Below are 56,404 nucleotides of genomic sequence, written 5' to 3'. Positions count from 1 at the left end.
CGACAGGAGTTTTTGCTGCAGGGTTTCAGCCACCGGCAGGAAGTCGTAGCGATCGGCACCCAGGCCATGCAACCAGATTACGCAGGCGTCTGCGGGCTTGGCGGGCTGAAGAATCAAGGGTTCGGTCATGTCTGCTCCATATATGTGCGTGCGCTCCGATTGAGTGCATCGGAACGGTGCGCGACGGGTTGATCTGTTAAGAGAATGTCGCAAGGTTGAATCTTTTGCTCTTGACCATGGGCTGAAACGACTCAGCCGCCAGTCTGGTACGGGGCTTGCTATGTGAAACTCGATGTCAAGGCTCACCCCAGGCGGTAACACTATCAGTGACTGACGCCCGGGGGATAGCAACTGGACTTAAAGCAAAAACCTCATGCTGTTTGACCCCAAAAAAAGCCAACACGGGTCGATGTCGCCTCATAAGGGTGCGGTGGGGTTCGAGCGCAGGCACAACAAGAGCAAAACTGGAGGTTTGAATGAAGGTATTGAAATCCACCCTGGCTATCGTGACCGCGGCTGCCGTATTGGGTGTCAGTGGTTTCGCCCAGGCTGGCGCCACGCTGGATGCCGTGCAGAAGAAAGGCTTTGTGCAGTGTGGCGTGAGCGACGGTCTGCCAGGCTTCTCGGTGCCGGACGCGAGTGGCAAGATCCTCGGGATCGACGCTGACGTATGCCGTGCCGTTGCCGCTGCCGTATTCGGCGACGCAACCAAGGTCAAATTCAGCCAGTTGAATGCCAAGGAGCGTTTCACCGCGCTTCAGTCTGGCGAAGTCGACATCCTGTCGCGTAACACCACCATGACCAGCTCCCGCGATGCCGGCATGGGCCTGAAATTCCCGGGCTTCATCACCTACTACGACGGTGTTGGCTTCCTGGTGAACAACAAGCTGGGCGTTAAAAGTGCCAAGGAACTGGACGGTGCAACCATCTGCATCCAGGCCGGTACCACCACTGAGCTGAACGTTTCCGACTACTTCCGCGCCAACAACCTGAAGTACACCCCGATCACGTTCGACACCTCCGATGAAAGCGCCAAGTCGCTGGAATCCGGTCGTTGCGACGTACTGACCTCCGACAAGTCCCAGCTCTACGCACAGCGCAGCAAGCTGGCTTCGCCGAAGGACTACGTGGTACTGCCGGAAACCATTTCCAAAGAACCACTGGGCCCTGTCGTGCGTAACGGTGACGACGAGTGGCTGGCCATCGTGCGCTGGGTTGGCTACGCCATGCTCAACGCTGAAGAAGCCGGTATCACCTCCAAAAACGTCGAAGCTGAAGCCAAGTCCACCAAGAACCCGGACGTTGCCCGTCTGCTGGGTGCCGACGGCGAATACGGCAAAGACCTGAAAGTGAAGAAAGACTGGGTCGTACAGATCGTCAAGCAGGTTGGTAACTACGGCGAAGTGTTCGAGAAAAACCTCGGCAAGAGCACTCCCCTGGAAATCGATCGTGGCCTGAACGCGCTGTGGACCAACGGTGGCATTCAATACGCACCACCTGTGCGCTGATCGCTGATGGTCCTATCACCCGGTGGGCCAACCGCCGGGTGATGTTCTGTTCCATTATTCCTGGGGCACTTAATGCAAAATCAAATCGGCGCACCAAAACAGAAGCTCAGCTTCAGTGATCCAAAAGTGCGTGCGTGGCTATTCCAGATCATCACGATTGTGGCGGTGGTCTCGTTGGGCTGGTACCTGTTCAACAACACGCAAACCAACCTTCAGCACCGGGGCATTACCTCGGGGTTCGACTTTCTTGAGCGCAGTGCCGGCTTCGGCATCGCTCAGCACCTGATCGACTACACCGAATCGGACAGCTATGCCCGGGTCTTTGTGATCGGTTTGCTCAACACCTTGCTGGTGACCGTGATCGGCGTGGTCCTGGCGACCATCCTCGGGTTCATCATCGGTGTGGCGCGCTTGTCGCCCAACTGGATGATCAACAAGCTGGCGACCGTGTATGTGGAAGTGTTCCGCAACATTCCGCCGCTGCTGCAAATCCTGTTCTGGTATTTCGCGGTATTCCTGACGATGCCGGGGCCGCGTAACAGCCACAACTTCGGCGACACCTTCTTCGTCAGCAGCCGTGGCCTGAACATGCCCGCCGCCTTGATGGCGGACGGTTTCTGGGCGTTTGTGATCAGCGTCGTGGTAGCAATCATCGCCGTTGTGTTGATGGCCCGTTGGGCGAACAAACGCTTTGAAGCCACCGGGGTTCCGTTCCACAAGTTCTGGGCCGGCCTGGCCCTGTTGGTGGTGATCCCTACGCTGTGCGCACTGGTTTTCGGCGCGCCGCTGCACTGGGAAATGCCCAAGCTGCAAGGCTTCAACTTCGTCGGTGGCTGGGTGTTGATTCCCGAGTTGCTGGCGTTGACCCTTGCCTTGACCGTCTACACCGCGGCGTTTATCGCCGAGATCGTGCGTTCAGGCATCAAGTCCGTCAGCCACGGCCAGACTGAAGCGGCGCGTTCCCTCGGGCTGCGCAACGGTCCGACCCTGCGCAAGGTGATCATCCCGCAAGCCCTGCGCGTGATCATCCCGCCGCTGACCAGCCAATACCTGAACCTGGCGAAAAACTCGTCACTGGCCGCCGGTATCGGTTACCCGGAAATGGTTTCGCTGTTTGCCGGCACGGTGCTCAACCAGACCGGCCAGGCCATCGAGGTCATTGCCATCACCATGAGCGTGTACCTGGCGATCAGCATCAGCATTTCCCTGCTGATGAACTGGTACAACAAGCGCATTGCGCTGATCGAGCGGTGAGGAAACCAGCATGACTTCTCATACTTTCAAACCGGACATGCCACCCCCCAACAAGGTCTTCGGGCCGATGGCGTGGATGCGTGCCAACCTGTTTTCCAGCTGGCTCAACACCCTGCTGACGTTGCTGGCGTTCTACCTGATCTACCTGGTCGTGCCGCCGATCCTGCACTGGGCGATCCTGGATGCAAACTGGGTGGGCACCACCCGCGCCGACTGCACCAAGGAAGGCGCCTGCTGGGTGTTTATCCAACAGCGCTTCGGGCAGTTCATGTACGGCTATTACCCCGGCGACCTGCGCTGGCGCGTGGACCTGACCGTGTGGCTGGCCATTGTCGGCGTGGCGCCGTTGTTCATCTCGCGCTTTAAGCGCAAGGCGGTCTATGGCCTGAGCTTCCTGGTGGTGTACCCGATCGTTGCCTACTTCCTGCTCCACGGCGGGATCTTCGGCATGACCAACGTGGCCACCAGCCAATGGGGCGGCTTGATGCTGACCCTGGTGATCGCCACCGTCGGCATTGCCGGGGCCTTGCCTTTGGGCATCGTGCTGGCGCTGGGGCGGCGGTCGAACATGCCGGCGATTCGTGTGGTCTGCGTGACCTTCATCGAGTTCTGGCGCGGCGTGCCGTTGATCACGGTGTTGTTCATGTCGTCGGTGATGTTGCCGCTGTTCCTGCCGGAAGGCATGGGCATCGACAAACTGCTGCGGGCGTTGATCGGCGTGATCCTGTTCCAGTCGGCCTACGTGGCCGAAGTGGTGCGCGGTGGCTTGCAGGCGATTCCCAAGGGCCAATACGAGGCTGCGGCCGCGATGGGCCTGGGTTACTGGCGCAGCATGGGCCTGGTGATTTTGCCCCAGGCGCTGAAGATGGTGATTCCGGGCATCGTCAACACGTTTATCGCGTTGTTCAAGGACACCAGCCTTGTGATCATCATCGGCCTGTTCGACCTGCTCAACAGCGTCAAGCAAGCCGCCGCCGACCCGAAATGGCTGGGCATGGCCACTGAAGGCTACGTGTTCGCCGCCCTGGTGTTCTGGATTTTCTGTTTTGGTATGTCCCGCTATTCCATTCATTTGGAACACAAGCTGGACACAGGCCACAAGCGTTAGGAGTGTTGTGATGAGTGAAGCGATCAAACAGCCTGTGAGCCCTGAAGGCATTATTCAGATGCAGGGCGTCAACAAATGGTACGGCCAGTTCCATGTGTTGAAAGACATCAACCTGAACGTCAAGCAGGGCGAGCGTATCGTGCTGTGCGGCCCGTCGGGTTCCGGCAAGTCCACCACCATCCGCTGCCTCAACCGTCTGGAAGAGCACCAGCAGGGCCGCATCGTGGTCGATGGCGTGGAACTGACCAACGACCTCAAGCAGATCGAAGCGATCCGCCGTGAAGTCGGCATGGTGTTCCAGCACTTCAACCTGTTCCCGCACCTGACCATCCTGCAGAACTGCACGCTGGCACCGATGTGGGTGCGCAAGATGCCCAAGCGCAAGGCCGAAGAAATTGCCATGCACTACCTTGAGCGCGTGCGTATTCCGGAGCAGGCCCACAAGTTTCCGGGGCAGCTGTCCGGCGGCCAGCAACAGCGCGTGGCGATTGCCCGTGCGCTGTGCATGAAGCCAAAAATCATGCTGTTCGATGAGCCGACGTCGGCACTCGATCCGGAGATGGTGAAAGAGGTGCTGGACACCATGATCGGTCTGGCGGAAGACGGCATGACCATGCTCTGCGTCACCCACGAAATGGGCTTTGCGCGCACCGTGGCCAACCGCGTGATCTTCATGGACAAGGGCGAGATTGTTGAACAGGCGGCGCCGAATGACTTCTTCGACAACCCGCAGAATGATCGGACCAAGTTGTTCCTGAGCCAGATTCTGCATTGATCCATGGGTAATGCTTGAAACAGTAAACCCGGCCTGGTGCCGGGTTTATTTTTGCCATCAATCAAGTTGTGGTCAGTGTCTCGTGCTCTTTATGTACCGTATGCACGGAATTACGAAGATCTGCGCCTTCACTCAGGATTTTTGCTTCGACCAGCAAGTGCGGGTGACGCTCAAGCAAACGCATCAGGACTACCAGGGATTTGGGGGGCAATACCTCACCGCGCTCGTAACGAGATAAGGCGTTGTGGCCGCCACCCGATAGCAGTTGTACCGTTTCTTTTTGTGAAAGGTGCAGTTTGCGGCGTATGCGCCTCATCTCGGTGCCGACCATCTGCCTGAAACTGTGAACGATTTCATCGCAGTGGTCTGAATAGCGTTCCGCGTCTTCGGGGTCCAGGATCACCTCTCCACATGCCTGGCACTCCCATCCAGACAGATCGTCTATGCGGCGATGCAAACCTTTGACTTCCGAGGTTTCGCTACGTCCTGAGAAGTGATGCATTCCGTCATGCCTGCCGCAGCTGAAGCATTGCTCTGTTTTCATCGGTTTTTCTCCTTGAAGGAGATCACCGGAGGTTTACCGTCCGTGCGGTAGGTCACCTTGATGTAGATCTCCAGATCATGTGAGTGAAGGTGATACACATCTTGCCAAACGCGATGGTCGTCATGAGTGGTCATCGACTTGTACAACATCGTGTTTTTCAACTCGAAAATTCTGCTCCTTTGCCTGCTCAAGAACCCTAGTGCGTTGCCTTTGTAGGCAACTCCGAATAGGCTGTGGGAAAATTCATCCTATGATTGGATGAAAGGACGAAACCCATGACAGATATCGCCCCTCTGATAAAACGCTCCCTTGTCGACCAGGCCCTGGACCAGTTGCGCCAGCGCATTACCCAAGGCGTATGGGCCATCGGCGAGCGTCTGCCCACCGAGCCCGAGTTGTCTGCCGAGCTGGGGATCAGCCGCAACACCGTGCGCGAAGCCATGCGCGTATTGGCGTTCTCCGGATTGATCGAGATCCGCCAGGGTGACGGCAGCTACCTGCGCTCCATGACCGACCCTCTGGGCGCCATGAAAGCCTTGTCCCACTGCACCCTGGCCCAGGCCCAGGAGACGCGGCAGATTCTCGAAGTCGAGGCAGTCGGCTTGGCCGCGTTGCGCCGTACCGATGAAGACCTGGTCGCTTTGCGCGCGGCGCTGAAAGCCAGCGGCGACCATTACCACGGTGATCTTGAGCACTACATCAGCTGCGACCTGGTGTTCCACAAACGCCTGGTGGACGCCGCCCACAACCCGGCCTTGAGCGAGCTGTACCACTACTTCTCCAGCATCGTCGGCGCGCAACTGCGCCAGACCCTGAACATCCAGCCGCGCCGGCAAGCGGTGTTCGACCTGCACGGCGCCTTGCTCGATGCCGTGGAACAACAGGACCCGGAACGCGCCAAGGCCCTGTCCCGGCAGTTGATCAATGAACCTTGAACCCGAGACCACCATGCCCCGTTCAGACCATGCCCTTGAAGAACTGCTGATCGACGCCGAAGCCGATGACGATAAGGTCCAGCACAGCCCGCCGCTGGTGAGTCGCCCGTGGCTGTTGCTGTTGGGCCTGATCCTGGTGGCGCTGAACCTGCGCCCGGCGTTGTCGAGCATGGCGCCGCTGCTGGCTGAGGTCTCGCACAGCCTGGGGCTCTCTGCCGCAAAAGCCGGGTTGCTGACGACATTGCCGGTGTTGTGCCTGGGCCTGTTTGCGCCACTGGCACCGATCCTGGCCCGACGTTTTGGCGCAGAGCGGGTGGTGCTGGGCATTCTGCTGACCCTGGCCGGCGGCATCATCCTGCGCAGCTCATTGGGTGAGGCCGGGCTGTTCGCCGGCAGCCTGCTGGCGGGCGCGAGCATCGGCATTATCGGGGTGTTGCTGCCCGGTATCGTCAAGCGCGATTTTGCCAAACAGGCCGGCACCATGACCGGCGTGTACACCATGGCGCTGTGCCTGGGCGCGGCGTTGGCGGCGGGTTCTACCGTGCCGTTGAGTCATTACTTCGGCGACAGCTGGAACATCGGCCTGGGCTTCTGGATTCTCCCGGCGTTGGTCGCGGCGTTGTTCTGGTTGCCACAAGTTGGCCAGAAACACGGTGCGCACCAGGTGGCCTATCGCGTGAAGGGCTTGTTGCGTGACCCGCTGGCCTGGCAGGTGACCCTGTACATGGGCCTGCAATCGTCCCTGGCCTACATTGTGTTTGGCTGGTTGCCGTCGATCCTGATCGGCCGTGGCCTGACCGCCACCCAGGCGGGCCTGGTGCTTTCCGGTTCGGTGATTGTGCAGTTGGCCAGTTCCCTGGCCGCGCCCTGGTTGGCCACCCGCGGCAAGGACCAGCGCCTGGCCATCGTGGTGGTGATGGTGCTGACCCTGGGCGGTCTGTTCGGTTGCCTGTATGCACCGTTGGACGGCTTGTGGGGCTGGGCGATTCTGCTGGGCCTGGGCCAGGGCGGCACCTTCAGCCTGGCGCTGACCTTGATCGTGCTGCGTTCACGGGACGCCCATGTAGCCGCCAACCTGTCGAGCATGGCCCAGGGGATCGGCTACACCCTGGCGTCCATGGGGCCGTTCGCGGTCGGGCTGGTGCATGACTGGACCGGTGGCTGGAACGCCACCGGCTGGATTTTCGCGGTGATCGGCCTGGGCGCGATCATCGCGGGGTTGGGCGCCGGGCGTGCGCGGTATGTCGCCGTGACCAGCGAGAAGGTCTAGAGGTAGAGCACCTCCAGGGTGCTGGAACCGTCGATATGCACGTCGCTGCTGAGGTCGAGATTGTTCTTGGCAGCGATCACCGTATCGACCCTGACCAGGCTGCTCAGCGTCTGGAAGGCGGTCGGTCCGCTGGTGCTGCCGACGGTGTCGGTGAAGCCGAGAAAGCTGCGCGAACCGATGTCGATCGGGTTGCTGTTGGCGGTGCGCCAGGCGATGCCACCGCTGGTGGACTCGGTGCCGTAAACCTCCGGCAGGCTGTCGATCACCGTCTGCCTGGGGTCGAAGGTCAGAGAGTACAGCCCTATCTTGTTGCCACTCGGGTCCAGCCCCAGCCCGTAATAGATTTCGCTGTTGACGTTGGCGGTGCCGTCGCGGTTGTCGCTCATGCGCAGGGCATAACGGGTCGCGGCCTCGCAGTTGATGGTCACGCTCAGGTAGCGCACCGGCAGGCGTTTGCCGCGATCGATGTTCAGGTCCTGCTGGGAAATCTTGCCGTAGTCGATCAGCCCGTTGCTCGACAGTGCCGGTGTGCAGGCGCTGGGGGTGAGCAGGCCGGTGATGCCGAGTTCGACACTGGAGGCCGCGTTGGCGCCGGCGCTGAGGGTCAGCAGGGCAAGTGTTGCGAGAGAAAGCGGGCGTAGGTGCATGACCATACTCCTTGATCAGAGGTAGATGATTTCAATCGTGCCCGAACCGTCGAGCAGTACTTCCGTACGCAGGTCCAGGCTGTTCATGGGCGACAGAACGGCGCGCACGCTGACCTGCCCGCTCAGGTTCTGGATCGCCGAGGGGCCGGCATTGCTGCCGGGTGTCGCGGTAAAACCAAGCAAACTGCTGCTGCCGATGGGAATGGGGTAGGCGTTGGAGCTGCTCCAGGCCACGCCACCTGTGGTGGAGTCGGTGCGGTACACCTGGGGCAGGGCATCGGCGCGCAGGTCGAAGGGGTCGAAGTAGAGAAAGTAGCGGCCGATTTTATTGCGGCTGTCGTCCACCCCCAGGCCGTAGGCGGTTTCATCCGTTCCGCCGGTGGCCGAGCCGTTGCGGTTGTCATGCATGCGCAAGGCAAAGTGGGTCGGGCCGTCGCAGCCGATGCTCAGCAGCAGGCTGCGGGAGGCCAGGCCGGTTTCCTTGTCGGCGTACAGGCTCTTGGCCCACATACGGCCGAAATCGATGATGCCGCCGTTGGACAGCGTGGCTTCACAGGCAGCAGGGGCGAAGCCGGCTTGCACCGACAGCTCCCGGGCGCGGCCGGTGGCGACGGCGTCGATCAACCCGGTGGCTTCCCAGGTCACCGCGTCACGCACTTGCGTGGCGTCGGCCTGTGCCCAGGCATCGACCTGCAACTGCGCCGAGAAGCTGCTGCCGGTGGTCGGCACGCCGTCGCGCAACGGCACGATGGCCTGGTCGGGCCGCCAGTCGAGCGACCTGCCCCTGGCGCTGGGCGCCTGGCCTTGCCCGCCGGTCAACCCCAGTTCAACAGCCTGGCCGTCGAGTACCGCATCGCTGACGTGCACGCGGTAGCTGCCACGCTCGGTAAAGCGGTAACGCTCGGCGGTCGCGGCCAGGGCCCGGTAGAACACGTGCATATCGGTGGGCGTCGGGCAGTTCAGGTTGAGGCTCAGGCGGCGTTCCCCCAGCAGGATTTCTGCGCCGGGGTTGCGCTGCACGGCGCGGTTCATCACGCCGAAATCCAGGCGTGACTGGCTCAGGGTCAGTTGGCATTCGTCGGCGTGCGCCCGGGCCTGGACGATGGCACCCAGGGCCACTCCCAGCAGTAACAATCGCTTCATCACAGTCTTCCTCATGGCGTCACACAGCGCGCCGGGGCGGTTTCGAAATACACCTGCGGGTCGGCTTTTTCCGCGAGTTCAACCTGCAGTTCACAGCGGCTCATGCCGGGTGCCTTGACCCACAGGCGACGTGGGTCCAGCACGTTCGGCAGGAACACCTGGCTGCCTTCCTGCACCAGGGTCACGAACTCGCCATCGGCGGTACTGACCGTGGCGCCACGGGGCAGTGGCGTGCCCTGGTCGGTGGTCACCGTGAGCAAGGCACGGCGGGTCAGGGCCACGCCGAATTCCACACGGTCTACTGCGCCGCGCCCGGCGCTGATGACGGCCAGGCCGTTGCTGATATCGGCATTGCGCGGCAGCGACTGGGTTTGCACTTCCACGGGGCTGCGCCCATAGGCGGACACTTGCGGCACCACGGCCTGGCCCTGGAAGTCGGTCCACACCGGACCGCTGGGCGTGGTGAGCTTGACCCCGGCCATATCGCCGACAGACACCAGGGCAAAGGTGTCGCGCACCGGGTAAGGCGAGAAGGTCACGCCACCGCTGTGGGCCACCACCGCACCGCGTGCGCCGCCCTGGTAGCTGGAGCGTTCGGCGTCCGAGCGGCTGTAGTTCAGGTCCAGTTGTGCATAGCGCGGCAGATAGGACACGCCGAGGGTGGATTCCACTTGTTGGTCGCGGCTGTCGTGCTCGGCGCTGACCCGATAACTGAGTTGATCGTTGACCTGCTCGTTCACCCCCAGGCCGATGCGGTGCTCGCCACCGGAGTTGCGCACCCAGGAACGCCCGCGGCGGTTCTCGCCCAGGGGCACGCTCAGGTTCAGGTACACCGCGTTCTCGTTATTCTGCCGGCCGCTGACCTGCCATTCGGCACTGGCCGACAGCGACACGCCGCGCACGCTGGTGCCCCACGAGGCCAGGGCGCGGCTGCTGTTTTCGCCGTTGAACGTGGTGGTGCGCGACAGGCCGGCATTGAAGGCGCCCAGCCATGGATGGGCCCAGCCCAGGGCCAGGCTCTGCTGGTCGCGATAGCGGGTGAGGCGACCGTCGTCGTCCCGTGAATCGTAGTAGGCGGCGTCTTCCAGCTCCCGATAGCCCATGGTGCGGTGGGAGGCGCCGGCGGTGATCGACCATTGCCGGCCCAGGCGCTGGGACAGGCTCAGGTCGGTCTGTACGCCGCGTTCACCCAGGCGTTGGGCATCGGCTATCTGGGTCGACAGTTGTAGCTGGCCGTCTGTCCACGGCAACAGGCCAAGGCTGGCACCCGTGGCGCGGTAGTCCTCGGCGGCAAGCGCGCCGGCCCCCAGGCTCAGGCGCGGGTTCAAGGCGCCGCTCCAGCCGCCGCTGATCACCCATGGATCGTCGCCCCGTGTATCGCCGATATTGCGCACCCGGCCTGCTCCCAACGAGTAACCCGGCGCTGGCAGGCCGATGCCGAGCATCGCCGCCGGCACGGTGAAGCGCCGTTCTTCGCCGGTGCTTTCCTTGACCGTCACTTCAACGTCGGAGCGTGTGTTCAGGCGCCGAACATCGGTCAGCGAGAACGGCCCGGCCGGCACCACGGTGGAGTGAATCAGCGCGCCGTTCTGGCGCACTTCCACCTGGGCCGGGCTGTTGGCGATGCCGCTGATGGTCGAGCCCTGTTCCTGGTCCTGCAGGGCTTGTTCGGTAAACAGCTGCATGCCGGTGATCTGTGCGGATGACAGCACCGGGTTGTAGAGGTTGATCTGCCCGGCCTGCAGCACCGTCTGCTGCTCGGCGAAGGTGCGCTGGGCATAGGCCTCCAGGTGGGTACTGCGGGACCGGGCGTCTTGCCAGGTCTGTACCTGGCGGCTGCGCACGATCCAGTCGCCCGCGTTGAACCCCACTTCGGTATTGGCCGAGCCAAAGCGGCTGGCGTCGTCGCCATAGCGGTTGTACAAACCGGTGAGGTCGTAGTTGAGCAAGCCGGCGAACCCTCCGGTTTCATAACCGGACAACTCACGCTGGCGCGGGCGCAGGGCATCGGTGGGCACCATCAGGCTCACGCTCAGGCTGGCGGGATCTTGCTCCACCACGGTTTGCGGGTATTCGCCGAGGAAGTCATGGCAGGTGCTGTCGCCCAGCGGCGCCGGTATCACCAGGTCGGCGGCGTCCAGCAGCGGGCGGTCAAAGCACAGCGCGCCCTGGCTGTCGAACTGCACATCAAGGCGTCCACGGCGCTGGCCGTTCACCGTCAGGCTCACAGCGTGGCGGCCGCTGGTGTAGCGCGGTGCGTCCAGCAACAGGTAGGCCAGTTCCGGGTCGATACCGCGCTGGTGCAGGGTTTGCGCATCGAAGGCGTCGGCCCAGGCATCGGCCGACAGCAACGCCATGGTCAGTGGCAGCGCGGCCCGCATCCGGGCGGGGCGTAAAGGACCGTCGGGCACGGCTTCGCCAGCCGGGTCAGTGGTTACTGTGTTCACGTAAAGGCACTCAGGTTATGGAAACCGGCAACGGTTGGCGGGCTTCCCGGTGACAGTCACAGGGCTGTCACTTCGTTATTCAGCGTTTGCGGCGGTTATCGGTGCTTCATAGGCGGCGACGGCAAAGCCGTAGACGGTGGCCGGTTGCAGACGCACCGCCGTGGCGGTGTGGGGGGTACTGAGCCGCAGGGTTTCGCCGGGCAACACATACGTGCGCGGCAGCACCAGGCTTTGCTTGCCCGGCAGCAATTGCAGCTCCTGGGCCAGGCGCACCACGTAAGGCGTGGGGTTGGCGACCTGCAGGTGACCGGCGTTCAACGACCAGGTCAGCCCGGTCCAGGGGGTGCGGTTTGGCGCCAGGCCCTTGGGGTGAATGATCACCGGCAGGTTCTGGCGCACGGTCACGCCCACCCGAGCGTGACCTGCCTGGGCGGCATCACGGTCCTTGGGCATACCCTCGAAGATCACCCGTTTCAGGCGTTGGGTTGTCAGGGGCTTGGGGTTTTGCAGGATAAAGCGCACCAGTTGGCTTTTGTCGGCCTCGACCCGGGACAGGGGCGGGGTGACGAACAGCAACGATTCGGTGTCTTCCGGAATGTCTTCGAGGGTGACGTGCAGCAGGGCCAGTTTGCCGTCGGTGTTGGTCACCGACACCGAGGCTTCGCCGTCGGCCTCGTTGACGATCACCACCGAGGTGTCGGGCACCATGCCGTCGGCAAACGCCTGGGTGCTCAGCAGCCAGCCCAGGGCCAGCAAGGTTGGATAGGTCTTCATGACGCAGTTCCTAAAATGATCACAGGGCTTAGAGGTAGCGCAGGTCCAGGACCAGTGAGCCATCGAGGGGAACGTCCTGCCTGAGGGTCAGACGGTTCGCCGGGTGGATGGTGGTCTGTGCGCGGATCCGGGTGGTCAGGGTGACGATGGGTTCCGGAAACGGTCGGCCGGGACGGGCAAAACCCATCAGGGTCTTGGGGTGGATGGCCGGTTGGGGAGCCCAGAGGCCGCCCTCGGGGTTTGACACAAGTGACTGCATGACCTGGCCGTCCCCCAGCGCGGCTTCGAACGCCAGGCCGACGGTGCCCAAGTGTTCCGTGGGCGCGTTGGGGTTTTTTCCCAGGCCGTAGAAAGTGTTCGGTGCGGCAGACGAATCCTCGCGGCTGTCCATGCCGATCAGGGCAAACAACAAGGGGCCGCTGCAGTGGATCTCCACGTCCAGCCATTGGCTGGGCAATGGGGTGGGCGCCTCCTGGTTGAGGGTATGGGCAGGGATGGTGCCATGGTCGATAACCCCGCTGCCGGAGAGCGCGATCGTGCAGGAACTGGGGGTTACGAGGCCCGAAAGGGTCATCTCGGTGGCGGTGCTGGCAAACACGCTAGAGCCGGTGTTGAGCAATAACAGCGCCGCGTACAGACGTAGGGTTCTGTTCATCATTCGGTCTTCAATGTGTTCGGTGCGCTAAGGCGCCTCGCCGCGAGCGGCGAGGCCGCGGGTTTACAGGTACTTCACTTCGAACGTGGCGGAGCCGTCGATGGGGTGTTCATCGCTCAGGTCCAGGCTGTCGGCCCGGGCGATATGGCCGTAGACGGTCAAGTCGCTGGTCACTTGCTCGATCGCAACGGGTAGCCAGATGCCGCTTGATCGGTCACCGAAGGCGGCCAGTGAGGAGGGCACTAGCGCGGTGTCGTCCAGGTCACTCCAGGTGGTGCCGTCATCCGATGAGAACAGGACTTTGGTGTTAACGCTGTCGGCCACCGCGTTTTGCAGGGTCAGGTCATAACCGCCCAGTTTTTGCGTGCCGTTGATCAGGCCCAGGCCATACCCGTTGAGCGTGCTGCCGGAGCCTGCGCGGTTGTCAGTGCCCTTGATCGCAAACAGGGTGCTGCCCTCGCAGGTGATGGTCAGTTGCAGTGTGGTTCTTGGCAGTGGCGTCTGGGTCGTCAGGTTCAGGTCCTTGGCGGAAATCTTGCCGTAGTCGATCACGCCGGCACCGGACAGGCCGGGGGTGCAGGCACTGGGGGTAATCACCCCTTTGACAGTCAGGTCGACGGTTGACGCCGCCAGGGCCGAGGCGCTGGTGCTGACCAGCAGTGCGGTGGCCAGGGCATTGAGCGTAAGTTTCATGGGGCACACGTTTCCTTTCGAGTGGGGCCGCTTGAATAAAGGGTTACAGGTACTTCAGTTGTACGGTGGCATGGCCGTCCAGTGGCACTTCGTCGAGCACGGTCAGGCGGTCGGTGCCGTCGACCATGGTGTACACGCGCAGGTTGGCGTTGAAGCGCGTCACGGCGATCGGCGTCGCGTTGGTGGCAGCCGAGATGGACGTAATCACGTTATGGCCGAGGACCACTGACGGGCTCCAGGTGGCCCCGCCATCGTCGGAGGTAATGGTTCTAACCACGAGGCCGTCGGCCGTCGTGTTGTAGAGGCCGAAGGCGGCGCTGCCGAGTTTTTCGTCGTTGGCCGTCGTGCCCAGGCCATGCCAGTTCGGGTTGATCGCCGCAGTACCCGCACGGTTATCGATGGTGCTCAGCGCGATGAACGTTGGCGCGTCACACAGGATTTCCATCTGCATGGTTTGCGAAGGCAGTGAAGTGGGGCGATCCGCATTGAGCTCCTTGGCCGGCATCTTTCCGTAATCCACTACACCTCCGCTGGAGAGCATGGGTGCACAGGCATTGGGCGTGATGGTGCCCGTGACGGCGAAGTCGGTGCTGCTGGCGGCCAGCACGGTGGGGGCCAGCAGCAACGTGGCGAGAAAGACAGCGGGTGAGGAATTCATAGGCGAGCGGCACCTTTGGTTGCAGAGTCGATGGTGTAAGGGATTAGAGGTACATCACTTCGATGGTGGCCGAGCCGTCGATATTGACTTCGTTGCTCAGGTCCAGGCCGTCGGTGCGGTTGATGTAGCCGCTGTAGGCCACGGGCGTGACCAGTAGCTGGGTGGCGCGCGGGGTGCTGGCGTCTGCCAGGGTGGCGACCGAGAGATAGACGCCGGTTTCGAAGCTGTTCCAACGCTCCCACGTGACGCCATTGTCGAAGGACCCGATGGCTTGCACGGTTTCGCCGTCGGCCTGGGGCGGGTTAGTGCTGGTGCCCAGGTTCAAGGTATAGGAGCCCAGCTTTTGCGTGCCGTTGATAAAGCCCAGCCCGAAGCCGCTGCTGGTGCCAGAGCCATCGCGGTTATCGGTCGCCTTGAGGGCGAAGATGACCGGCGCATCGCAGGTCACGGTCATTTGCAACTCGACTTTTGGCAGCATCGTGATCTGGGTGGCATTCAAGTCCTTGGCCGACATTTTGCCGTGGTCGATAACTCCGCCGCTGGACAGGCTTGGGGTGCAGGCGTTGGGGGTGATGATGCCCTTGACGGTCAGGTCCACGGTGCTGGCGGCGAAGGCAGGGGCGGTGCCGGTGATCAGCAGGGTGCTGGCAAGGGCGATCAGGTGCTTGTTCATGGTCTGTTGTCTCGGTCTTGGGTCGACTGACGGGTGCACGTCACCGCAGCGCAGAAGGAGGCGCGGTTGGGCGTCGGGTCAGTTCGGATGGTTGGCCGCCAGGTGAATTGGCGGGTTGCCCTCTTGGGCTGGGGCGCAATTTAGCGCCGGGGGGGAGGAGGGGAAATACAAGAATTACGACAATCCGCTATCGCTCAAGCTCGCCTGCGTCAAGTCGGAATAGGTGGGCTGTACTGTAGGAAAAACTGTCTTTTCGTAGTTCTTGTATCGCAAGAGTGGTGTTCATGTGGATAGCTTGATTCGGTAATGGGTGCCAGAGGGATGGGTTAAGGATCACCGTCGAGCGCACCCTCACCTGACGATAGGCCAGGGCCGCCCGACGGCCCTGGCAGGTCGGCACCGATATCGAGGTGGCCATGACGCCAAGCGTGTTTGCTGACGACGCCCCCAAGCAGCAAACGGTGCCATGGCGCAGTCCTCCTGCTCACTGGAAGCACCTGAGCGTGCTGATCGTCGAGGACCATCAGGCCTATCGCGCCTTGATGGGCTGGTTCCTGCAAAAATTCGAAATCGATCACGAGTTGGTGCGTAACGGGCAGGCTGCGTTGACGGCCCTCGCCCTCCGGCATTTCGACCTGGTGATCAGCGATTGCCGCATGCCGGTGCTGGATGGCTACAGCATGGCCCGTGAGATCAGGCGGCGGGAGGCCGTACATAGCCGCCCGCGTGTGCCGATCATTGCCTTGACCGCCAAACTCTCACCGGATGATGCCCGCCGCTGCCTTGAGGCCGGCATGGACGCCTGGCTGCTCAAGCCGCTGACTCTGGAACAATTGCGTTCGGTGCTTGAGCAGTGGTTGCCACAGCCACCGGGCGCGAGTGCGCACCCACCGTCCACACCAGTGGCCAGGGCGAACTGGCCAAGCCGCGCCGAACTGATCAAGACCTTTGGTGATGAACAGGTGGTGAACCAGATGTTGCGCACCCTGGTGCTGGAGGCCGAGGCTGATTACGCAGACCTGGTAAAGGCTTGCCGCATCGTCGACCCGCATGCATTGGTCGACTGCTTGCATCGCCTGGCGGGAAGCCTGGCATTTTTTGGCGAGACTGAACTGGATCGCTGTGCGGGTGAGTTGATCGAGCAGGTGCGCAAGCACGGGATCCGGTGCAACAGGCGGGCGTTGCAGCAGTTCGACCAGGACCTGCTGGTGTATCTGCGCTATTTGACAGATTTATGACATTTTCAGTGATTCTTGTAGGGGGTATTACCTTTGTGTGTAGGGTTGGTTTGTAGGCGATTTCCTTTTTTGCTGTAGGTAAAAAATCACCCACTTAAGAACACGGGACGCCATTGAAAAACGCTCCTGAGTGGGCGGTTGTTGCTCGGGTCGGACAGGGTTATTTTGCGCAAATCAATTTGCCATTACTCATGGATTTCTATGCTTCGCGTAATTATTGCTGATGATCATCCCATTGTTCGGATCGGGCAGAAGGTGGTGATCGAGGCCAACGGCAAGTGCAAGGTAGTCGGTGAGGCCAATGGCCCGGATGAGCTGCTGCGGGTACTGGGCACCACCCCTTGCGACGTGCTGGTGACGGACTTCGCCATGCCGGGCGGGCAGCAGGCTGACGGCTATGTGTTGTTGGGCTTGTTGCAACGGCAATACCCCGGGGTGCCGGTGATCCTGGTGACGATGTTCGCCAATATCGCCACCTTGCGTGCCTCGTTCGCCGAGGGCGCCCGAGGTATTGTCGCCAAGAGTGCATCGGCCAAGGAGTTGCCCACGGCGATCAAGGAGGTCTGCGAGGGCAAGACCTTCGTCAGCGAGTCCCTGCGGACCCAGTTGGTGCAGGCGGGCACGGGCGATCAATCACAACCCCCGCAACTGTCCGGCAAGGAGCGCGAAGTGGTGCGCATGCTGGCCAGCGGGATGACCGTCAGCCAGATTGCCGCGCGGGTCAATCGCAGCATCTCCACCATCAGCAAACAGAAAAGCACCGCCATGAACCGGCTGTGTATCTCCACCGATGTGGATTTGTTCGCCTATGCTCGCAGCAGCGGAATGGTGCCCTGAAGGGCTGGGATGAGGTATTCCTGGCGTTGATGCCAGTAGTGTTCCCGGGCCCTGGGGATTATCGTACCGACCCTCCAAACCCCTTTTGCGGAAACTGCCCATGAGCGACGCCCATAACGCCCTGATCACCGAGTTCTACAGCGCCTTCCAGCGCCTGGATGCCGAGGCCATGAGCGCCTGCTACACCGACGACGTGGTGTTCAGCGACCCGGCGTTCGGTGAACTGCGTGGCCGTGATGCTGGCGACATGTGGCGCATGCTGACCACCCGGGCCAAGGATTTTTCCCTGACCTTCGACAGTGTGCGCAGCGATGAAATCACCGGCAGCGCCCATTGGGTGGCGACCTACCTGTTCAGCGCAACGGGCAACACCGTGGTCAACGATATCCGGGCGCGTTTTGTGTTTCGTGACGGCAAGATCTGTGAGCACCACGACCACTTTGACCTGTGGCGCTGGTCGCGCCAGGCGTTGGGCACCAAGGGCCTGTTGCTGGGCTGGACACCGCTGGTGAAAAACGCCGTGCGGGCCCAGGCGCTGAAAGGGTTGAAGGCGTTCCAGGCCAGTCGTTGATAAGATTGGCGTTCCTTTGGTTTGCCGAATTGATCCGTGACGACTCCTTCTGAAGCCAAACCGTGGTTTGTCTACCTGGTGCGCGCCGCCAATGGCTCGCTCTACTGCGGCATCAGCAATGACCCGGTGCGCCGTTTTGCCATGCACCAGAGCGGCAAAGGCGCGCGGTTTTTTCTCTCAAGCCCCGCCGTGGCGCTGGTGTACACCGAAGAGTGCACCAGCAAGGCCGAGGCGCTGCGCCAGGAACGGCTGATCAAGAAACTCAAGAAAAGCGCCAAGGAATGCCTGGCGGCCACGGGCCCATCACTCTGACTGATGGGTTCCCATCACGCCAATCAGCGGTTGGGCGCGCTAAGCTGAACATCCACTTGTTTTTAGCGGAGTCCAGCATGTCCGAGTTGATTCTTCACCATTACCCGACATCCCCGTTCGCGGAAAAAGCGCGCCTGCTGCTGGGCTTCAAAGGCTTGTCCTGGCGCTCGGTGCACATCTCGCCGGTGATGCCCAAGCCTGACCTGACCGCGCTCACCGGCGGCTATCGCAAGACACCCGTGCTGCAGGTCGGCGCTGACGTCTATTGCGACACCGCGTTGATTGCCCGGCGCCTTGAGCAGGAGAAATCAACGCCGGCACTGTTCCCACTGGGCCAGGAAGCGATCACCCGCACCTTCGCCGCCTGGGCCGATTCTGTAGTGTTTGCCCATGCCGTCAGCCTGGTGTTCCAGCCGGAGTCGGTGGCGGTGCGTTTTGCCAAGCTGCCGCCGGAAGCGATCAAGGCGTTTATCGCCGACCGTACCGCACTGTTCAGTGGTGGTTCGGCGACCCGTATCCCGGCGGAACTCGCACGCCACCAATGGCCGGCGATCATGGCGCGGCTGGAGCAACAGTTGCAGCACGAATCGGGAGATTTCCTGTTTGGCGAGCCGTCGATTGCCGACTTCTCCCTGGCCCATCCGCTCTGGTTCCTCAAGGCCACGCCGGTGACGGCGCCGTTGGTAGATGTTTATCCCGCCGTTTCGGCCTGGCTGGGCCGGGTGTTTGGTTTTGGTCATGGCACCTTCAGCGAAATGAGTTCGGAACAGGCGCTGGAGGTGGCCCGCAACGCTGCACCGGCTGCCTTGCCTGAAGAATTGTTCGTCGACCCGAACGGCTTCAAGGCTGGCCAGCAGGTGACCATCTCTGCGACCGATTACGGTGTTGATCCGGTGGAGGGGGAACTGCTGTTCACCGGGAGTGAAGAGCTGATTCTGCGGCGCACCGATGAACGCGGCGGCACCGTACACGTGCACTTTCCACGCTTCGGATTTCGGATCCAACCGGCGTGACTGAAATTATTTTCAAATCAGTGTGAGGTAAACCTGTCGGCGATCCGTGTAGTGCTTGAAACTGCGATTAATTCGCATTAACAGCGTTTTTACACACGGGTTCTCAAGCATGAAGTCCAGGGCAACGTCGGCGGGTTCGGTTAAACATTGGCTGGGAGCCTCGGTATTGGCAGTGTCGGGGCTGGCGCTGCTGCCCCTGGGCGTGGCGCAGGCGGCAGAGGCGCAGCAACAGAGCGCAGTGTTCAGCTTTGCCCTGGCTGCCAAGCCGCTGCCCCAGGCGTTGAGCGACTTCACCCGGGTGACCGGCATCAGCGTGGTCTACACCGACGAAGCGCCTTACGCCATCAAGGCCCCGGCCATCACCGGGCAGATGAGCGCGTCCCAGGCCATGCAACGCCTGCTGGGCAACTCCGGCTTCACTTTCCGCCAGATCGACGCCCGCACCCTGGCCCTGGAACCGCTGCCCACCGACGGCGCGCTGAACCTCGGCGCCACGACCATCAGCGGTGCCGCCCTGGCCTCGGATACCACCAGCTATCAACCGCCGCCTACCAGTTCGGTGATGCGTTCCCACGGCCTGCTGCTGGAAACCCCACAAACCGTCAACGTCGTGCCGGCTCAGGTGATTCGCGATCAACAGCCGCGCAACCTCGACGATGCCCTGGCTAACGTCAGCGGCATTACCCAGGCCAACACCTTGGGCAGCACCCAGGACGCGGTGATGCTGCGTGGTTTTGGTGACAACCGAAACGGTTCGATCATGCAGGACGGCATGCCGCTGGTGCAGGGCCGCGCGATGAACTCCACCGCCGAGCGCGTCGAAGTGCTCAAGGGCCCGTCGTCGTTGCTGTATGGCATCCAGGATCCGGGTGGCGTGGTCAACATCGTCAGCAAGAAACCCGAGCTGACTCAATCCACGTCGCTGACGGTGCGTGGCTCGACGTTTGGCGACGGCAAGAACGGCAGCGGCGGCAACCTCGATACCACGGGGCCGATCGGTGACAGCGGGTTGGCGTATCGCTTGATCGTCGATCATGAAGACGAGGATTACTGGCGCAACTACGGCACTCACCGCGAGAGCCTGATCGCACCGTCGCTGGCCTGGTACGGCGACAACACCAAGCTGTTGTTTGCCTATGAGCACCGGGAGTTTCTCTCGCCGTTTGACCGGGGCACCGCCATCGACCCCAAGACCAACCACCCGCTCAACATCCCGTCGACTCGCCGCCTGGACGAGCCTTTCAACAACATGGAAGGCCGCTCCGACCTGTACCGCTTCGAAGCCGACCACGATTTGAATGACGACTGGAAAGCCCACTTCGGCTACAGCTGGAACCGCGAGACCTACGACGCCAGCCAGGTGCGTGTGGTCAAGGTCAACACCAACGGCACCCTGACCCGCAGCATGGACGGCACCCAGGGCGCACTGACCACGGACCGCTTCGCCACCGCCAGCCTTGAAGGCAAGGTCAACGTCGCGGGCATGCAGCACGACCTGACCTTCGGCCTGGATGACGAGTACCGCAAGATCTACCGGGCCGACCTGATCCGCCAGGCGTCCCGTGGCACGTTCAACTACAACGACCCGGTCTATGGCAATGAAGTGGCGGGCACCACCGTCAGCGCGCCGGACAGCAACCAGATGGACCTGCTGCGCAGCGACTCGCTGTTCCTGCAGGATGCGATCCACCTCACCGACCAGTGGATTCTGGTGGGCGGCGCGCGTTATCAGATGTATGACCAATACGCCGGCAAGGGTGTCCCGTTCACCGCCAACACCGACGGCAATGGCCAGAAGTGGGTGCCACGCGCGGGCCTGGTGTACCGCTACACCGATGAGCTGTCGTTCTATGGCAGCTACACCGAGTCGTTCAAGCCCAACTCCACCATCGCGCCGCTGGCGAACAAAAGTGTGCTGGATGGCAGCCTTGAACCGGAGCAGTCGAAGTCCTGGGAGTTGGGGACCAAACTCGACATTCCGGGTCGCATCACTGCCAGCGCCGCCCTGTTCAACATCGAAAAACGCAACGTGCTGGTGCAGGTCGGCGATGGCCTGACCTCGGTCTACAGCGTCGCCGGCAAAGTGCGCTCCCGTGGTTTGGAACTGGATGCCAGCGGCCAACTGACGGACAAGTGGAGCGTGATCGGCAGCTATGCCTACACCGATGCAGAGGTTACCGAAGACCCGGAGTACAAAGGTAATCGCCTGCAAAACGTGGCGAAGAACACCGGCTCGCTGTCGGCGGTGTATGACTTCGGCAGCATTCTCGGTGGCGACCAGCTGCGGGTCGGTGCCGGGGCACGTTATGTCGGCGAGCGCGCAGGGGACGCGGCCAACAGCTTCGAACTGCCGGGCTACACCGTGGCCGATGCGTTCGCCACCTATGACACTAAAATCGAGGGGCAGAAGGTCAAGTTCCAGCTCAACGTGAAGAACCTGTTTGACCGCACCTATTACACCTCCGCCGTGAACACCCAGTTCGTGTCCATCGGCGATGCGCGGCAGGTGTCGGTGTCCAGCACCCTGACGTTCTAAATTCGGCTGCACCGTTTGGCGCGGTAGCCGGCTGCCTCGCCATACGGTTGTCGAGCTGCTAGCGTGGCCGCCATTAATGACTTTGCGGGAACACGATACCGATGCAGTTGGGACGATGGACACACACCGGCGGGCTGCTGCTGGGCTTGAGCTTGTTGCTGGGCGGTTGCGCCACGGCGCCGAAAACTTCCACCAGCGCCACCCTCGACCAGTTGCTGGCCGACCCGGCGTTGCACGGTGCCAGCGTGTCGCTGATGGTGCGCGACGCCCGCAGCGGCAACACCCTCTACCAACACAACCCACGCACACGGCTGACGCCGGCTTCCAGCCTCAAGTTGCTGACCACCACGGCGGCGATGGATGTGCTGGGGCCGCAATACCGTTTTTCCACCCAACTGTTGAGCGACGGCACCCGCCAGGGCGCGGTGCTTAACGGCAATCTCTACTTGCGCGGCCTGGGCGACCCGACGATCCAGTGGGCGGATTACCAGGCGTTGGCGGCCAGCCTGGCGCAGCAGGGTATCCAGCAAGTGCAGGGCGACCTGGTGTTCGACGACACGTTCTTCGACGCCGAGCGCCTGGGCACCGATTGGTCCCAGGACGATGAAAGCACCTACTACGGCGCGCAGATTTCGGCGCTGACGGTCTCGCCCAATGACGACTTCGATGCAGGTTCCCTGCTGGTCACGGCCAAGGCGCCGGTTACGGCAGGGCGCCCGGTAACGGTGGATATCAGCCCGGCGACCGACTACGTGCAGATCGGCAACCGCGCCGTCAGCGGCCCGGGCAACAGCTATGGGATCAATCGCCAGCACGGCACCAACCTGTTGCGCCTCAGTGGCGCGTTGGCCCCGGGCAAGCAGAGTCGGCAATTGGTCAGTGTCTGGGAGCCGACGCAACTGGTGGCCAATCTGTTTGGGCAGGCGTTGGCGCAGCAGGGGATTGTCGTGCAGGGGCGTCGGATGATCGGGGGTGTGACGCCGACCACGGCGACAGTGCTCGCGATGCATGAGTCGGCGCCGCTGCAGGACTTGATCACGCCGTTGCTCAAGCTTTCCAACAACAACATGTCCGAGGCATTGCTCAAGAGCATGGGGCGCAAGACCGTGAATGCCGGTACGGCGCCTGCCGGTGTGGCGGCGGTGGCGGGGTTCCTGAAGCGTCAAGGGATTGATACGGCGACGTTGAATCAGGTGGACGGTTCGGGGTTGTCCCGACGTAACCTGGTGTCGTCGCAGAACCTGACGGACGTGCTGCTGGCCGCCAGCAAACAGCCCTGGTTCAACGCCTGGTACAACGCGTTGCCGGTTGCCGGTAACCCGGAACGCCTGGTAGGTGGGAGCCTGCGCTATCGCCTGCGGGGCACGGCGGCGGAAAACAACCTGCACGGCAAGACCGGCTCGATGAGCGGCGTGTCGTCGTTGACCGGGTATGTCATCGATGCCAAGGGGCGCAAGTTGGTGTTTTCGATGGTGACCAACAATTACGTGGTCGCAGGCGCGCGGGTCAAGGCGTTGGAAAACCGTCTGGCTACGACGCTGGCCAACAGCACGGACTATTGAGCACCGAGAAGCAAATGTGGGAGCGGGCTTGCTCGCGAAGGCGGTGGATCAGTCAGTACATGTGTTGACTGCCACACCGCTTTCGCGAGCAAGCCCGCTCCCACATTGGACCTGGGCAGGTAGGCAGATCGCATTTCAAGGCAGGAACGCCTGCCGGTATTCCCCGGGTGTCGCCCCCATCGCCTGGCGGAACCGGTTGGTAAAGTGGCTGGCGCTGGAAAACCCGCACGCCAGCGCAATCTCGCCCAGGGGCAATGTCCCGCCACGCAACAACTCCCGGGCGCGGGCCAGGCGCCGCGCCAGCAGGTACTGGTGGGGCGGCAGGCCAAAGCTCTCGCGAAACATCCGCGCGAAGTGGTACTCCGACAACGCACATAACCCTGCCAGTTGCCCCAGGCTGATGGGCTCGGCCAACTGCTGGTCGATGTACTCCACCAATTGCCGACGCTGGTGGGCGGCCAGCCCGCCTTTCAAACGCAAACCTTCACGCATTCCCACCTGGCTGAGCAAGGTATGGCTGAGCATTTCATGGGCCAGGCTGGTTGTCAGCAGGCGCTCGCCGGGCTCTTTCCAGTTCAGGCTGATCAACTGGTGAAAGCGCCGGGCTTGCTGCGCGTCGTCGAGGAACGTGCTCTCACGCAGCTGCAACTCGCGGGGTTCACGGTCGAGCAAGGTCACGCAGCCCAGGGCGAATTGCTCGGGGCTGAAATACACGTGGGCCAGGCGGATTTCGCCGTTGATCACCCAGGCCGACTGATGCTCGGCCGGCAGGATGCACAGCTTGTCCGGGCCGCCCTTGGTGCCGGGCTGGTCGCGGCGAAAGGTGCCGGTGCCGCCGCCGACGTAGCAGGACAAGGTGTGATGGTCGGGGGCTTCGTAATCCTGAGCGTCGTGATGGTTGCTCCACAAGGCTGCAGACAAGCCGTCACCGAGCTCGGCGCACAGCTCGAGGCGAGCGTTGGGCGAGCGGTTGAGGGATTGAAAGACTTGCAGGGTTTCCAGTGGCGGCATATTCGTACTCTCTGACAGCTTGCATCCTACGCCCAGCGGCGATGCCTGTGATCCCGGCAGCCGACAAAAGCGCAAGAATGTGCAAGAGGCTGGGTGCCGCCCGGGGCGAAACTGTGGCTCAACCCTCGGAGCCCGCCATGAACCTTTTCCTGTATTTACTCACCGTACTGATCTGGGGCACCACCTGGATTGCCCTCAAATGGCAACTGGGCGTGGTCGCGATTCCGGTGTCCATCGTTTATCGCTTTGGCTTGGCGGCGCTGGTGCTGTTCGTGATGCTGCTGCTCAGCCGCAAGCTGCAGGTGATGAACCGTCGCGGGCACTTGATCTGCCTGGCCCAGGGCTTGTGCCTGTTTTGCGTCAACTTCATGTGCTTCCTGACGGCCAGCCAGTGGATTCCCAGCGGGCTGGTGGCGGTGGTGTTCTCGACGGCCACTTTGTGGAACGCGCTGAACGCCCGGGTGTTTTTCGGCCAGAAAGTCGCACGCAATGTGTTGATGGGCGGCGGCCTCGGGTTGCTGGGCCTGGGGCTGTTGTTCTGGCCGGAACTGGTGGGGCACACCGCCAGCCCGCAAACCTTGCTTGGCCTGGGTTTGGCGCTGCTCGGCACGATGTGTTTCTCGGCGGGCAACCTGCTGTCGAGCCTGCAACAGAAGGCCGGCCTCAAGCCGCTGACCACCAATGCCTGGGGCATGGCCTATGGCGCGTCGATGCTGGCGATGTACTGCGCGGTGCAGGGCATTCCGTTCGACATGGAATGGAACAGCCGCTACATCGGTTCGTTGCTGTACCTGGTGATCCCGGGCTCGGTGATCGGTTTTACCGCCTACCTGACCCTGGTCGGGCGCATGGGGCCGGAGCGGGCGGCGTATTGCACCGTGCTGTTCCCGGTGGTGGCGTTGAACGTCTCGGCGTTTGCCGAAGGCTATCAGTGGACAGCGCCCGCGTTGGCGGGGCTGGTGCTGGTGATGCTGGGGAATGTGTTGGTGTTTCGTAAGCCCAAGGCCAGCGCGCCAATCAATCCAATCTACAAGGCGAAGCAGGTCTAGTGTGGGCGCTGTCGAGACCGAGCGAGGCGGCGATTCAGGCGCTGCGGTCTTGCAGGTACACCGCTGTGATGCCATCGCAGCCTCGCTAAAGCTCGACAGCTCCCACATTTGATCTCCTTTACCGGAGAATCACCGTTCGCTACTTCAGGCCCAGGCGCTTGGCCATCCGTCCCAGGTTGGCCCGGTCCAGGCCCAGTTCGCGGGCGGCGCTGGCCCAGTTGTGCTGGTGGCGTTCCAGGCAGGCACTGATGACCTGGCGCTGGTAGTTCTCGGTAGCCAGGCGCAGGTCGCCGGTGACGTTCGGCACTTCGGGCGGCGCTTCGAGCTGCGGCGCGCTGACGTTCGGCAAGTCCAGGTCCGCTGCACTGAGGCTGAGAATCTTCGGCCGTTCCCGGCAGTTGCCCAGGGCTTTCAGGGCGCTGCGGCCGATCAGGTGTTCCAGTTCGCGCACATTGCCGGGCCACGTATAAGCCAGCAGTGCCGCCTGGGCATCGCTGGTCAGGCGCAGGCTGCCCAGGCCCATGCGTGAGCGGTTCTGTTCAAGGAAAAAGCCCGCCAGCAACAGCACATCGCGACCCCGCTCGCGCAAGGCCGGCACTTGCAGCGGGTACACACTCAAGCGGTGATAGAAGTCGGCACGATAGCGGCCGCTGCGCACTTCTTCGGCCAGATCCCGGTTAGTGGCAGCGATCAGGCGTACATCCACCTGATGCTCCTTGTCGGATCCCAGTCGCTGCAGCTGGCCGCTCTGCAACACCCGCAGCAGCTTGGCCTGCACGGTGAGTGACAACTCGCCCACCTCATCCAGGAACAGCGTGCCGCCATTCGCCAACTCGAACTTGCCCCGGCGTTCGTTCAGCGCGCCGGTAAACGCCCCGCGTACATGGCCGAACAGCTCGCTTTCCACCAGGGTTTCCGGCAGGGCGGCGCAGTTGAGGCTGATCAGCGGTTTTTCGGCGCGGGATGAGGCGGCGTGGATCGCCTGGGCCACCAGCTCCTTGCCGACACCGGTCTCGCCGGTGATCAACACCGTCAGGTCGCTGCCGCCCACCAGGTTGATTTCTTCCACCAGGCGTTTGTGGGTCTTGCTCTGGCCGATCATTTCCTTGTGCTGCTGGCCGCTGGCCTGGCGGTAGATTTCGGCGCGCTGGTGTTCGTCTTCGGCCCGCAGGGCCAGGCGTTCGATGCGTTCGGCAACATTCACCGTCGCGGCGGCGAGGCTGGCGAAGGCTTGCAAGGCATCCAGTTCCACCCGTTCGAAACGCTCGGTGTCCAGGGCGTCGAGGGTCAGCAGGCCCCAGGGTTGGTCGTCGACAAACAGCGGGCAGCCCATGCAGTCATGGACTTCCAGGTGCCCGTGCAGGCCATCCACCAAGCCGTCATAGGGGTCGGGCAGTTCGCTGTCGCTGTCAAAACGGGTAGGGCCGGGGCTGCTCAGCAGCACGGCAAAGCGCGGGTGTTCGCTGACCTTGAAGCGCCGGCCGAGGGTGTCGGTGCTCAAGCCGTCCACCGCCAGCGGTACCAGCCATTCGCCGTCGAGGCGCAGCAGGGCGGCGGCGTCGCAGGGCAGCAGGGCGCGCATGGCCTGGAGCAGGCGTCGATAGCGCTCGCCTTCGGGCAGCTCGCGGGAGAGGTCGGCGACCAGGGGCAGCAGGGTAGTGAGCAGCGGCTTCGCAGTCATAATGACTCCTTGTAGTCATAGTGACTATAAGGCGTAGGAAGTCATACTGACTACATTAAATTCAAGCTATTGATTTATAAGGCTTTATTAGTTGGCATGAATGCTGAGTAGTAAAGGGTATTCAGTAAGAAGACTCAGGAGTCTGCCATGCTTAGTGCCCAAGACCGTGCCATCGTCAAATCCACCGTGCCCCTGCTGGAAAGTGGCGGCGAAGCCCTGATCACCCATTTCTACCGCATGATGCTGTCCGAGTACCCGCAAGTGCGCCCGCTGTTCAACCAGGCCCACCAGGCCAGTGGCGACCAGCCCCGGGCGCTGGCCAACGGCGTGCTGATGTACGCCCGCCACATCGACCAACTGGACCAGTTGGGCGACCTGGTGGCAAAGATCATCAACAAGCACGTTGCTTTGCAGATCCTGCCGGAGCACTACCCGATTGTCGGTACGTGCCTGCTGCGGGCAATTTCCGAGGTACTGGGCAGTGAAATCGCCACCCCTGAAGTGATGAGCGCTTGGGGCGCTGCCTATGGCCAACTGGCCGACATCCTGATCGGTGCCGAAGCGGCTATCTATAAAGAGAAGGAAGAAGCGCCGGGCGGCTGGCGTGGCGCGCGGCCGTTCACGCTGGTCAAGCGAGTGGAAGAGAGTGCGGAAATTATCTCGTTCTACTTCGCGCCTGTGGATAACGGCCCGATCCTGGCCGCCGAGCCTGGGCAATACATTGGCATGAAGCTGGTGCTGGAGGGCGAGGAAGTGCGCCGCAACTATTCCCTGTCGGCGCGTGGCGACTCGGGCCAGTACCGCATCAGCGTCAAGCGCGAAGCCGGTGGCCGGGTGTCGAACTACCTGCATGACCAGTTCCAAGTGGGCGCAACCATCGATCTGTTCCCGCCATCGGGGGAGTTCACGTTGGCGGCCAGCGACAAGCCCTTGGTACTGATCAGTGGCGGTGTGGGCATCACGCCAACCCTGCCGATGCTGGAAGCGGCCCTGGCCACCGAGCGCCCGATCCACTTTATCCACTGTGCGCGTAATGGCGGCGTGCATGCGTTCCGTGAGTGGGTGGATGGCCTGGCGGCGCAGCATCCGCAGCTCAAGCGTTTTTATTGCTACGCCGAAGATGATGGCGTGAGCCCGGCGGCGGACAAGGTCGGCATGCTGAGCCAGGAGCAACTGGCGGCGTGGTTGCCGCAAGAGCGTGATGTGGATGCGTACTTCCTGGGGCCTAAAGGCTTCATGGCGGCGATCAAGCGTCACTTGAAGGCCTTGGGTGTGCCGGAGAAGCAGAGCCGGTATGAGTTCTTTGGGCCGGCGTCGGCCTTGGAATAACTTACTCGGTCAAAAATGTGGGAGCGGGCTTGCTCGCGAAGGCGATGTATCAGAAGCACATTCAGTGACTGACACTCCACCTTCGCGAGCAAGCCCGCTCCCACATTTTGATCTCCATTTTCCCTGATTAATCTCCTGTTAATGCCTCCTGTTTAAACCTCCTCACGCCAACAGCTCAACTTTCACCGTCCACGTGTAAACTTGCGGCCATTGGCACAACCAACATTGGCTAAAGGGAAACGGGGATGATCGACGAATTGCGTTTGGGCAGGGAGCGACGCTTTCTGGTACTGCTGGGCATCATCTGCCTGGCGCTGATCGGCGGGGCGCTGTACATGCAGGTGGTGCTGGGCGAGGCGCCGTGCCCGCTGTGCATCCTGCAACGTTATGCCTTGCTGCTGATCGCGATCTTCGCCTTCATCGGTGCCGCCATGCGCACCACCCGCAGTGTCACGCTGTTTGAAGCACTGGTGACACTCAGCGCCCTCGGGGGTGTCGCTGCCGCCGGCTATCACGTGTACATCCAGTTCTTTCCGAAGGTCAGCTGCGGCATCGATGTGCTGCAACCGATTGTCGATGGCTTGCCGCTGGCATCGGTGTTTCCCCTCGGCTTCCAGGTCGACGGTTTCTGCGAGACGCCTTACCCGCCCATTCTCGGCCTGTCCCTGGCCCAATGGGCGCTGGTGGCCTTTGTGCTGACGGTGATCCTGGTGCCACTGGGCATTTACCGTAATCGCCAGAGCAAAGCCTGATCCGTAGATGATCAAACGCCCCGGCCTTCCTGTAAGAAGGCCGGGGCGTTTTTGTTTGTAGGCATTTTGTGAAGGGACCGTGACGCGGGGCAAGTTTGGGTGCGCGCAGCATGCGACATGTTGTCACACGGAAGCTGTCGCAGGACGTTTCTCACGCCCGTAAACGCGGCATAAATTTGCATGAAACGGCGTTTTGTGGCTGTCAGTTCGTCGTCTGGCCGGTGCCGCGAGCGGCTTGAGTTCCGTGACATTGCCTGATGTACGAATGCCTTGTTTTTAGGGCACTTGGATGCGTTTTTGATGCCCCTACAGCTTGTGGGGGAAGTGGCGAAATGCCCAATAACACGGCATTTTTTGTGGTTTTTGTCGAGAATCAAACGCGATACGATCACGGACCTTTGCAATAATGGTGAAGGATTATTGCTGGAAACGATAAAAATTATTTCTGGATAAGACATGGTTTATACATCGCTAGCTAACTACAATCGCCCGCATTGAATGTCCGGTGCTGCTCACCCCTGAGCAAACTAGGGCGGTCGAGAAGCGGGTGTAACGTTTCGTGCGATCCCAGGTGCCGGCAGCCTTTCAACTATCCGCACCAAATGGAATTGGTCTGTAACAAGGCCTTTGACCAACGAATTCGAATAAGAACTCACCGCTAGCCCGGGACGTGTCGATTCGCGCAAGGCGCGACGGGCAGGCCCTTATTCAATCGAAGAGAAATGCCAACCCTTGGCAGGGTGAAGTGTTGGCGATCAAAACCCAACTGCATTGCGCAAGCTGCTTTAGAGGTCGTGAGATGAGTAAAAACAGGTACCCCCGATTACTAGGCTTTTTGCCGCTGCTTGGCATGATGTTAATGCTGGGAGGCTGCAAGTGGACCTTGCTCGACCCTAAAGGTCAGGTCGGTCTGGATCAACGCAACCTGATCATCACCGCCACCCTGCTGATGCTGTTGGTCGTGGTGCCCGTGATCATCATGACGTTCGCGTTCGCCTGGAAATACCGCGCGTCGAACACCAGCGCCACCTACGCGCCGAAGTGGTCGCACTCCACCAAGATTGAAATCGCGGTGTGGCTGGTGCCGATCCTCATCATCATCGCCCTGGGTTACATCACCTATAAGTCGACCCATGAGCTGGACCCGTACCGTCCGCTGGACTCCGACGTCAAGCCGATCAACATCGAAGTGGTCGCGCTGGACTGGAAGTGGCTGTTCATCTACCCGGACCTGGGTATCGCCACGGTGAACCAGATCCGGTTCCCGGAGAACACCCCGCTTAATTTCCGGATCACCTCCGACGCCGTGATGAACTCGTTCTTCATCCCTGCACTGGGTGGCCAGATCTACGCGATGGCAGGCATGCAGACCCGTCTGCACCTGATCGCGAACGAGAAAGCTGAAATGGAAGGCATCTCCGCTAACTACAGCGGTGCTGGCTTCACCGGCATGAAATTCAAAGCGATCTCGACGAGCCAGGAAGATTTCAACGCCTGGGTAGCCGAAGTCAAGGCCGCACCTAAACAGCTTGATCAAGCTGAATACGACGCCCTTGCCAAACCAAGCCAGAACAACCCAGTCGCCCTGTACTCCACGTACGAGCCGGACCTGTTTCAGAAAATCGTCGACAAGTACGAAGGTATGAAGCCAGGCAAGCCGATCGAGCACGAGAAGAAAGAAGTGGCCGCGGTTGAAGGTTCTGACACGGGCTCGCATTCAACTGCTGGGGCAGAGGAGTAAACGATGTTTGGTAAATTAAGTTGGGATGCGGTCCCGTTCCACGAGCCGATCGTGATGGTGACCATCGCCATGATCGCGCTGGGTGGTCTGGCACTGTTTGCAGGTATCACTTACTTCAAGAAGTGGACCTACCTGTGGACCGAGTGGCTGACTTCGGTCGACCACAAGAAAATCGGCGTCATGTACGTCATCGTTGCCATGGTCATGCTGCTGCGTGGTTTTGCCGACGCCATCATGATGCGTACCCAGTTGGCCATGGCCACCGAGGGTTCGCCTGGCTACCTGCCTCCTGAACACTATGACCAGATCTTCACCGCCCACGGTGTGATCATGATCATCTTCATGGCGATGCCTTTCTTCACCGGCCTGATGAACCTTGCCTTGCCGCTGCAGATCGGTGCGCGTGACGTTGCGTTCCCGTTCCTGAACTCCCTGAGCTTCTGGCTGCTGGTGTCCGGCGTAGTGCTGATCAACCTGTCCCTGGGCGTCGGCGAATTCGCCAAGACCGGTTGGGTTGCGTATCCGCCATTGTCGGGCCTGGCCTACAGTCCGGGCGTGGGTGTGGATTACTACATCTGGGCGCTACAGTTATCAGGACTCGGGACGACACTGACGGGGGTCAACTTCCTGGCCACCGTCTTGAAAATGCGCGCCCCGGGCATGAAGCTGATGGACATGCCGATCTTCACCTGGACCTGCACCTGGGCCAACGTTCTGATCGTTGCATCGTTCCCGATCCTGGCTGCAACCATGGCGTTGCTGTCGCTTGACCGTTACCTGGATTTCCACATTTTCACCAATGAACTTGGTGGCAATCCAATGATGTACGTGAACCTGTTCTGGGCATGGGGTCACCCTGAGGTGTACATCCTGATCCTGCCAGCGTTCGGTATTTTCTCTGAAGTGATCTCGACCTTCTCGGGCAAGCGCCTGTTCGGTCACCACTCGATGATCTACGCCTCGGGCGCGATCTCGGTACTGGGCTTCATGGTGTGGCTGCACCACTTCTTCACCATGGGTTCGGGGGCCAGCGTCAACGCGTTCTTCGGACTGGCGACGATGCTGATTTCCATCCCGACGGGGGTGAAGCTATTTAACTGGCTATTCACCATCTATCACGGTCGTCTGCGTATCACCAGCCAGGTTCTGTGGACCCTGGGCTTCATGGTGACCTTCGCGATCGGCGGCATGACCGGCGTACTGCTGGCCATCCCGGGTGCTGACTTCGTACTGCACAACAGCCTGTTCGTGATTGCTCACTTCCATAACGTGATCATCGGCGGCGCAGTATTCGGCTACATCGCAGGCTTCAGCTTCTACTTCCCGAAAGCGTTCGGCTTCAAGCTGCACGAAGGCTGGGGCAAGGCTGCATTCTGGTTCTGGATCTCGGGCTTCTTCGTCGCGTTCATGCCGCTCTATGCACTGGGCTTCATGGGCATGACCCGTCGTCTGAACGCCACCACCAACCCTGAGTGGGTACCGTACCTGTACGTTGCCATGGTCGGTGCGCTGATGATTGCTGTCGGTATCGCCTGCCAGTTGATCCAGCTGTATGTCAGCGTGCGTGATCGCAAGCAGAACCTGTGCGAATCCGGCGACCCATGGAATGCACACACCCTGGAATGGTCGACTTCGTCGCCACCTCCGTTCTACAACTTTGCCGTACTGCCGAAGGCTGACAGCATCGATCCGTTCACCGAAGCCAAGGAAGACGGTACTGCGTACCAGAAGCCGGCACGTTACGAACCGATCCACATGCCTAACAACACCGCTACCGGCGTTGTGATGGGTGCGCTGTTGACCGTCTTCGGTTTCGCGATGATCTGGCACATCTGGTGGCTGGCCATCGTGAGCCTGGTGGGCACCATCGGCTACTTCATCGTTCACGCTGCCCGTGATGACCAAGGCTACATGGTGCCGGTCGACGTGATCGAACGCATCGAAGCCGAGCAACACGCTCGCCTGGTTGCCGAGAAGAAGATCCCGGCCAACCGTGTTGAAACCTCGTTGGAACAGGCTTAAACCATGTCGAACTTAGTGACCAATGCTGGACACGCCCATGTCGATGACCATGGGCACGATGACCATCACCACGACTCGGGGCCAATGACCGTCTTCGGTTTCTGGCTCTACCTGATGACCGACTGCATTTTGTTTGCGTCGATCTTCGCGGTGTACGCGGTACTGGTAAACAACGTAGCGGGTGGCCCGTCGGGCCACGACATCTTCGAACTGCCTTACGTGCTCGGCGAAACCGCCTTGCTGTTGTTCAGCTCGATCACCTACGGCTTCGCCATGCTGGCCTTCTACAAGGGCAGCAAGAAAGGCGTCCTGAGCTGGTTGGCACTGACCTTCCTGTTCGGCCTGGGCTTCATCGGCATGGAGGTCAACGAGTTCCACCTGCTGATCTCCGAAGGTTACGGCCCGCACCGTAGCGGCTTCCTGTCGGCGTTCTTCACGCTGGTAGGCACCCACGGTCTGCACGTGACTGCCGGTCTGATCTGGATGGCGACCATGATGTATCAGGTCAACAAGCATGGCCTGACCAACACCAACAAGACGCGCCTGAGCTGCCTGAGCCTGTTCTGGCACTTCCTGGACGTGGTCTGGATCTGCGTCTTCACCGTTGTCTACCTGATGGGGACTCTGTAATGGCTAATGCACATTCCCATGACAGCCACGATGACAGCCACGGCAGCGTCAAGTCGTACGCCATTGGCTTCATCCTGTCGGTCATCCTGACGCTCATCCCGTTCGGCCTGGTGATGTACCCGACCTTGCCGAAGTCGATCACCTTGATGATCGTCCTGGCGTTCGCGGTGATTCAGGTCCTGGTTCACCTGGTGTACTTCCTGCACCTGGACCGCTCGAAGGCTCAGCGCGATAACGTGATTGCGTTCGTGTTCGCAGGCTTGGTGATCCTCCTGCTGGTTGGCCTGTCGGTATGGATCATGTTCAGCATCCATACGTTCATGATGGCGAAGTGAGGTAAGACCCGATGTCGCTTAAGCACTTTATCCAAATCACCAAACCGGGGATCATTTTCGGTAACGTGCTTTCTGTGGCAGGCGGTTTCTTCCTGGCCTCCAAGGGGCATGTCGATCTGGCCATTTTCCTGGCAGCGATGATCGGCACGTCCCTGGTGGTAGCTTCCGGTTGTGTATTCAACAACTGCATCGACCGCGATATCGACATCAAGATGGAACGCACCAAGAATCGTGTGCTGGTCCAGGGCCTTATCTCCCTGAAGCTGGCACTGATCTTCGCGACCGTTTTGGGTATCGCCGGCGTGGTGTTGTTGTACAAGGTGGCCAACCCGCTGGCGGCGCTGTTTGCCGTGATCGGCTTTGTCATCTACGTCGGCTTCTACAGCCTGTACCTCAAGCGCAAGTCGGTTCACGGCACGCTGGTGGGCAGTCTGTCGGGGGCGATGCCGCCGGTGATTGGTTATGTGGCTGTGACCAATAGCTTCGACATGGCCGCGCTGGTGCTGCTGGTGATGTTCAGCCTGTGGCAGATGCCGCACTCCTATGCCATCGCGATCTTCCGCTTCAACGACTACCTGGCTGCCTCGATTCCGGTTCTGCCGGTCAAGCGTGGCATCAAGGTCGCCAAGAAACACATCCTGCTCTACATCCTGGCCTTCCTCGTGGCGACCTTGATGTTGACCTTCAGTGGCTACGCCGGCATGAGCTACCTCGCCGTTGCCGCCGCCATGGGCATGTACTGGTTGTACATGGCCTGGACCGGCTACAAGGCGGTGGATGACACCGTCTGGGCACGCAAGCTGTTCGTCTTCTCGATCTTCACCATCACCGCCTTGAGCGTGATGATGTCCCTGGATTTCCAGGTGCCGAAAGAGTTGCTGCTGACGTACGCTCACTGAGTGATCAAGCAGTAAAAAACCCCGCCTTCGAAAGAAGCGCGGGGTTTTTTATTGAGGGGCCTTTAAACTATGCCAAATCTTACAAATGCAGGAAGCAGCGTGATGAGTAAAAAAGCCGTTATCGTATTCAGTGGTGGGCAGGACTCGACAACCTGCCTGATCCAGGCACTGCCGCTGTATGACGAAGTGCATTGCATTACCTTCGATTATGGCCAGCGTCATGTGGCGGAAATCGAAGTCGCACAGAAGCTCGCAAAACAGCTGGGTGCCACCGTTCACAAGGTGATGGACGTGTCCCTGTTGAACGAGCTGGCCATCAGCAGCCTGACCCGCGACAACATTCCGGTACCCACGGTAAACAGCTCAGGCGAGAGTTTGCCGAGCACCTTCGTGCCGGGCAGGAACATTCTGTTTTTGACCCTGGCGGCGATCTACGCCTATCAGGTCAAGGCGGAAACAGTGATCACCGGCGTGTGTGAAACCGACTTCTCCGGCTATCCCGATTGCCGTGACGAGTTCGTCAAGGCACTGAATAAAGCGCTTCAGTTGGGCATGGAATACGACGTGCGCCTTGAAACGCCGCTGATGTGGCTGAACAAGGCCGAGACCTGGGCCCTGGCGGACGATCACCACCAGCTGGACTTGATCCGCAACCAGACCCTGACCTGCTACAACGGCATTATTGGCACGGGCTGCGGCAACTGTGATGCGTGCAACCTTCGTGCGCGGGGCCTGAACGACTACCTGGAAAACAAGGCCGCCGTCATGCAGAGCCTGAAAAGCAAACTGGCGTGATGTAGATCGTTCCCACGCTCCGCGTGGGAATGCATCCCGTGACGCTCCGCGTCACAAAGGCGGACGCGGAGCGTCCAACGCGGCATTCCCACGCAGAGCGTGGGAACGATCATCAGCTGGCGTGCGGTTGGGTCTGGTTATCACCCGTGATGTAGCGCTTGAACAGCGAGCGGGCGCCATAGGCGGGCAGGATATTGAAGAAGGCAAAGCAGACTTTGATCGCGATCTGCACGTAGATCATGTTCAGGATGTCGCTGGTCTGCATCGCGCCGTAGAACGCGATGAAGCAGAACAGGAAGCTGTCGATAATCACCGCGAAGAACGTACTCAGGAAAATCCGCAGGAACAGGTACCTGGAATTGGTCAGCTCCTTGATCTTGCACAGCAGGTACGAGTTGATGTTCTCCGACACCAGGAACGAGACCGAGGACGCGATCAACACCGACGACACCTGGATGATCACGTCGTTATACGGCCCGTCGAGCTTCCAGCCGGGCAAGCCGGGGAGGAAGGTCGAGCCGTAGAGCAGGATGATGATCATCGCGTTACTGGCAAACGCAAACAGGATGGCCCGTCTCGCCAGTCGCAGGCCGAACTGCTCGTTGAGCAAGTCCACAATCAGAAACGTCAGCGGGTAGAGAAACGTGCCCGGTGTGACGATGATGCCCAGTGACTCCAGGTAGATAGGTTTGGTCGCGGCAATGCTGGTGAAGATATAGAACGTAAAGAGCAGCAGGTTCAGGATGATATAAATCATCCATGAGTTCTCGTTACGGTCGTTGATGTCGTAGGCGGTGAGCGCGCCGCCCTGTGAATAGAACTTCTTGTACATGTTCTTGACTTCCATTTTGTTTAAATTGTCCATGATTTCGCTGTTCAGCACTTCGCTCAGCTTGATCCGAATGATCTTGCCCGTGGCGATCACCATAATCACCGCCAGGCTTTTATCATTTTCAAAACCCAGCAATTTATATTTGCTGTTCTCGACTTCGTGCTCATACGTTGTCATTGAAGCGCTCCTCGATGATATCTCCCACCACACAGATACGATCCGAGCTGACACACGCTTCATCCGTGATAAATAGTTTTTTGCCGAGCCTGTCGTACACCAACTTTTCCTTGTCGTCGCTCGACGTGCCTTTCTGCACGATCAACAAATCCCCCGGCTCGTTGACGCCGGCAATGGCATGCTCCAGCAACACCGCAATCAAGTTGTAGGAAGTGCCGAAGTAGTAGGTCAGCGGGTACAGCGTGGCGAGTTCGCCAATGCGCTTGTCCATGCACGCGATCACCAGGCTTTCCTTGATGATCGGCACGGCGGCAGGGTTCATATTGCCCTGGGGGGAAATACTGCTGTCGATGATCTCTTTTTCTTCAAAGTTGAGGGTCTCGATTTCTTCATAGGACACGCCAAAGAAATCCGAGATCTTGCGGATGGTGGACTGCTGTACGTTGACGACCTTGCCTTCCAGAATGTTGTAGATCGTGGTTCTGGTCAGGCCGGCCGCGCTGCACAACGACAGCTGCGTCTCTCCGCGGCTTTTGATCAGGTATTTGATATTGCTCTTCAAATACTCGGTGCGTTCTTTTCTATGAATCAAATGCCCACCACTTCCTTATGTTTTACACAGAGCGTCCATGTTTCGCTGGGGTGCGTGCTTCGCCGCGGCGCGAAGTGTTGCATGCGCCCGCCGCAAGAATAAAGACCGTGATCAGTTTTTTGGCGACTGGGCAGCATTCAGGCTTGGCAGAGCGGGTGCTGTCCCCTGTGCTCGGTCAAAAAGAATCATTTAATTTGGAAAATGTTCATTTTTCTGCTTAATTGCCCTGCGCCCAACGGAAAGGCGAACGGGATTTTCAGGGAAGGAACACACGACTATGACAGTCAACACGCAACCACTTACCCACCAAGCCGGCCTGCTGCAACGAGGGCTGGCGGATCTACGTGCAGAAGACGCAGAGCTGGCGGGGCTACTGGATGCGGAAGTCACGCGCCAACACCAGACCCTCTCACTGGCCGCTTCGTCCTGTGCCGTGAAACCGCACATCCTGGCGGCGTCCGCCTCGCTGCTGGTCAATGTGACCGCCGAGGGCGCCCTTGGCTGGCGTCATCATGCCGGGTGCGAGAACGCCGACCGGGTTGAAGCCCTGGCTATCCGCCGAGCGCGTGAGCTGTTCGGTGCGCACTACGCCGGCGTGCAATCACACTCGGGGTCGACCGCCAACTACCAGGTGCTGGCGGCCTTGCTGGAGCCGGGAGATACCGTGCTCGGCATGGCCACCGATCACGGCGGGCACTTCAGCCATGGCAGCCCTGTGGCGTTTACCGGGGCGTACTACAAGGCGCTCAGGTACGGCACCACTTCCAAGGGCCTGATCGACTACGACCAGGTGCGCACGCTGGCGCTGGCCCACCGCCCGCGTGTGATTATCTGCGGCGCGACGGCCTACTCGCACGTCATCGATTTCGAACGGTTCCGCAGGATTGCCGACGAAGCCGGGTCGATCCTGCTGGCGGACATTTCGAGCATCGCCGGCCTGGTCGCCACCGGGCGCCATCCGAGCCCGATCGATGCGGCCCACGTCACCACGCTGTGCACTCACAAGCAACTGGGTGGCCCGCGTGGCGGCCTGATCCTTTCCGGTCGCGATGCTGAAACCAAGGTGCCAGGCCTTAAGACCACCTTCAGTCGACTCCTCGATCAAGCCGTGTTCCCACGGATGCAGGGCGCGCCGGCCTTCAACATGATCGCGGCAAAAGCGGCGGCGTTCGGCTACGCCATGTCAGCAGATTTCGACGCCTGGATGGCGCGGGTTCGCACGACGGCCGACGAGCTGGCCAACGCATTTCAGGCCTGTGACTACGAGGTGGTGGGCGGACGCAGTGAAAACCACTCGGTGCTGATCCGCTTGCGTGGCGGCATCACCGGCTCCATCGCCCAGGCGGCGCTGGAGCAGTGCGGCATCATCGTGGATAAGCACCGTGCACCGGGGGAGACTCGACCGTCATTTGTCGCTGGCGGGTTGTGTATCGGCACCGGCTCCCTGGCGCAACGCCACCTGGACGCCCACGGATGCCGCCAGGTGGTTGATCTGGTGTGCCGAATCCTCGACGCGGTCACGCCCCTCAACGAGCATAAGTTCACCCTGGATCCCGATGCCCGGGAATCCCTGCGTTTGCAGGCCCAAACCTTGTGCGCGAGGTATCCACTTGCGGATTACCTGCACGACTGAGCAAACATCCAAATGGATGTTTCATGTTAGTGCGGGATGAATTGCTGTACGGTGTTTAAGCGGCTGTTATAGACGGTCGCGTTATTGCTCATCTCCATAATTAACAAGCTGCATGACAGCTTGGCGTTCTCCTGGCAGTTATAAAAAGGGCTCTTAAAGTCCGTTCAACCTCCGTGAACGAAGTACTCAGCCTTTTGCAGTGAAGTCGAACTTGGCCCGTGCGCCGATAGTGGTTCGACTCATGAGGAGATATCCCGTGATAACCCGAAGAAAACTCCTGTATTCAGGCGCAGCCTTGACCGGTGCCGGCCTGTTTGCCCCGCTGTGGGCCGGTGTTGCGTTGGCGCAGGAAGTCACCAGCGCCGCCAGCGACGACGTTGAATCCTTCCGCCAATTGTCGATGTTCCTCCTCGAACGCCCGAGCGTGGATGCCACCTTGTCCTTGCGCATCCTGGCCCAGTGCACCCAGAACGACCCCGAGTTCCCGCAGAAGATGAAAGCCTTGTGGAGCAAGGTGGGCCAACATCACTTGCGTAGTGTCGGCCAGTTGTCCGGCAGCCCGTTCTATCGCGACCCGGTGGTCAAGGATACGACGCAGAAAATCGTCTCCGCCTGGTACCTGGGCTACACCGGCACGCCGGTGTCCCTGCGCGCCACCGACGGCACGCGGCTGGTGACCTTCACCGGCGCGCTGGCCTATCAGCCGACCGCGGACGCCACGGTGATCCCGACGTACTCCCGGGGAAAAACCAATTATTGGGTTAATCCTCCGGCCACGCTGGCCAACGACTAAGACAAGGCACTTTTATGAATCAGGATTTTGACGCCGATGTCATCGTGGTTGGCTCCGGCGCATTAGGCAGTAACGCAGCCTTTGAATTGGCCAAACTCGGCAAGTCAGTGATTATTCTGGAAGCGGGTGAACATATTCCCCGCTGGAAGATCGTCGAGAACTTCCGTAATTCGTCGAACAAGGGCAATTACAACTCACCCTATCCCAATGAGCCGTGGGCCCATCATTCTTATGATGAGCAGTACATCGAGAACACCGGTTCTTTCGAGTTCCGCCCCGGTATGTTGAAACTGGTGGGCGGTACCACCTGGCACTGGGCGGCGGCGTGCTGGCGTTATTTGCCCAACGATATGAAGCTCAAGACGCTCTACGGCGTAGGTCGCGACTGGCCCCTGGAATACAGCGAGCTGGAACCCTATTACGTACGTGCGGAAATTGCCCTGGGCGTGTGCGGCAGTGACACCCAGGACCAGAGCGGGCAGGGCGGCGGCGCTTTCCCACCGCGCTCAAGCCCCTATCCGATGGCGCCTGAAGGCGATACCTACCTGTTCCAGCGCCTGCGTGAACGCATGGCCCCGGCCGGTTATCACTTTATCCATGAGCCCAATGGCCGTGCCACCGAACCCTACGACGGGCGCCCGGCGTGCAGCGGCAACAACAACTGCATGCCGGTCTGCCCCATCGGTGCCATGTACAGCGGCGATGTGCACGCCCGCCATGCGGAACAGGCCGGCGCCAAGCTGATCACTGACGCCACCGCCTACAAGCTGGAAAAAGGCGCGGACGACAAGATCGTCGCCATCCATTACCGCAGCTCCACCGGCGCCGATGTGCGGCTCACCGCCAAGTACTTCATCGTTGCCGCCCACGGTCTGGAAACCCCCAAGCTGCTGCTGATCTCCGAGGTGGCCAACTCCTCCGACCAGGTCGGTCGCAACCTGATGGACCACACTGGCCAAGGCCTGCAATTTATCGCCGACGAGCCGTTGTGGCCGGGACGCGGTGCGGTGCAGCAGGGCGGGATCTTCAATCGCCGTGACGGTGAGTTCCGCAAGGAACGGGCGTCGGTCAAACACTCGATCTCCAACAACGTGCCGAACATCGCCGTGGCCAAGCGCCTGATCGCCCAAGGCGTGTACGGCAAGGAGCTGGACGAGCGCATCCGCCATGACGCGGCGCGCTGGGTCGATGTCTCCACCGTCTACGAAACCCTGCCGCTTTCGACCAACACCGTGCGCCCGAGCCGCACCCGCAAGGACGCCCTGGGCATCCCGATGCTGGTGGTCAACTACGAGGTGGGCGACTACGTGAAGGCGGCCAAGGCCGGCGTTACCGAAGACTATGCGCACTTCGTGCAACTGATGGGCGGCACGGTGGTGGAAGACAACACCGGCTACCAGAACCGCGACCACCTGATGGGCACCGTGATCATGGGCGCCAACCCCAAGGACTCAGTGGTCAACCACGAGTGCCGCACCCACGACCACGCCAACCTGTTCCTCGCCACCACCGGGGTGATCCCGGCCTCCGGCACCATCAACCCGACCCTGGCCGGCGTGGCGCTGAGTATCCGTATGGCCGACATCATTGCGCGGGAGGTCTAGGTCATGGGATTGCTTAAATTTCCGCTGCTGGCCTTGCTGCTCACCGCCTTGCCGGTGTTTGCCGCTGAAGACACCGATGCGCTGATCGAGAAGGGCGCCTATGTCGCCCGTGCCGGCGATTGCGAAGCCTGTCACCGCACCGCCGAAAACGGTGGCGCGCCGCTGGCCGGCGGGTATGTGATCGACTCGCCCATGGGCAAGATCATTTCCAGCAACATCACCCCGTCCAAAGCCTACGGCATCGGCGACTACACCGAGCAGCAACTGGCGGACGCCTTGCGCAAAGGCATCAACGCCAAGGGCCAGCACCTGTACCCGGCGATGCCCTACACCTCCTATCAGGGCATGAGTGATGACGACATCCACGCCTTGTACGTGTACCTGCAACAGGGCGTCAAAGCCGTGGACCAGCCGGTACCGGAAACGCACCTGGCGTTCCCGTTCAACATCCGCCAACTGATGTTCGGCTGGAACCTGGTGTTCCTCGACAGCCAGGGTTTTGTGCCCAAGCCCGGCGCCACCGAACAGGTCAGCCGTGGCCAATACCTGGTGGACAACCTCGCCCACTGCGGCGCCTGCCACACCCCACGTAATGACTTGATGGCCGAGGACAACGGCCAGTACCTGGCCGGCGCCAAACTGGGTGGCTGGGTCGCGCCCAACATCACCTCCGACAAGGTCAGTGGCCTGGGGGACTGGAGCGAGGACGACCTGGTCAACTTCCTGAAAAACGGTCACCTCGCCGACAAGGCCCAAGCGGCGGGCGGCATGGCCGAAGCCGTGGAAAACAGCTTCCGCTTCCTCAGCGACAGCGACCTGCACGCCATGGCTGCCTACCTGCACAGCGTGCCGCCGATCCGCGATCCCGGGCAGACCGAGCGGGTGGTGCGCGACGTCAAGCCGGTGGACATGAGCACCCTGGAAACCGGCCAGGGCGATCAGGCGTCATTGGCTGACGCCACCGGCCTGGATGGCGCACGCCTCTACAACTCGGCCTGCTCCAGCTGCCACGGCCGCGATGGCCAGGGCTCGGCGGACAAGTTCTACCCGTCCCTGAGCCTCAACACCGCGCTCAACGGCAACCAGGCCAACAACCTGGTGATGGCGATCATCGCGGGCATCGACCGTAAAGGTGCCGACGGCGCAGTGAACATGCCGGCCCTGGGGGGCGACCTGAACGATGCGCAAATTGCCGCCATCGCCAACTACAGCCTGCAAACCTTCGGCAACCCGGCGCTGAGCGTCAGTTCCCAAGAAGTGACGAGCCTGCGTCGCGGTGGGGACGCGCCATTGTTGATCACGGCGATGCCGTATCTGCTGTGGGGCGGTGGCCTGGCAGTGTTGGTGCTGGTCATCGTGCTGGTGCTGTGGCGGCGTCACCACAAACACTTGCGGGAAGTGGAGGCCAAGCGGATCGCGTTGAACCGGCGTTTTCATTCCAACTAGCCAGAAACGCAAAAGCCCCGCCTTCGGTATGAAGTGCGGGGCTTTTACTTCGATAGGCCTCCGCGAGGACGCCGGTGCAGTTCGTCAGAAAGATAATTTCCGGTTTGTAAAAGTATAGGCAATTTGCCTACACTTTGCCGCGTGAGATCTATTTTCTTCGAAACCTCGTCCTTTACTGCCACCGTAGGCAATTACCTAACGGACGATGAGTATCGAGCTCTCCAAAACGAGATGCAGTTGAACCCATCTGCGGGCGATGTAATGCCCCGTACAGGTGGGTTTCGAAAAATGAGATGGTCTGATGGAAAGCGAGGAAAAGGTAAGCGAGGTGGCCTACGTGTCATCTACTATTGGCTTACCCATGATGGCCATTTTTGGATGTTTGCAATATACAACAAGGACGAACTTGAAAATTTGACTGCCGACCAAGAGAAGGCACTTAAGAAGGCCATAGAGGCCGAGTTGAAAGCACGAGGTACCCCATGAAAAAGCGCGATCTGTTTGCAGAGTTGATGCAGGGCGTTAGCGAAATGGCCGCACAGCGCGAAGGCAAGATTACCCTTCGGCAAAGCACTATTGAAGATAAGCCCGCCCCTGAGGTCTCCGCCCAGGAAATTGTGGCACTGCGGGATAAGCTGCATATGTCACAGTCTGTATTCGCCAGAAGCATACGGACTAGCCCCGGTACGTTGAAGAACTGGGAACAAGACAAGTCAAAGCCCAATGCCCAGGCAGCACTCCTGATCAGACTGGTGGAAAAATTCCCGGATATGGTTGATCGTCTTTCTGCTGTGTGATGGTTACAAGAAAAAGCCCCGCCTTCTAATGAAGGCGGGGCTTTTTCATGCCTCAAATCTTATGTAGCAGCTGTCGAGCTTAAGCGAGGCTGCGTCAGGCGCGACGCGATGCCTGTGTCTGGCGCGATTGCTATGTTGCTGCCATCGCAGCCTCGCTGGCGCTCGACAGCTTCTACGCGATGCTGTAGCCATCAAATGCGGTTTGCTGCTGCAATGCAGTAATGATGCTTTTACGCGTCAGTGGCTGCTCGGCGCCCGAGTTATCCACAAAGGTTTCAACCTCAAGTTCCGCCTCATCACCTTCACCGACAAAGGTAAAGCCGAGGAATTCAAACGCCTCACGGTCCACGTTCGGCTTGGAGCGCGGCGAACGCATCGGCAGGGTGACGCTGATGCCGTCCTTGCTGATGGCGAACACTTCCATTTCCTTCTTCGGGCGGGAAGCCTTGCCTTTGCCGGTGCTCGGGTTGCTGATGGCCTGGTGGGTCTGGTTCAGCACCTTGAGGGCCAGGCCGTAGACCAGTTCCTGGAACTCCGGGTCGTCCTTGAAGCTGGACAGGATGCGGCTGATGGAGAACTTGGTGTTCAGGTCTTCCAGGGCGGCGTTGTCGGCGGCTTCGGCGTCCTTGAGCTGCTTGAGCTCGCCCATCAGGTCGTAGGCCTTGTCGTCGTCGAAGGCATCGTGGGCCTGGCGGATGGCCACGCGCAGCTCGCGGATCTGGTCGCTTTCCTTGGAGGTGTGGAACGCGTCCAGCACCATTTCACTGATGGTCTTGGCCGCCGGCACGTGCTGTGAAAGATTGATGGCGTTTTCGTATTCAGCTTTGGACTGCAAGGCGACTACGGATTCTTCGGTGCGGGAATCAGACATTGAAATTTCACTACTTCAGTAAACGGGGAGACGGGAAAAGCGTCGCGCATTTTCAGCGGGGAGGGGGATCAGGTCAAGGCAGCACAATGCCCTCATCGCGGTTGAATGACGCCAACGCCCGCTGCAGCTTGATCGCCCGTCCGCAAAACAGCCCAACGGTAAAACCCGAAGCCCCGCCCGCCAGGGCCAGCATTGGCGCGGTGCTCGACAGCAACGGATGCACGGCGTGCTGGTAACCGAGGTAATACTTCACGGCGAAGAACAGTTGGGAGATCAGCAGGATTTTCCAGGTGCCGGGCAGCACCAGCGTGTTGCCATCGAGGCGTGCACCCTTGGCCGCGAACATCGCCATCGCCAACAGGCTGCCCACCGCCGCACCGCCCAGCCAGCAGCCGATCGACAGCGTTGAATGCTCAATGGACAGCAGCGACCAGATCACCAGCACCACCGGCAGGATCATCAGTGACCGGTGGTTTTCGCGGCTGCCGCGGGTGGCTTTGATCCCGTACCAGCAGATCCATAGATAAACGGCGTACACCCAAAGGGGCGTGCCCTGAAGAATGTCGAGCATGGTCAGCGTCCGTGCCTGATGAAGTTGGGCGTCGATATTCGCCGGGCTGCGCGTGGTCTGTCCATCGATTTAACCGAGGCGCTTGCCCATTTCGAAGGCGCGTTTTTCGTAGCCCAATTCCTCGTACAGCCGTTGCGCCGGTTCGTTGAAGGCCCAGACGGTCAGGCGCAAATCCCCGGCGCCCTGGCGGATGGCCCAGCGTTCGGCGAGCGCCATCAGTTCACGGCCAATGCCCTGGCCACGCTGGGCCTCCAGCACGCAGATCGAGCCGATCCGCGCGACGCGCAGCGGTTGCAGCAAGGGGCTTGCGGTCTCGATGATTTGCGCGGTGATAAACCCCACGCCCGCGCCCTGCAGCTCGGCAAGAAACACCGCCTGAACCCGGCTGGTCAGGCAGGGCCGCCAATGGGACTGGTCGCGCTCCACCTGATCGGTGGCGTCACGGTAGATATCGGGCCGTTCCTGGTAGTGCAGGCGGTTCAGCGGCTGGCCCAGCACGCACAGGGTGTGCAGGTCATCCAGGTGCGCCTGGCGATAGGTCAATCCTTGAGACATGGCAGTCCTTCGAACGGGGCAAAGGGCGTGTTATGCCCGTTATCGGCGATCACGTAAAGGCGCGGCGTTGGCCCCAAGCCCTTCGACGAAACCGGCAATGCGTCGGCAAGCCTCCCTGAGGGTGTCATCGGCGACAGTAAACGAAACCCGCACAAACCCTTCGGCGCTGGGGCCAAAGGCTTGGGCGTCAAGCACCGATACGCCGGTCTGGCGATACAGTTGCCAGGCGAACTCCCGGCCCGTGAGTCCGGTGCGGCGTACGTCCACCAGCATGAACATGCCCGCCTGGGGGACTCGGCAGTCCAGCTCGCGGATCGCGCTCAACTCGCTCACCACCAGGTCACGCCGGCGCCGATACACCGCGCGGGCATCGCTGACCACGGCCTCATCCAGCTCCAGTGCCTTGATCGCCGCCGCCTGGATAAACCCTGGCAGGCCGTAAATCATGCACAGCAGCAAGTTCTCCAGATGGCTGATCAACGTGGGCGGGCCCGCCACCCAGCCTACCCGCCAGCCAGTCATGGCGTGGCTTTTCGACAGGCTGTTGAGCACCACCGTCCGCTCGGCCATGCCGGGTAACGCGCTGATGCTCAGGTGTTGATCGTCATAGATGAGCTGCCCATACACTTCATCGCAAATCACCCACAGGTCATGTGCGCGTGCCACTTCGGCGACGGCTTCCAGCTCTTCGCGGCAGTAGACGTTGCCGGTGGGGTTGCACGGTGTAGCGAGGGCGATGCCTCGGGTCTTGTCGGTAATGGCCGCTTGCAGCGCGCTACGGGTCAGGCGAAAGCCATTGGCGGCCGGTTGCTCGACGGTTGTAATACGAGCCCCCGAGGCATGGACGCAGGCTTCGTAGGTCAGGTACATCGGCTCTGGCACCAGCACTTCATCGCCGTGGCTGAACAGGCACAAGCAGGCCGCGAACAGACCATTCTGCGCGCCGGCGACCAGGGCGATATTGTCGGCGTGCACCGCAATCCCTTGCAGCAGGCTCTGCCGTGCGGCGATGGCCTCCCGCAGTTTTGGGCGGCCGAGCACATGGGTGTAGTGGGTGTCGCCGGCGCGCAGGGCGTCGACGGCGGTTTCACAGATCGCGCTGTGTGTGGCGAAGTCCGGGTCGCCGACACTGAGCACAATCACGTCTTCGCCACGCAGTTGAGCTTCGGCGGCGGCGTAGTGAATATCCCAGGCACTGACGGATTCGCCGCCAATGCGCCCCACAAAGGGTGAATAACGCATCCTTGCTCTCCTCGCCGACATCGATGCCCGCGTCAATTAGTCGATTTGAGTTCCACTGTAGAACATGGCGCCTGATCCACATCAAGGGCCGTGCGCAAAAAATCCGCTACAACGAAGCTGGGGCTGACCATGCCCCGGTTATCTGCCTGATGACCCAATAAAAACGATTGCAGACCTGCGCCGAGGGGACCGCCCCACGCCGGGTTATTAAAGGAATAGTGCGATGATTTTTCCCCTGTCACGTCTGGGCCTTGTGGGGGTGGTGCTGTGCCTTTCCCTTCCCCTGCACGCCAACGAAGCCGACCCCTCGCTGATCGAACAGGGCAAATACGTTGCCCAACTGGGCGACTGCATCGCCTGCCACACCGCCAAGCAAGGCGCGCACATGGCCGGCGGGCTTGAACTGAGCACGCCAATGGGCACGATCTATTCGAGCAACATCACCCCCGACCGCGACACCGGCATCGGCCAGTACACCTTCGAGCAGTTCGACCGGGTGATGCGTGAAGGCGTGACGCCGGCCGGGCAGAACCTGTACCCGGCGATGCCGTACCCGTCCTACGCGAAGATGAGCGAAGGCGATATGCGCGCCCTGTTCGCCTACCTGATGCAGGGCGTGGACGCGGTGAACAAACCCAACCTGGACGCGGAGATGGGCTTCCCGTTCAACCAGCGCTGGGGCCTGGCGTTGTGGAACTTTGCGTTCCTCGACAAGCAGCCGTTCGTGGCTGACCCGGCGAAGGATGAAGTGCTTAACCGGGGCGCCTACCTGGTCCAGGGCCTGGGCCATTGCGGCTCTTGCCACACCCCGCGGGGTATCGCCTTCCAGGAGAAGGCCATGAGCGATGCCGGTCGTAGCGGCCGGCATTACCTGGCCGGGGAGACTGTCGAACACTGGCGCGCCTTGAGCCTGCGCAACCTGTGGACGGTGGACGACACCGTGCAATTGCTCAAGACCGGGCAGAACCGCTTTGCCACGGTCTCGGGCAACATGGCCGATGTGATTCATCACAGTACCCAGCATTTCACTGAGGCTGACTTGACGGCCATCGCGACCTATTTGAAATCCTTGCCACCGGGCAAGGATGACCTGCCGATGCCCGCCGTGGCCCAAGAACCTGCTGCACCGCCCAAGGACCTGTTCACCAGCCGTGGCGGCCTGGGTTACATGCAGTTTTGCAGTGATTGCCACCGCAGCGACGGCGGCGGGGTGAAAGGGCTGTTTCCGCAGTTGGCCGGCAACCCGGGCGTTGCCTCGAACAACCCGACTTCGTTGCTGCATATCACGCTGACGGGGTGGGAGACCGCTGAAACGGCGACCCATCCACGGGTCTACACCATGCCTGGGTTTGCCCGGTTGGCGGATCAGGAAATCGCTGAAATCCTCAGTTTCGTACGCAGCAGTTGGGGTAACGACGGCACGCCTATCAGTGCTGCCCAAGTGAAGAAAATGCGTGGTCAGCTCAACCCGGTCACCACCGATTCGTCAGCGTTCGAAACCCCGCGCCTGGCTGAGCTGTTGGCGGCGCCAAATGCCGATCAGGTGGTGCGCGGCATGCGCCTGCACCTGCAGACCAAGGAGCTGCTGCCGAACAACGTGGGCAATGCCTTGAACTGCACCAGTTGCCATCTCAACGCCGGCACTGTGGCGGATGGTTCGCCGTTTGTGGGTGTCTCGGCGTTCTTCCCGAGCTATGCGCCGCGTGCGGGCAAGGTAGTGAGCCTGGAGGAGCGGATCAACGGCTGCTTCCGGCGTTCGATGAATGGCAAGCCACTGCCGCCGGAATCGGCGGATATGCAGGCGATGGTGGCGTACTTCGACTGGATGAAAAACAACACCCAGCCCGAAGATAAAGTCGCCGGGCGTGGGGTGGGCAAGGTGGACCCTGCGATCAAGCCGGACCTGGAGAATGGCAAGCAGGTCTACGCCAGGCAGTGCGCGGTGTGCCATGGCGACAATGGCCAGGGGCTGATGCGGGCGGATGGCGAACGGGTGTACCCGCCGTTGTGGGGCGAGCAATCGTTCAATATCGGGGCGGGGATGGCGCGGCTGTACACGGCGGCGGCGTTCGTGAAACGCAACATGCCGATTGGCTTCCACGAGAAATTCCCGTTGGGGCAGGGCGGGTTGTCGGATCAGGAGGCGGTGGATGTGGCGGGGTACTTCTCCCAACAACCTCGTCCGGATTTCCCGGACAAGGTGAAGGACTGGCCGAAGGGGGGGAAGCCCGTGGATGCGCGGTACTAGTTAAGCGTTAACACCGGGACTGTAGCAAAGGTGCTTATTGTGGCGAGGGAGCTTGCTCCCGCTGGGCTGCGCAGCGGCCCCAAAATAGTGGGAGCGCTACGCACTCCAGCGGGAGCAAGCTCCCTCGCCACAGAGGTTTCAATCAGCTTTTAAAAGGTGGTACGCAGACCGACCTGCACACTCCGACCCGGTGCCGGAGCAATATCCCGCAGGATCGAGCTGGCATAGCGCACGGTCTGGTTGGTCAGGTTCTCGCCGTTGACGAACGCCAGCCACTGGCTGCCGCCCACATTGAAGCGGTAGCCAGCGCTGGCGCCCAGGGTGGTGTAGCCATCGGTGCCGCTGTCGTTGTCCGGCACCCGGCCTTGGCCCGCCGCGTGTTCAACGTCAATCCGCGCCTGCCAGCGATCCAGTTCCCACAACAGGCCGCTGTTCAAACGCAGCGGCGCAATCCGTGGCAACGCTTCACCCGTGTCCAGGTTGGTAGCGCGGGTGTAGTCGCCGGACAGTTCCAACGCGAACTTGCCGTAGGCACCTTCCCCCAGCTTGATGTGATCCTGGGCTTCAAACCCTGCGAAACGCGCACGCACGCCGGAGTATTTGTACTCAGGAATGCCGCCGGCATCTTCCTCGCCTTCGTCATTCAAGGTGCGACCGCTGCCCAGCAGGCCGATGTAGTTGGAGAAGTGGCTGTAGAACACGCCGAAGCTGCCCTTGTGGGTGCCGTTGTCGAAGCGCAGTGCCAGGTCGCTGGACACGGCCTTTTCTTTCGACAGGTTGGCGTCGCCCAGTTCATAGGTGCCGGTGGCGACGTGGGCGCCGTTGGCATACAGCTCGTAGAACGTCGGGGCGCGTTCGGTGTAGCCGAGGGTGGCGGCCAGGGACCAGATTGGCGTGAGGGTGTACACCGCGCCAGACGACAGGCTGCCGGCGGTGAAGTCGGCAGACTTGTTGGCATTGGCGAAGCGCGCGTTGCCTTTGCCGTCGGGGTCGACGTTGGTGTGTTCCAGGCGTCCACCGAGGCTCAGCTTGAGGCGCTCGGTGGCCTGCATTTCTTCGAGGATAAACAGCGCGCCGGCGTTGGTGTCGGTCTGCGGCACGAAGGCTTCTTCACCCAGGGCGGAGAATTCGTTGCGGCTGACCTGAGCGCCCACCACGCCGTTGAAGGGGCCGATCGGCAGGTGCCGCGCTTCAACCCGGGCTTCGTAGCCCTTGTTCTTGAAGGTGGTGCCGGTCTCGCCGCCTTCGATCTCCATGTGCTTGTAGTCGGTGTAGCCGGCGTCGAGTTTGACCGAGGTGAACGGGCCTTGCAGGTTGCGGATCTCGGACGCAAAGGCGTAGTGATCCTGCTTCATGCGGATGCGCACGTCCTGCTCGGCCGGGGACCCGTAGTTGCTGTCGTAGTTGCTGTAGGACAGCCCGGCGTAACCGTCGTCCCAGGTGTAGGAACCGCCGACCGAGCCGCCATCCTGGCGCCCGCTGCTGTTGCCCAGGCGGCCGTTCTTGCCTTCACCGTCTTCGCTTTCCGGCGCGTGGCGGCTGCGGGCGAAGCCGGGGATTTTCAGGTCGTTGAATTCCCGGGCACTGGCGTCCAGGTGCAAGGCGAAGGTGCCGTTGCCGGCTTCCAGTTTGCCGGCGCTGCTGCGGGTGGTGTCGGCGCCGCCGTAGCGCAACTCACCGGCACCATGGATGCCTTCGATGGCTTCGGTGGGGATGCGGTTGTCGAAGGTATTCACCACGCCGCCGATGGCACTGCCGCCATAGAGCAGGGCGGCCGGGCCGCGTACGATCTCGATGCGGTCGACGTTGACCGGGTCCAGCGGCACGGCGTGGTCATAGGACAGCGAGGAGGCATCCAGCGCGCCCACACCATTGCGCAGGACGCGAATGCGGTCGCCATCCTGGCCACGAATGATCGGCCGGCTGGCCCCCGGGCCGAAGTACGACGACGACACGCCGGGCTGCTTGTTCAGGGTTTCACCCAGGCTGCCTTTTTGTTGCAGGGTCAGGTCATCGCCTTCCAGCACGGTGGTGGGCGAGGCGAGGGTTTCGCTGCCCAGCGGGTTGCCGGTGATGACTTGGGGTTGCAGCTCCAGGGCGTTGGCCTGGGAGGTGATCAACAGGGCGGCGGCCAGCGGGGTGAGGCGCCAGAGAGAAGAGAGGGACATCGGTCGTTCCTTGGCAAACGGCAAAAAAAGAGAAGGCTGAAAACGGTAAGGGATTCGATACCCTTTGATAGTTGTTGTTACAATATAACATCACTTTTTTCCCTGCCAAGGGGAACTTTCTCAAACCCCGCTCCATCACTCCCACGTTGATCGTTCCCACGCTCTGCGTGGAAATGCATCCCGTGACGCTCTGCGTCACCCTGGCGCAGGGCTAAAATTTGCGTCGACCGCGGGACGCAGAGCGTCCAATTCGGCATTCCCACGCAGAGCGTGGGAACGATCGACGAGGGCGGGAACGATCGAACAGTGGCCTATAGTGAAGGCAACGCTTCCACCGGCACGGCCCGTCCGCTAAGGTGCGCGGCTTCGTTTTCTTCTTTTCGCAAAAGGCCCGGCATGACCGCGACAAACAAAGACCCACTGCACGGCGTCACTCTGGAACAGGTTCTCACCGCGCTGGTGGCCCATTACCAATGGGAAGGCCTGGCCGAGCGCATCAACATCCGCTGTTTTTCCAGTGACCCGAGCATCAAGTCGAGCCTGTCGTTCCTGCGCAAGACACCGTGGGCGCGGGAGAAGGTCGAAGGTTTGTACGTGAAGTTGATGCGTACCAAGCGACCGGTCGAGGACTGAGGTGAAACGTCACCTTATCGGCCTGGCAGCCCTGGGCGGCTGGGTTGGCCTGGCGCTGCAGCAGTACATCATTTTCTACTTCCGCTGGATCGATGGCGCCAGCCTGTTGCCGGGCCTGGTGAATTTCTTCAGCTTTTTCACCGTGCTCACCAACACCCTGGTGGCGGTGGTGTTGACCCACGCCTGGGTACAACGGCCAAGCGCGGTGAGCCGGTTCTTCCTCGGGCCCGTGGTCAGCAGCGGGATCGCCGTGAGCATTGTCGTGGTCAGCCTCGCCTACAGCTTGTTGCTGCGGCACATGTGGCAGCCAGCGGGGGTGCAGTTTTTGGCGGACGAGCTGCTGCACGACGTGATGCCGTTGGTGTTTGTCGTGTATTGGTGTTGCTGCGTACCCAAGGGCAGCCTGCGCCTCAAGCACATCGGGCTGTGGGTGATTTACCCGTTGGTGTACTTCGCGTATGCGTTGTTGCGCGGGTATGTGTGGGGGGTGTATCAGTACCCGTTCATTGACGTGGAAAAGCTGGGTTATCCACAGGTGTTCATCAATGCCGGGGGAATCCTGGCGGGATTTGTGCTGATTGCTTTGGCGGTGGTGGGGCTGGATAAAATCTGTAGGAGCGAGCTTGCTCGCGAAGAACGTTAACGATAACGCAGGGTGTCTGGTTTAACGCGGCGCTCTCGGGTTCTTCGCGAGCAAGCTCGCTCCTACAGGGATCACTGTTGCCAGTAACCCACCGCCTTGAGGAATGCCTCATTGATGTTGTGGGTGTCCAGCAGCACCCGCCGCACCTGGCGCGACAGTTTGCTCTCGGTGGCGACAAAGCTGTACAGCGAACCGCCCGGCAGCGTCAGGTTCTGCACCGTCTCGAGCAGGTCATCCTGGCCGCGCACCACCCAGATCACTTCCACCTCGGCGGCGCTGTGCAGCGGCTGCTGTTCCGCCGTATTGGCGATCTCGATCACCGCCAATACCTTGCGCCCCGCCGGCAATTCATCCAGGCGCCGGGCAATGGCCGGGATCGCGGTTTCATCGCCGATCAACAGGTAGCTGTCGAAGATGTCCGGCACGATCATCGAGCCACGGGGCCCGCCGATGTGCAGGTGCTGGCCGACCTTGGCCTGCTCGGCCCAGGTGGAGGCAGGGCCATCGCCGTGCAGCACGAAGTCGATGTCCAGCTCGCCGATGTCCAGGTCGTACCGGCGTGGGGTGTAGTCGCGCATGGCGGGTTGCGGGCCATCGCCGCGCAGGTTGAAGTCGGGGCTGTCCAGCGCCGCTTGTTCGGCGGCGTTCTGCGGGAACAGCAGCTTGATGTGATCGTCACTGCCCAGGCTGATAAAGCCCGCCAGTTCCGGCCCGCCCAGGGTGATGCGGCGCATGCGCGGGGTGATGTCGACCACCCGCAGCACTTCGAGGCGGCGGCGTTTGATTTCGTGGGTCACGCGGTGGATGGCTTGGGTATTCATTGAGCTTTCCCGTCGGCAATGGCTTGGGCGGTGCCGTTGAGCAGCGCCGCGACACGAACGATTTCTTCCGGGCTCCAGCGCCCGTGGTGCGAATGCAAGGCGTGGCGCAGGTTATGCACCGCCTCGTGGATTTCCGGCGGACGGTCCTGGCCGCGCAGCGAACGTTTGCTCACATCCATGCGCATGCGAATACCTTCGAGGGCAACCGCCTGTTCGCTTAAGAAGAGACGACCGGCGTCGGTGATTGTGTAGCGTTTTTTTCCGTCTTCGGCATCGCCGGTAATCAATTCGCTTTCTTCGAGAAAGGTCAGCGTGGGGTAGATCACGCCGGGGCTGGGGCTGTAGGCGCCGTCGAACAGGGCTTCGATCCGGCGGATCAGATCGTAGCCGTGGCACGGTTGTTCGGCGATCAGCGCCGGCAACAGCAGTTTCAGGTCGCCGGGGGCGAAGACCCGTGGGCCACGGCCGCCGCGCTCGCGGCCTGGGCGTTTGTCGAAGCCGTCGCGGCTGTCACCGTGGTCGCGGTGTGAATGATGGTCTCTCATTTCGGGTGCTCTCGTTTGGTTTAGATACAACGTAAGATATATCTTAATGGGAAGGCAACCTGACCGGACGAACGGTCACCCGGCCCGCCGTCCCTTCACTTTTGAAATATTCATAAATTCGTTAGTTGGTTTGCCAGAGTAATTACTGTTGTTTTTCAGTTAATGTAATCCTATTCTTACGGATCTATCCGCCACTAAACTATTCTCATTAATTGCCATGTAGTCTGTTTCTTACAGATGGTTTTAAAGTTTTGGCAAAGTGCCATAATTTTCCTATGTGTCATGGTGTAACACGGCTACGTAACTAAGCGAATCGGACGGCTTTCCTCGTCAGAATCACAATGGATAATTGCCCGGCGTTGAGCGACTCCCTGAATTGCAATGCAACTAGTTGGAAAAAATAGAAACTTTCCAATGTGTTCAAAGGGTGAGTTCGGCGGCTTGTTTAATTAGTCCTGCACGCAATGGCGGCAGGGTCCGTTTTGATATTTGATACGTGTGAGCGTTTGCGAATGAATACTAAAGTGAAAACTGCGCTGTTAACTCTGGGTCTGCTGGCCGGTTCGATGTCCGTTGCGCAGGCAGCGGATGGGACCATTACCTTTACCGGGTCGGTGCACTCGGGCGCTTGCTCCATCAAGCCTGAATCCGTCGACCAGACCGTTCCCCTGGGCGCTATCGCAAAACATCAACTGCAAACCGGCGGCAAGTCGACCGCACGCCCTGTGAAGATCGAGCTTGAAGGCTGCGACCTGACCGGCCTTACCGACAACACCGTCACCACCACCTTCACCGCTGCACCCTCCAGCGCTGTGCCGGGCGCGATCGGCACCGTCGGTGGCGCTGGCAACATCGGCATCATGATGACCCATGGCGGCAAGCAGATTGTGCTGGGTAACCCGACCGATCCGCAGGCCATCGTTGCCGGTAACAACACACTGGAGTTCGGCGCCTACGTACAAGGTGCGGCAACGGGCGACATCGTTCCTGGCGACTTCAGCGCAGTCACCAATTTCACGTTGGCTTATCAGTAAGTTTTTTCCCCGCCACTCGTTGGGGGTGGCGGGGGAAAACTGCCGGAGGTCCAAGTGAAAACAGTCTTAAGTCTCGCTATTGCCTCTTCATTGACGATGGGCCTCAGCCCTTGGGCGTTTGCACAGACGCTCGCGCAGGGTGATGGGGTCGTCACGCTGGGAGGATTGGTCGTTGACTCGGCCTGCGGGCTGGAAACGGCCACGGTCGATCAGACCATCGAGGTGCCACCCGAACCCATCGGCCGGCTGTTGCGCGAGGGGATTGGGCAAGTCCAGCCCTTCCAGTTGCGGTTGGTCAATTGCTCATTGACGCGTCCCGATCCCACACGGCCGGGGCAAACGCTGCCCGATTGGGAGCACCTGCGCGTGACCTTCGAAGGTCCTGTGGACAGAGAGGGCCGCTCCTTTGCCGTGTTTGGTGGTTCGCAGGGCGTTGCCTTTCATATCTGGGACGCGGCCGGTCAGGAGAGCGTTCCCGGGGTGCCGATGGCGCTGGTGCCGGTGGCTGAAGGTGACATGACACTTAACTACGTGCTTCGCACGGTCGGTAACGGAGTGCCGATGCTGGCCGGGTCTCACCGTGCCGCAGTGAAGTTCAAGTTGGAATACTTCTGAATTGATGGGTTGTTTGCATGTGGAAAGCGTCGAAAATCATAACTACGCTGCGCCCCAGCCTGTTTGGCGGGTTGATGTCTCTGGCAGGAACTGCAATGGGAGCCGGTGATATTGAGTTCAATACCGACGTCCTTGATCTGAGTGATCGCACCAATATCGACTTGTCTCGGTTTGCGCGCAGTGGGTTTATCCTCCCCGGCAACTATTCGATGGTGGTGCAGTTAAATAACCAGCCTATTACTGAGCAATCAGTAGCGTTCTATCCACCCGATAACGATCCCAAAGGCAGTCAGGCGTGTTTGGCGCCGGCTATTGTCGAGCAGTTGGGCCTGAAGGCCTCCGAGGCTGTGAAACTGCTGTGGTGGAAAAATGGACAGTGCCTGGACCCCCAAGGCTTGCCGGGCATGGAAGTCAGTGCCGACCTGGCCACTTCCACGCTGAACATCAACCTGCCCCAGGCCTATCTGGAATACAGCGCCATCAACTGGGACCCGCCGTCCCGTTGGGATGAGGGGGTGCCCGGACTGCTGGTTGACTACAACATGACCGCGCAGTCCAGTTACCGCAGGCACGACGGTACCCGCAGTGACGTCAGTGGCAATGGCACACTCGGGGCCAATATCGGCGCCTGGCGCTTGCGGGCGGACTGGCAAGGCCGAGTTGAAAAAGACCGCGAGGCGGCGGCCACCCGTAATCGCCTGGAGTGGAGTCGCTACTACGCTTATCGCGCCCTTCCTGCGCTCAAGGCGCGGCTGGTGGTGGGCGAGGACTACCTGTATTCGGACCTGTTCGACAGCTTCCGCTTTACGGGTGCTGCGCTGAAGTCGGATGAAAGCCAGCTGCCCCCCAACCTGCGAGGTTATGCGCCGGAAGTGGTCGGGGTCGCCAAGACCAATGCCAAGGTGGTCATCAGCCAGCAGGGGCGTGTGCTGTATGAAACCCTGGTCGCCGCGGGACCTTTTCGTATCCAGGATCTTAACGACGCGGTGTCCGGTACCCTGGATGTGCGGGTCGAAGAGCAAGACGGTACGGTGCAGAAATCCCAAATCGACACGGCGGGCGTTCCCTACCTGACACGTCCCGGGCACGTTCGCTACAAGGTGTCTGCCGGGCAACCGTCCAATCTTCAGTACCACGACGACGGTGCCTTTTTCAGTACCGGCGAGTTCTCCTGGGGGATCAGCAAT

The 56,404-nt window shown here is 60.9% G+C and carries 55 protein-coding genes and 2 pseudogenes (2 of these 57 cut by a window edge); 34 read left to right on the top strand and 23 right to left on the bottom strand.

The window, feature by feature from the left end; genetic code table 11:
- Nucleotides 1-129, bottom strand: the start of a protein-coding gene (locus LIY45_RS06480) for an alpha/beta hydrolase (protein WP_226475716.1). 528 nt of this gene lie to the left of the window's left edge; 129 of the gene's 657 nt are visible here — the first part of the coding sequence; its start codon is at nt 127-129; its stop codon lies off the left edge, out of view.
- Between the two features lie 347 nt (nt 130-476).
- On the opposite strand from LIY45_RS06480, the gene LIY45_RS06475 reads away from it, so the two are divergent.
- The 4 genes from LIY45_RS06475 to LIY45_RS06460 all read left to right on the top strand — a co-directional run bounded on the left by LIY45_RS06475 (nt 477) and on the right by LIY45_RS06460 (nt 4,645).
- Nucleotides 477-1,508 (top strand): amino acid ABC transporter substrate-binding protein, encoded by a 1,032-nt coding sequence (locus LIY45_RS06475; RefSeq protein ID WP_010170392.1) that lies wholly within the window; start codon nt 477-479, stop codon nt 1,506-1,508.
- A gap of 72 nt (nt 1,509-1,580) precedes the next feature.
- Complete coding sequence (locus LIY45_RS06470) at nt 1,581-2,762, top strand: amino acid ABC transporter permease (protein WP_226475715.1); 1,182 nt, start codon at nt 1,581-1,583, stop codon at nt 2,760-2,762.
- 10 nt (nt 2,763-2,772) lie between these two features.
- Nucleotides 2,773-3,870 (top strand): amino acid ABC transporter permease, encoded by a 1,098-nt coding sequence (locus LIY45_RS06465; protein ID WP_017480028.1) that lies wholly within the window; start codon nt 2,773-2,775, stop codon nt 3,868-3,870.
- Nucleotides 3,871-3,880: 10 nt separating this feature from the next.
- Nucleotides 3,881-4,645 (top strand): amino acid ABC transporter ATP-binding protein, encoded by a 765-nt coding sequence (locus tag LIY45_RS06460; protein WP_003171943.1) that lies wholly within the window; start codon nt 3,881-3,883, stop codon nt 4,643-4,645.
- A gap of 61 nt (nt 4,646-4,706) precedes the next feature.
- Here LIY45_RS06460 and LIY45_RS06455 read toward each other — a convergent pair whose 3' ends face one another.
- Nucleotides 4,707-5,189 (bottom strand): type II toxin-antitoxin system MqsA family antitoxin, encoded by a 483-nt coding sequence (locus tag LIY45_RS06455; protein WP_226475714.1) that lies wholly within the window; start codon nt 5,187-5,189, stop codon nt 4,707-4,709.
- Nucleotides 5,186-5,368 (bottom strand): annotated as a pseudogene (locus LIY45_RS06450) (type II toxin-antitoxin system MqsR family toxin); the annotation flags it as partial. The pseudogene LIY45_RS06450 and the gene LIY45_RS06455, both read right to left, overlap by 4 nt.
- Before the next feature lie 96 nt (nt 5,369-5,464).
- Here LIY45_RS06450 and LIY45_RS06445 point away from each other — a divergent pair.
- Together LIY45_RS06445 and LIY45_RS06440 are read left to right on the top strand one after the other, a co-directional pair.
- Entirely contained in the window at nt 5,465-6,124 is a 660-nt protein-coding gene (locus tag LIY45_RS06445; RefSeq protein WP_017480031.1) for a FadR/GntR family transcriptional regulator, read from the top strand.
- Entirely contained in the window at nt 6,114-7,394 is a 1,281-nt protein-coding gene (locus LIY45_RS06440) for a CynX/NimT family MFS transporter (protein ID WP_226475713.1), read from the top strand. The genes LIY45_RS06445 and LIY45_RS06440 overlap by 11 nt, the downstream gene beginning before the upstream one ends.
- On the opposite strand, the gene LIY45_RS06435 is transcribed toward LIY45_RS06440, so the two are convergent.
- From LIY45_RS06435 to LIY45_RS06400, 8 genes are all read right to left on the bottom strand, one after another.
- The gene (locus tag LIY45_RS06435; RefSeq protein WP_226475712.1) at nt 7,391-8,041 is read right to left on the bottom strand and encodes a DUF1120 domain-containing protein; all 651 of its coding nucleotides are present in this window, start codon (nt 8,039-8,041) and stop codon (nt 7,391-7,393) included. The two genes, LIY45_RS06440 and LIY45_RS06435, sit on opposite strands and share 4 nt — an antisense overlap.
- 15 nt (nt 8,042-8,056) lie before the next feature.
- Nucleotides 8,057-9,184, bottom strand: coding sequence for a DUF1120 domain-containing protein (locus LIY45_RS06430; RefSeq protein ID WP_226475711.1), 1,128 nt, complete (start codon nt 9,182-9,184; stop codon nt 8,057-8,059).
- An 11-nt stretch (nt 9,185-9,195) separates the two neighbouring features.
- A complete protein-coding gene (locus tag LIY45_RS06425; protein ID WP_226475730.1) occupies nt 9,196-11,565 on the bottom strand; it encodes a fimbria/pilus outer membrane usher protein in 2,370 nt (789 codons plus the stop codon).
- A 141-nt stretch (nt 11,566-11,706) separates the two neighbouring features.
- A complete protein-coding gene (locus LIY45_RS06420) occupies nt 11,707-12,405 on the bottom strand; it encodes a fimbria/pilus chaperone family protein (RefSeq protein WP_226475710.1) in 699 nt (232 codons plus the stop codon).
- Nucleotides 12,406-12,433: 28 nt separating this feature from the next.
- Nucleotides 12,434-13,060, bottom strand: coding sequence for a DUF1120 domain-containing protein (locus tag LIY45_RS06415; RefSeq protein WP_226475709.1), 627 nt, complete (start codon nt 13,058-13,060; stop codon nt 12,434-12,436).
- A gap of 63 nt (nt 13,061-13,123) precedes the next feature.
- On the bottom strand, nt 13,124-13,753 hold the full coding sequence (locus LIY45_RS06410) for a DUF1120 domain-containing protein (RefSeq protein ID WP_017480038.1): 630 nt from the start codon (nt 13,751-13,753) through the stop codon (nt 13,124-13,126).
- Between the two features lie 43 nt (nt 13,754-13,796).
- Nucleotides 13,797-14,411, bottom strand: a complete 615-nt coding sequence (locus LIY45_RS06405) for a DUF1120 domain-containing protein (protein WP_226475708.1) — start codon at nt 14,409-14,411, stop codon at nt 13,797-13,799.
- Between the two features lie 43 nt (nt 14,412-14,454).
- Complete coding sequence (locus tag LIY45_RS06400) at nt 14,455-15,084, bottom strand: DUF1120 domain-containing protein (RefSeq protein ID WP_226475707.1); 630 nt, start codon at nt 15,082-15,084, stop codon at nt 14,455-14,457.
- 503 nt (nt 15,085-15,587) lie between these two features.
- Here LIY45_RS06400 and LIY45_RS06395 point away from each other — a divergent pair.
- From LIY45_RS06395 to dacB, 7 genes are all read left to right on the top strand, one after another.
- Nucleotides 15,588-16,322, top strand: a complete 735-nt coding sequence (locus tag LIY45_RS06395) for a response regulator (RefSeq protein WP_226475729.1) — start codon at nt 15,588-15,590, stop codon at nt 16,320-16,322.
- A 201-nt stretch (nt 16,323-16,523) separates the two neighbouring features.
- Nucleotides 16,524-17,159: a response regulator transcription factor gene (locus tag LIY45_RS06390; protein ID WP_017480042.1), complete on the top strand. Its 636-nt coding sequence runs from the start codon at nt 16,524-16,526 to the stop codon at nt 17,157-17,159.
- 100 nt (nt 17,160-17,259) lie between these two features.
- A complete protein-coding gene (locus LIY45_RS06385; protein WP_010170354.1) occupies nt 17,260-17,730 on the top strand; it encodes a nuclear transport factor 2 family protein in 471 nt (156 codons plus the stop codon).
- 36 nt (nt 17,731-17,766) lie between these two features.
- Nucleotides 17,767-18,042, top strand: coding sequence for a GIY-YIG nuclease family protein (locus LIY45_RS06380; RefSeq protein WP_017480043.1), 276 nt, complete (start codon nt 17,767-17,769; stop codon nt 18,040-18,042).
- A gap of 77 nt (nt 18,043-18,119) precedes the next feature.
- Nucleotides 18,120-19,055, top strand: a complete 936-nt coding sequence (locus LIY45_RS06375) for a glutathione S-transferase family protein (RefSeq protein WP_226475706.1) — start codon at nt 18,120-18,122, stop codon at nt 19,053-19,055.
- Nucleotides 19,056-19,164: 109 nt separating this feature from the next.
- On the top strand, nt 19,165-21,591 hold the full coding sequence (locus LIY45_RS06370; RefSeq protein ID WP_226475705.1) for a TonB-dependent receptor: 2,427 nt from the start codon (nt 19,165-19,167) through the stop codon (nt 21,589-21,591).
- A 101-nt stretch (nt 21,592-21,692) separates the two neighbouring features.
- Complete coding sequence (dacB, locus tag LIY45_RS06365; protein ID WP_226475704.1) at nt 21,693-23,153, top strand: D-alanyl-D-alanine carboxypeptidase/D-alanyl-D-alanine-endopeptidase; 1,461 nt, start codon at nt 21,693-21,695, stop codon at nt 23,151-23,153.
- Between the two features lie 135 nt (nt 23,154-23,288).
- On the opposite strand, the gene LIY45_RS06360 is transcribed toward dacB, so the two are convergent.
- Nucleotides 23,289-24,164 (bottom strand): AraC family transcriptional regulator, encoded by an 876-nt coding sequence (locus tag LIY45_RS06360; RefSeq protein ID WP_226475703.1) that lies wholly within the window; start codon nt 24,162-24,164, stop codon nt 23,289-23,291.
- 137 nt (nt 24,165-24,301) lie between these two features.
- Between LIY45_RS06360 and LIY45_RS06355 the strand changes: the two genes are divergently transcribed.
- The gene (locus LIY45_RS06355) at nt 24,302-25,213 is read left to right on the top strand and encodes a DMT family transporter (protein ID WP_226475702.1); all 912 of its coding nucleotides are present in this window, start codon (nt 24,302-24,304) and stop codon (nt 25,211-25,213) included.
- 139 nt (nt 25,214-25,352) lie between these two features.
- On the opposite strand, the gene norR is transcribed toward LIY45_RS06355, so the two are convergent.
- On the bottom strand, nt 25,353-26,894 hold the full coding sequence (norR, locus tag LIY45_RS06350) for a nitric oxide reductase transcriptional regulator NorR (RefSeq protein WP_226475701.1): 1,542 nt from the start codon (nt 26,892-26,894) through the stop codon (nt 25,353-25,355).
- A 147-nt stretch (nt 26,895-27,041) separates the two neighbouring features.
- On the opposite strand from norR, the gene hmpA reads away from it, so the two are divergent.
- Both hmpA and LIY45_RS06340 read left to right on the top strand, forming a co-directional pair.
- A complete protein-coding gene (hmpA, locus tag LIY45_RS06345; RefSeq protein WP_226475700.1) occupies nt 27,042-28,223 on the top strand; it encodes an NO-inducible flavohemoprotein in 1,182 nt (393 codons plus the stop codon).
- A 245-nt stretch (nt 28,224-28,468) separates the two neighbouring features.
- The gene (locus tag LIY45_RS06340) at nt 28,469-28,975 is read left to right on the top strand and encodes a disulfide bond formation protein B (RefSeq protein ID WP_226475699.1); all 507 of its coding nucleotides are present in this window, start codon (nt 28,469-28,471) and stop codon (nt 28,973-28,975) included.
- 527 nt (nt 28,976-29,502) lie between these two features.
- Here the strand turns inward: LIY45_RS06340 and LIY45_RS30780 are convergent.
- Nucleotides 29,503-29,747: pseudogene (locus LIY45_RS30780) on the bottom strand (hypothetical protein).
- Between the two features lie 27 nt (nt 29,748-29,774).
- Between LIY45_RS30780 and cyoA the strand changes: the two are divergent.
- The 6 genes from cyoA (at nt 29,775) to queC (ending at nt 35,397) form a co-directional block, all read left to right on the top strand.
- Nucleotides 29,775-30,716 (top strand): ubiquinol oxidase subunit II, encoded by a 942-nt coding sequence (gene cyoA / locus LIY45_RS06335; protein ID WP_008435619.1) that lies wholly within the window; start codon nt 29,775-29,777, stop codon nt 30,714-30,716.
- Nucleotides 30,717-30,719: 3 nt separating this feature from the next.
- Nucleotides 30,720-32,738, top strand: coding sequence for a cytochrome o ubiquinol oxidase subunit I (gene cyoB / locus LIY45_RS06330; protein WP_010170338.1), 2,019 nt, complete (start codon nt 30,720-30,722; stop codon nt 32,736-32,738).
- A gap of 3 nt (nt 32,739-32,741) precedes the next feature.
- Nucleotides 32,742-33,368 carry a cytochrome o ubiquinol oxidase subunit III gene (locus LIY45_RS06325; RefSeq protein WP_008435616.1) on the top strand — a complete coding sequence of 209 codons (627 nt, stop codon included), beginning with the start codon at nt 32,742-32,744 and terminating at the stop codon, nt 33,366-33,368.
- Nucleotides 33,368-33,703: a cytochrome o ubiquinol oxidase subunit IV gene (gene cyoD, locus LIY45_RS06320; RefSeq protein WP_003216374.1), complete on the top strand. Its 336-nt coding sequence runs from the start codon at nt 33,368-33,370 to the stop codon at nt 33,701-33,703. The genes LIY45_RS06325 and cyoD overlap by 1 nt, the downstream gene beginning before the upstream one ends.
- A gap of 11 nt (nt 33,704-33,714) precedes the next feature.
- Complete coding sequence (gene cyoE / locus LIY45_RS06315; RefSeq protein ID WP_017480052.1) at nt 33,715-34,602, top strand: heme o synthase; 888 nt, start codon at nt 33,715-33,717, stop codon at nt 34,600-34,602.
- A 102-nt stretch (nt 34,603-34,704) separates the two neighbouring features.
- Nucleotides 34,705-35,397, top strand: coding sequence for a 7-cyano-7-deazaguanine synthase QueC (gene queC / locus LIY45_RS06310; RefSeq protein WP_226475698.1), 693 nt, complete (start codon nt 34,705-34,707; stop codon nt 35,395-35,397).
- A 112-nt stretch (nt 35,398-35,509) separates the two neighbouring features.
- On the opposite strand, the gene LIY45_RS06305 is transcribed toward queC, so the two are convergent.
- Both LIY45_RS06305 and LIY45_RS06300 read right to left on the bottom strand, forming a co-directional pair.
- A complete protein-coding gene (locus LIY45_RS06305) occupies nt 35,510-36,406 on the bottom strand; it encodes a queuosine precursor transporter (protein WP_226475697.1) in 897 nt (298 codons plus the stop codon).
- On the bottom strand, nt 36,393-36,998 hold the full coding sequence (locus LIY45_RS06300; protein ID WP_226475696.1) for a helix-turn-helix transcriptional regulator: 606 nt from the start codon (nt 36,996-36,998) through the stop codon (nt 36,393-36,395). The genes LIY45_RS06305 and LIY45_RS06300 overlap by 14 nt, the downstream gene beginning before the upstream one ends.
- Nucleotides 36,999-37,275: 277 nt before the next feature.
- Here LIY45_RS06300 and LIY45_RS06295 point away from each other — a divergent pair, with 277 nt between their 5' ends.
- The 6 genes from LIY45_RS06295 (at nt 37,276) to LIY45_RS06270 (ending at nt 43,271) form a co-directional block, all read left to right on the top strand.
- Complete coding sequence (locus LIY45_RS06295) at nt 37,276-38,631, top strand: serine hydroxymethyltransferase (RefSeq protein WP_226475695.1); 1,356 nt, start codon at nt 37,276-37,278, stop codon at nt 38,629-38,631.
- 256 nt (nt 38,632-38,887) lie between these two features.
- Nucleotides 38,888-39,424, top strand: coding sequence for a sorbitol dehydrogenase family protein (locus LIY45_RS06290; protein WP_226475694.1), 537 nt, complete (start codon nt 38,888-38,890; stop codon nt 39,422-39,424).
- 14 nt (nt 39,425-39,438) lie between these two features.
- A complete protein-coding gene (locus LIY45_RS06285) occupies nt 39,439-41,028 on the top strand; it encodes a GMC family oxidoreductase (protein WP_167662841.1) in 1,590 nt (529 codons plus the stop codon).
- Nucleotides 41,029-41,031: 3 nt separating this feature from the next.
- The gene (locus tag LIY45_RS06280; protein WP_226475693.1) at nt 41,032-42,474 is read left to right on the top strand and encodes a c-type cytochrome; all 1,443 of its coding nucleotides are present in this window, start codon (nt 41,032-41,034) and stop codon (nt 42,472-42,474) included.
- Nucleotides 42,475-42,615: 141 nt separating this feature from the next.
- Nucleotides 42,616-42,960, top strand: a complete 345-nt coding sequence (locus tag LIY45_RS06275; RefSeq protein ID WP_226475728.1) for a toxin — start codon at nt 42,616-42,618, stop codon at nt 42,958-42,960.
- Nucleotides 42,957-43,271, top strand: a complete 315-nt coding sequence (locus tag LIY45_RS06270; protein ID WP_017480061.1) for a helix-turn-helix domain-containing protein — start codon at nt 42,957-42,959, stop codon at nt 43,269-43,271. Before LIY45_RS06275 ends, LIY45_RS06270 begins: the two co-directional genes overlap by 4 nt.
- A gap of 172 nt (nt 43,272-43,443) precedes the next feature.
- On the opposite strand, the gene LIY45_RS06265 is transcribed toward LIY45_RS06270, so the two are convergent.
- The 4 genes from LIY45_RS06265 to LIY45_RS06250 form a co-directional block, all read right to left on the bottom strand.
- Nucleotides 43,444-44,142: a hypothetical protein gene (locus tag LIY45_RS06265; protein WP_017480062.1), complete on the bottom strand. Its 699-nt coding sequence runs from the start codon at nt 44,140-44,142 to the stop codon at nt 43,444-43,446.
- Between the two features lie 73 nt (nt 44,143-44,215).
- Nucleotides 44,216-44,713, bottom strand: coding sequence for a hypothetical protein (locus LIY45_RS06260; RefSeq protein WP_226475692.1), 498 nt, complete (start codon nt 44,711-44,713; stop codon nt 44,216-44,218).
- Nucleotides 44,714-44,782: 69 nt separating this feature from the next.
- Nucleotides 44,783-45,268 (bottom strand): GNAT family N-acetyltransferase, encoded by a 486-nt coding sequence (locus LIY45_RS06255; RefSeq protein ID WP_226475691.1) that lies wholly within the window; start codon nt 45,266-45,268, stop codon nt 44,783-44,785.
- A gap of 39 nt (nt 45,269-45,307) precedes the next feature.
- Entirely contained in the window at nt 45,308-46,510 is a 1,203-nt protein-coding gene (locus LIY45_RS06250; RefSeq protein WP_226475690.1) for an aminotransferase class I/II-fold pyridoxal phosphate-dependent enzyme, read from the bottom strand.
- 223 nt (nt 46,511-46,733) lie between these two features.
- Between LIY45_RS06250 and LIY45_RS06245 the strand changes: the two genes are divergently transcribed.
- Nucleotides 46,734-48,758: a c-type cytochrome gene (locus LIY45_RS06245; RefSeq protein WP_226475689.1), complete on the top strand. Its 2,025-nt coding sequence runs from the start codon at nt 46,734-46,736 to the stop codon at nt 48,756-48,758.
- 149 nt (nt 48,759-48,907) lie between these two features.
- Here LIY45_RS06245 and LIY45_RS06240 read toward each other — a convergent pair whose 3' ends face one another.
- Nucleotides 48,908-50,926: a TonB-dependent receptor gene (locus LIY45_RS06240; protein ID WP_226475688.1), complete on the bottom strand. Its 2,019-nt coding sequence runs from the start codon at nt 50,924-50,926 to the stop codon at nt 48,908-48,910.
- A gap of 396 nt (nt 50,927-51,322) precedes the next feature.
- Between LIY45_RS06240 and LIY45_RS06235 the strand changes: the two genes are divergently transcribed.
- Nucleotides 51,323-51,559 (top strand): VF530 family protein, encoded by a 237-nt coding sequence (locus tag LIY45_RS06235; RefSeq protein ID WP_003216406.1) that lies wholly within the window; start codon nt 51,323-51,325, stop codon nt 51,557-51,559.
- 1 nt (nt 51,560) lies between these two features.
- Nucleotides 51,561-52,202 carry a Pr6Pr family membrane protein gene (locus tag LIY45_RS06230; protein WP_226475687.1) on the top strand — a complete coding sequence of 214 codons (642 nt, stop codon included), beginning with the start codon at nt 51,561-51,563 and terminating at the stop codon, nt 52,200-52,202.
- A gap of 71 nt (nt 52,203-52,273) precedes the next feature.
- On the opposite strand, the gene LIY45_RS06225 is transcribed toward LIY45_RS06230, so the two are convergent.
- Both LIY45_RS06225 and LIY45_RS06220 read right to left on the bottom strand, forming a co-directional pair.
- Nucleotides 52,274-53,023 (bottom strand): siderophore-interacting protein, encoded by a 750-nt coding sequence (locus LIY45_RS06225; protein ID WP_017480069.1) that lies wholly within the window; start codon nt 53,021-53,023, stop codon nt 52,274-52,276.
- Complete coding sequence (locus tag LIY45_RS06220) at nt 53,020-53,568, bottom strand: PadR family transcriptional regulator (RefSeq protein WP_017480070.1); 549 nt, start codon at nt 53,566-53,568, stop codon at nt 53,020-53,022. The genes LIY45_RS06225 and LIY45_RS06220 overlap by 4 nt, the downstream gene beginning before the upstream one ends.
- A 512-nt stretch (nt 53,569-54,080) precedes the next feature.
- Between LIY45_RS06220 and LIY45_RS06215 the strand changes: the two genes are divergently transcribed.
- The 3 genes in view from LIY45_RS06215 to LIY45_RS06205 are tightly spaced (at most 54 nt apart) and all read left to right on the top strand, a layout consistent with a single transcriptional unit that may run on beyond the window.
- Nucleotides 54,081-54,602, top strand: coding sequence for a fimbrial protein (locus tag LIY45_RS06215; RefSeq protein WP_026078297.1), 522 nt, complete (start codon nt 54,081-54,083; stop codon nt 54,600-54,602).
- A 54-nt stretch (nt 54,603-54,656) separates the two neighbouring features.
- A complete protein-coding gene (locus LIY45_RS06210; protein ID WP_226475686.1) occupies nt 54,657-55,217 on the top strand; it encodes a fimbrial protein in 561 nt (186 codons plus the stop codon).
- A 17-nt stretch (nt 55,218-55,234) separates the two neighbouring features.
- Nucleotides 55,235-56,404, top strand: the start of a protein-coding gene (locus LIY45_RS06205; RefSeq protein WP_226475685.1) for an outer membrane usher protein. It continues 1,440 nt past the right edge of the window; the window shows 1,170 of its 2,610 coding nt (coding positions 1-1,170); its start codon is at nt 55,235-55,237; the stop codon falls past the right edge of the window.

Origin of the sequence: Pseudomonas sp. MWU16-30323 (assembly GCF_020515595.1) — a bacterium.
GTDB lineage: Bacteria > Pseudomonadota > Gammaproteobacteria > Pseudomonadales > Pseudomonadaceae > Aquipseudomonas > Aquipseudomonas yamanorum.
The sequence above is the reverse complement of the archived record's forward strand: the minus strand, read 5'-3'. Positions and strand labels throughout refer to the sequence as shown.

Bases quoted from the DNA above. Each gene is read 5' to 3' on its own strand.
- LIY45_RS06405 (WP_226475708.1), bottom strand. From the start codon at position 14,411: ATGAATTCCTCACCCGCTGTCTTTCTCGCCACGTTGCTGCTGGCCCCC.
- LIY45_RS06440 (WP_226475713.1), top strand. From the start codon at position 6,114: ATGAACCTTGAACCCGAGACCACCATGCCCCGTTCAGACCATGCCCTT.
- LIY45_RS06410 (WP_017480038.1), bottom strand. From the start codon at position 13,753: ATGAAACTTACGCTCAATGCCCTGGCCACCGCACTGCTGGTCAGCACC.
- LIY45_RS06460 (WP_003171943.1), top strand. From the start codon at position 3,881: ATGAGTGAAGCGATCAAACAGCCTGTGAGCCCTGAAGGCATTATTCAG.
- LIY45_RS06280 (WP_226475693.1), top strand. From the start codon at position 41,032: ATGGGATTGCTTAAATTTCCGCTGCTGGCCTTGCTGCTCACCGCCTTG.
- LIY45_RS06425 (WP_226475730.1), bottom strand. From the start codon at position 11,565: ATGCGGGCCGCGCTGCCACTGACCATGGCGTTGCTGTCGGCCGATGCC.
- LIY45_RS06270 (WP_017480061.1), top strand. From the start codon at position 42,957: ATGAAAAAGCGCGATCTGTTTGCAGAGTTGATGCAGGGCGTTAGCGAA.
- LIY45_RS06255 (WP_226475691.1), bottom strand. From the start codon at position 45,268: ATGTCTCAAGGATTGACCTATCGCCAGGCGCACCTGGATGACCTGCAC.
- LIY45_RS06435 (WP_226475712.1), bottom strand. From the start codon at position 8,041: ATGCACCTACGCCCGCTTTCTCTCGCAACACTTGCCCTGCTGACCCTC.
- LIY45_RS06370 (WP_226475705.1), top strand. From the start codon at position 19,165: ATGAAGTCCAGGGCAACGTCGGCGGGTTCGGTTAAACATTGGCTGGGA.
- LIY45_RS06260 (WP_226475692.1), bottom strand. From the start codon at position 44,713: ATGCTCGACATTCTTCAGGGCACGCCCCTTTGGGTGTACGCCGTTTAT.
- LIY45_RS06295 (WP_226475695.1), top strand. From the start codon at position 37,276: ATGACAGTCAACACGCAACCACTTACCCACCAAGCCGGCCTGCTGCAA.
- LIY45_RS06465 (WP_017480028.1), top strand. From the start codon at position 2,773: ATGACTTCTCATACTTTCAAACCGGACATGCCACCCCCCAACAAGGTC.
- dacB (WP_226475704.1), top strand. From the start codon at position 21,693: ATGCAGTTGGGACGATGGACACACACCGGCGGGCTGCTGCTGGGCTTG.
- LIY45_RS06265 (WP_017480062.1), bottom strand. From the start codon at position 44,142: ATGTCTGATTCCCGCACCGAAGAATCCGTAGTCGCCTTGCAGTCCAAA.
- LIY45_RS06285 (WP_167662841.1), top strand. From the start codon at position 39,439: ATGAATCAGGATTTTGACGCCGATGTCATCGTGGTTGGCTCCGGCGCA.
- queC (WP_226475698.1), top strand. From the start codon at position 34,705: ATGAGTAAAAAAGCCGTTATCGTATTCAGTGGTGGGCAGGACTCGACA.
- LIY45_RS06415 (WP_226475709.1), bottom strand. From the start codon at position 13,060: ATGAACAGAACCCTACGTCTGTACGCGGCGCTGTTATTGCTCAACACC.
- cyoA (WP_008435619.1), top strand. From the start codon at position 29,775: ATGAGTAAAAACAGGTACCCCCGATTACTAGGCTTTTTGCCGCTGCTT.
- LIY45_RS06470 (WP_226475715.1), top strand. From the start codon at position 1,581: ATGCAAAATCAAATCGGCGCACCAAAACAGAAGCTCAGCTTCAGTGAT.
- LIY45_RS06420 (WP_226475710.1), bottom strand. From the start codon at position 12,405: ATGAAGACCTATCCAACCTTGCTGGCCCTGGGCTGGCTGCTGAGCACC.
- LIY45_RS06245 (WP_226475689.1), top strand. From the start codon at position 46,734: ATGATTTTTCCCCTGTCACGTCTGGGCCTTGTGGGGGTGGTGCTGTGC.
- LIY45_RS06215 (WP_026078297.1), top strand. From the start codon at position 54,081: ATGAATACTAAAGTGAAAACTGCGCTGTTAACTCTGGGTCTGCTGGCC.
- LIY45_RS06250 (WP_226475690.1), bottom strand. From the start codon at position 46,510: ATGCGTTATTCACCCTTTGTGGGGCGCATTGGCGGCGAATCCGTCAGT.
- LIY45_RS06240 (WP_226475688.1), bottom strand. From the start codon at position 50,926: ATGTCCCTCTCTTCTCTCTGGCGCCTCACCCCGCTGGCCGCCGCCCTG.
- LIY45_RS06325 (WP_008435616.1), top strand. From the start codon at position 32,742: ATGTCGAACTTAGTGACCAATGCTGGACACGCCCATGTCGATGACCAT.
- norR (WP_226475701.1), bottom strand. From the start codon at position 26,894: ATGACTGCGAAGCCGCTGCTCACTACCCTGCTGCCCCTGGTCGCCGAC.
- LIY45_RS06375 (WP_226475706.1), top strand. From the start codon at position 18,120: ATGTCCGAGTTGATTCTTCACCATTACCCGACATCCCCGTTCGCGGAA.
- LIY45_RS06400 (WP_226475707.1), bottom strand. From the start codon at position 15,084: ATGAACAAGCACCTGATCGCCCTTGCCAGCACCCTGCTGATCACCGGC.
- LIY45_RS06390 (WP_017480042.1), top strand. From the start codon at position 16,524: ATGCTTCGCGTAATTATTGCTGATGATCATCCCATTGTTCGGATCGGG.
- cyoB (WP_010170338.1), top strand. From the start codon at position 30,720: ATGTTTGGTAAATTAAGTTGGGATGCGGTCCCGTTCCACGAGCCGATC.
- cyoD (WP_003216374.1), top strand. From the start codon at position 33,368: ATGGCTAATGCACATTCCCATGACAGCCACGATGACAGCCACGGCAGC.
- LIY45_RS06430 (WP_226475711.1), bottom strand. From the start codon at position 9,184: ATGAAGCGATTGTTACTGCTGGGAGTGGCCCTGGGTGCCATCGTCCAG.
- LIY45_RS06475 (WP_010170392.1), top strand. From the start codon at position 477: ATGAAGGTATTGAAATCCACCCTGGCTATCGTGACCGCGGCTGCCGTA.
- LIY45_RS06385 (WP_010170354.1), top strand. From the start codon at position 17,260: ATGAGCGACGCCCATAACGCCCTGATCACCGAGTTCTACAGCGCCTTC.
- LIY45_RS06235 (WP_003216406.1), top strand. From the start codon at position 51,323: ATGACCGCGACAAACAAAGACCCACTGCACGGCGTCACTCTGGAACAG.
- LIY45_RS06305 (WP_226475697.1), bottom strand. From the start codon at position 36,406: ATGACAACGTATGAGCACGAAGTCGAGAACAGCAAATATAAATTGCTG.
- LIY45_RS06360 (WP_226475703.1), bottom strand. From the start codon at position 24,164: ATGCCGCCACTGGAAACCCTGCAAGTCTTTCAATCCCTCAACCGCTCG.
- LIY45_RS06340 (WP_226475699.1), top strand. From the start codon at position 28,469: ATGATCGACGAATTGCGTTTGGGCAGGGAGCGACGCTTTCTGGTACTG.
- LIY45_RS06445 (WP_017480031.1), top strand. From the start codon at position 5,465: ATGACAGATATCGCCCCTCTGATAAAACGCTCCCTTGTCGACCAGGCC.
- LIY45_RS06220 (WP_017480070.1), bottom strand. From the start codon at position 53,568: ATGAGAGACCATCATTCACACCGCGACCACGGTGACAGCCGCGACGGC.
- cyoE (WP_017480052.1), top strand. From the start codon at position 33,715: ATGTCGCTTAAGCACTTTATCCAAATCACCAAACCGGGGATCATTTTC.
- LIY45_RS06355 (WP_226475702.1), top strand. From the start codon at position 24,302: ATGAACCTTTTCCTGTATTTACTCACCGTACTGATCTGGGGCACCACC.
- LIY45_RS06225 (WP_017480069.1), bottom strand. From the start codon at position 53,023: ATGAATACCCAAGCCATCCACCGCGTGACCCACGAAATCAAACGCCGC.
- hmpA (WP_226475700.1), top strand. From the start codon at position 27,042: ATGCTTAGTGCCCAAGACCGTGCCATCGTCAAATCCACCGTGCCCCTG.
- LIY45_RS06455 (WP_226475714.1), bottom strand. From the start codon at position 5,189: ATGAAAACAGAGCAATGCTTCAGCTGCGGCAGGCATGACGGAATGCAT.